55 protein-coding genes (2 of these 55 only partly in view) are annotated in these 54738 nt (G+C 74.8%); 18 read left to right on the top strand and 37 right to left on the bottom strand.

Annotated features, from left to right (window positions below; all coding sequences use genetic code 11):
• The 6 genes from ACH01S_RS03435 to ACH01S_RS03410 all read right to left on the bottom strand — a co-directional run.
• On the bottom strand, positions 1-613 hold the 5' portion of the coding sequence (locus ACH01S_RS03435) for a methyltransferase domain-containing protein (protein WP_067885180.1). It extends 173 nt beyond the left edge of the window; 613 of the gene's 786 nt are visible here — the first part of the coding sequence; its start codon is at positions 611-613; its stop codon lies off the left edge, out of view.
• Between the two features lie 88 nt (positions 614-701).
• Positions 702-1118, bottom strand: coding sequence for a transcription antitermination factor NusB (gene nusB / locus ACH01S_RS03430; protein WP_067885178.1), 417 nt, complete (start codon positions 1116-1118; stop codon positions 702-704).
• Positions 1118-1675 carry an elongation factor P gene (gene efp, locus ACH01S_RS03425; RefSeq protein WP_067885176.1) on the bottom strand — a complete coding sequence of 186 codons (558 nt, stop codon included), beginning with the start codon at positions 1673-1675 and terminating at the stop codon, positions 1118-1120. Before efp ends, nusB begins: the two co-directional genes overlap by 1 nt.
• Positions 1676-1707: 32 nt before the next feature.
• A complete protein-coding gene (locus tag ACH01S_RS03420; protein ID WP_067885174.1) occupies positions 1708-2784 on the bottom strand; it encodes a M24 family metallopeptidase in 1077 nt (358 codons plus the stop codon).
• Between the two features lie 82 nt (positions 2785-2866).
• Positions 2867-3913, bottom strand: a complete 1047-nt coding sequence (locus tag ACH01S_RS03415; protein ID WP_067885172.1) for an LLM class F420-dependent oxidoreductase — start codon at positions 3911-3913, stop codon at positions 2867-2869.
• 86 nt (positions 3914-3999) lie between these two features.
• Positions 4000-4665, bottom strand: coding sequence for an enoyl-CoA hydratase-related protein (locus ACH01S_RS03410; protein WP_067885170.1), 666 nt, complete (start codon positions 4663-4665; stop codon positions 4000-4002).
• Positions 4666-4820: 155 nt separating this feature from the next.
• Here ACH01S_RS03410 and ACH01S_RS03405 point away from each other — a divergent pair, with 155 nt between their 5' ends.
• Positions 4821-5396: a TetR/AcrR family transcriptional regulator gene (locus ACH01S_RS03405; RefSeq protein ID WP_067885168.1), complete on the top strand. Its 576-nt coding sequence runs from the start codon at positions 4821-4823 to the stop codon at positions 5394-5396.
• A 6-nt stretch (positions 5397-5402) separates the two neighbouring features.
• On the opposite strand, the gene aroQ is transcribed toward ACH01S_RS03405, so the two are convergent.
• From aroQ to aroC, 4 genes are read right to left on the bottom strand one after another with little or no spacing between them, the layout of a single operon-like run.
• Positions 5403-5861 carry a type II 3-dehydroquinate dehydratase gene (gene aroQ / locus ACH01S_RS03400; RefSeq protein ID WP_067885165.1) on the bottom strand — a complete coding sequence of 153 codons (459 nt, stop codon included), beginning with the start codon at positions 5859-5861 and terminating at the stop codon, positions 5403-5405.
• Positions 5858-6931, bottom strand: a complete 1074-nt coding sequence (aroB, locus tag ACH01S_RS03395) for a 3-dehydroquinate synthase (protein ID WP_067885163.1) — start codon at positions 6929-6931, stop codon at positions 5858-5860. The genes aroQ and aroB overlap by 4 nt, the downstream gene beginning before the upstream one ends.
• Entirely contained in the window at positions 6928-7437 is a 510-nt protein-coding gene (locus ACH01S_RS03390) for a shikimate kinase (protein WP_067885160.1), read from the bottom strand. The genes aroB and ACH01S_RS03390 overlap by 4 nt, the downstream gene beginning before the upstream one ends.
• A gap of 33 nt (positions 7438-7470) precedes the next feature.
• Positions 7471-8649 carry a chorismate synthase gene (gene aroC, locus ACH01S_RS03385; protein ID WP_067885159.1) on the bottom strand — a complete coding sequence of 393 codons (1179 nt, stop codon included), beginning with the start codon at positions 8647-8649 and terminating at the stop codon, positions 7471-7473.
• Between the two features lie 79 nt (positions 8650-8728).
• Here aroC and ACH01S_RS03380 point away from each other — a divergent pair, with 79 nt between their 5' ends.
• Complete coding sequence (locus ACH01S_RS03380) at positions 8729-9748, top strand: DUF2332 domain-containing protein (RefSeq protein WP_067885157.1); 1020 nt, start codon at positions 8729-8731, stop codon at positions 9746-9748.
• 55 nt (positions 9749-9803) lie between these two features.
• Here ACH01S_RS03380 and ACH01S_RS03375 read toward each other — a convergent pair whose 3' ends face one another.
• The 6 genes from ACH01S_RS03375 to ACH01S_RS03350 form a co-directional block, all read right to left on the bottom strand.
• Positions 9804-10499, bottom strand: coding sequence for an SseB family protein (locus tag ACH01S_RS03375; RefSeq protein WP_067885155.1), 696 nt, complete (start codon positions 10497-10499; stop codon positions 9804-9806).
• A 67-nt stretch (positions 10500-10566) separates the two neighbouring features.
• On the bottom strand, positions 10567-11673 hold the full coding sequence (gene bar / locus ACH01S_RS03370) for a barbiturase (RefSeq protein ID WP_067885153.1): 1107 nt from the start codon (positions 11671-11673) through the stop codon (positions 10567-10569).
• Positions 11674-11717: 44 nt separating this feature from the next.
• Complete coding sequence (locus tag ACH01S_RS03365; protein ID WP_083980247.1) at positions 11718-12881, bottom strand: pyridoxal phosphate-dependent aminotransferase; 1164 nt, start codon at positions 12879-12881, stop codon at positions 11718-11720.
• A gap of 22 nt (positions 12882-12903) precedes the next feature.
• Positions 12904-13509, bottom strand: a complete 606-nt coding sequence (locus ACH01S_RS03360; protein ID WP_067885149.1) for a response regulator transcription factor — start codon at positions 13507-13509, stop codon at positions 12904-12906.
• Positions 13506-14783: a sensor histidine kinase gene (locus ACH01S_RS03355; protein WP_067885147.1), complete on the bottom strand. Its 1278-nt coding sequence runs from the start codon at positions 14781-14783 to the stop codon at positions 13506-13508. Before ACH01S_RS03355 ends, ACH01S_RS03360 begins: the two co-directional genes overlap by 4 nt.
• 117 nt (positions 14784-14900) lie before the next feature.
• Entirely contained in the window at positions 14901-15554 is a 654-nt protein-coding gene (locus ACH01S_RS03350; protein WP_067885145.1) for an NAD(P)-dependent oxidoreductase, read from the bottom strand.
• Positions 15555-15643: 89 nt separating this feature from the next.
• On the opposite strand from ACH01S_RS03350, the gene ACH01S_RS03345 reads away from it, so the two are divergent.
• Positions 15644-16219, top strand: coding sequence for a TetR/AcrR family transcriptional regulator (locus ACH01S_RS03345; RefSeq protein ID WP_083980245.1), 576 nt, complete (start codon positions 15644-15646; stop codon positions 16217-16219).
• Here ACH01S_RS03345 and ACH01S_RS03340 read toward each other — a convergent pair.
• On the bottom strand, positions 16216-17634 hold the full coding sequence (locus tag ACH01S_RS03340; RefSeq protein WP_148344436.1) for an acyl-CoA synthetase: 1419 nt from the start codon (positions 17632-17634) through the stop codon (positions 16216-16218). The genes ACH01S_RS03345 and ACH01S_RS03340 overlap by 4 nt on opposite strands.
• Positions 17631-18818, bottom strand: coding sequence for a CaiB/BaiF CoA transferase family protein (locus ACH01S_RS03335; RefSeq protein ID WP_067885140.1), 1188 nt, complete (start codon positions 18816-18818; stop codon positions 17631-17633). Before ACH01S_RS03335 ends, ACH01S_RS03340 begins: the two co-directional genes overlap by 4 nt.
• A 35-nt stretch (positions 18819-18853) precedes the next feature.
• Between ACH01S_RS03335 and ACH01S_RS03330 the strand changes: the two genes are divergently transcribed.
• From ACH01S_RS03330 to ACH01S_RS03315, 4 genes are read left to right on the top strand one after another with little or no spacing between them, the layout of a single operon-like run.
• Positions 18854-19489 carry a uridine kinase family protein gene (locus ACH01S_RS03330; RefSeq protein WP_067885138.1) on the top strand — a complete coding sequence of 212 codons (636 nt, stop codon included), beginning with the start codon at positions 18854-18856 and terminating at the stop codon, positions 19487-19489.
• Between the two features lie 58 nt (positions 19490-19547).
• On the top strand, positions 19548-20270 hold the full coding sequence (locus tag ACH01S_RS03325; protein ID WP_067885136.1) for a helix-turn-helix domain-containing protein: 723 nt from the start codon (positions 19548-19550) through the stop codon (positions 20268-20270).
• A 58-nt stretch (positions 20271-20328) separates the two neighbouring features.
• A complete protein-coding gene (locus ACH01S_RS03320; RefSeq protein WP_067885134.1) occupies positions 20329-21165 on the top strand; it encodes an alpha/beta fold hydrolase in 837 nt (278 codons plus the stop codon).
• A gap of 1 nt (position 21166) precedes the next feature.
• On the top strand, positions 21167-21730 hold the full coding sequence (locus ACH01S_RS03315; RefSeq protein ID WP_067885132.1) for a dihydrofolate reductase family protein: 564 nt from the start codon (positions 21167-21169) through the stop codon (positions 21728-21730).
• On the opposite strand, the gene ACH01S_RS03310 is transcribed toward ACH01S_RS03315, so the two are convergent.
• Together ACH01S_RS03310 and ACH01S_RS03305 are read right to left on the bottom strand one after the other, a co-directional pair.
• Positions 21705-23555 carry a hydantoinase B/oxoprolinase family protein gene (locus ACH01S_RS03310; protein WP_067885131.1) on the bottom strand — a complete coding sequence of 617 codons (1851 nt, stop codon included), beginning with the start codon at positions 23553-23555 and terminating at the stop codon, positions 21705-21707. The genes ACH01S_RS03315 and ACH01S_RS03310 overlap by 26 nt on opposite strands.
• Positions 23552-25585, bottom strand: coding sequence for a hydantoinase/oxoprolinase family protein (locus ACH01S_RS03305; protein ID WP_067885129.1), 2034 nt, complete (start codon positions 25583-25585; stop codon positions 23552-23554). The genes ACH01S_RS03310 and ACH01S_RS03305 overlap by 4 nt, the downstream gene beginning before the upstream one ends.
• Before the next feature lie 134 nt (positions 25586-25719).
• On the opposite strand from ACH01S_RS03305, the gene ACH01S_RS03300 reads away from it, so the two are divergent.
• The gene (locus ACH01S_RS03300; RefSeq protein WP_067885127.1) at positions 25720-26094 is read left to right on the top strand and encodes an FKBP-type peptidyl-prolyl cis-trans isomerase; all 375 of its coding nucleotides are present in this window, start codon (positions 25720-25722) and stop codon (positions 26092-26094) included.
• On the opposite strand, the gene ACH01S_RS03295 is transcribed toward ACH01S_RS03300, so the two are convergent.
• Positions 26060-26746: an SRPBCC family protein gene (locus tag ACH01S_RS03295; protein WP_067885125.1), complete on the bottom strand. Its 687-nt coding sequence runs from the start codon at positions 26744-26746 to the stop codon at positions 26060-26062. The genes ACH01S_RS03300 and ACH01S_RS03295 overlap by 35 nt on opposite strands.
• Positions 26747-26964: 218 nt before the next feature.
• On the opposite strand from ACH01S_RS03295, the gene ACH01S_RS03290 reads away from it, so the two are divergent.
• Positions 26965-27807, top strand: a complete 843-nt coding sequence (locus tag ACH01S_RS03290; RefSeq protein WP_067885123.1) for a polysaccharide deacetylase family protein — start codon at positions 26965-26967, stop codon at positions 27805-27807.
• Between the two features lie 152 nt (positions 27808-27959).
• Here the strand turns inward: ACH01S_RS03290 and cutA are convergent, their stop codons facing one another.
• The 5 genes from cutA to ACH01S_RS03265 form a co-directional block, all read right to left on the bottom strand.
• On the bottom strand, positions 27960-30374 hold the full coding sequence (gene cutA / locus ACH01S_RS03285; protein ID WP_067885121.1) for an aerobic carbon-monoxide dehydrogenase large subunit: 2415 nt from the start codon (positions 30372-30374) through the stop codon (positions 27960-27962).
• A gap of 3 nt (positions 30375-30377) precedes the next feature.
• The gene (locus tag ACH01S_RS03280) at positions 30378-30875 is read right to left on the bottom strand and encodes a (2Fe-2S)-binding protein (RefSeq protein WP_067885119.1); all 498 of its coding nucleotides are present in this window, start codon (positions 30873-30875) and stop codon (positions 30378-30380) included.
• The gene (locus tag ACH01S_RS03275) at positions 30875-31738 is read right to left on the bottom strand and encodes an FAD binding domain-containing protein (RefSeq protein ID WP_067885117.1); all 864 of its coding nucleotides are present in this window, start codon (positions 31736-31738) and stop codon (positions 30875-30877) included. Before ACH01S_RS03275 ends, ACH01S_RS03280 begins: the two co-directional genes overlap by 1 nt.
• Positions 31739-31750: 12 nt before the next feature.
• Positions 31751-33208, bottom strand: coding sequence for a uracil-xanthine permease family protein (locus ACH01S_RS03270; RefSeq protein ID WP_067885116.1), 1458 nt, complete (start codon positions 33206-33208; stop codon positions 31751-31753).
• 214 nt (positions 33209-33422) lie between these two features.
• Positions 33423-35186: a PucR family transcriptional regulator gene (locus tag ACH01S_RS03265; protein WP_067885114.1), complete on the bottom strand. Its 1764-nt coding sequence runs from the start codon at positions 35184-35186 to the stop codon at positions 33423-33425.
• Between the two features lie 212 nt (positions 35187-35398).
• On the opposite strand from ACH01S_RS03265, the gene ACH01S_RS03260 reads away from it, so the two are divergent.
• The 5 genes from ACH01S_RS03260 (at position 35399) to ACH01S_RS03240 (ending at position 41682) form a co-directional block, all read left to right on the top strand.
• On the top strand, positions 35399-36388 hold the full coding sequence (locus ACH01S_RS03260; protein WP_067885112.1) for an oxamate carbamoyltransferase subunit AllH family protein: 990 nt from the start codon (positions 35399-35401) through the stop codon (positions 36386-36388).
• A 49-nt stretch (positions 36389-36437) separates the two neighbouring features.
• Positions 36438-37898, top strand: a complete 1461-nt coding sequence (locus ACH01S_RS03255; protein ID WP_067885110.1) for an AllF/FdrA family protein — start codon at positions 36438-36440, stop codon at positions 37896-37898.
• The gene (locus tag ACH01S_RS03250; protein WP_067885108.1) at positions 37895-39307 is read left to right on the top strand and encodes a YlbE family protein; all 1413 of its coding nucleotides are present in this window, start codon (positions 37895-37897) and stop codon (positions 39305-39307) included. The genes ACH01S_RS03255 and ACH01S_RS03250 overlap by 4 nt, the downstream gene beginning before the upstream one ends.
• A 190-nt stretch (positions 39308-39497) precedes the next feature.
• Positions 39498-40436, top strand: a complete 939-nt coding sequence (locus tag ACH01S_RS03245; RefSeq protein WP_067885106.1) for an aldose 1-epimerase family protein — start codon at positions 39498-39500, stop codon at positions 40434-40436.
• A gap of 28 nt (positions 40437-40464) precedes the next feature.
• A complete protein-coding gene (locus ACH01S_RS03240; protein ID WP_067885104.1) occupies positions 40465-41682 on the top strand; it encodes a DUF6986 family protein in 1218 nt (405 codons plus the stop codon).
• Here ACH01S_RS03240 and ACH01S_RS03235 read toward each other — a convergent pair.
• The gene (locus ACH01S_RS03235; RefSeq protein WP_067885102.1) at positions 41679-42521 is read right to left on the bottom strand and encodes a nitroreductase/quinone reductase family protein; all 843 of its coding nucleotides are present in this window, start codon (positions 42519-42521) and stop codon (positions 41679-41681) included. The two genes, ACH01S_RS03240 and ACH01S_RS03235, sit on opposite strands and share 4 nt — an antisense overlap.
• A gap of 88 nt (positions 42522-42609) precedes the next feature.
• Between ACH01S_RS03235 and ACH01S_RS03230 the strand changes: the two genes are divergently transcribed.
• A complete protein-coding gene (locus ACH01S_RS03230; RefSeq protein WP_067885100.1) occupies positions 42610-43086 on the top strand; it encodes a MarR family winged helix-turn-helix transcriptional regulator in 477 nt (158 codons plus the stop codon).
• On the opposite strand, the gene ACH01S_RS03225 is transcribed toward ACH01S_RS03230, so the two are convergent.
• Genes ACH01S_RS03225 through ACH01S_RS03210 form a run of 4 tightly spaced genes read right to left on the bottom strand, consistent with a single transcriptional unit; the run spans position 43058 to position 46829 of the window.
• Positions 43058-43654 (bottom strand): nucleotidyltransferase family protein, encoded by a 597-nt coding sequence (locus ACH01S_RS03225; RefSeq protein WP_067885098.1) that lies wholly within the window; start codon positions 43652-43654, stop codon positions 43058-43060. The genes ACH01S_RS03230 and ACH01S_RS03225 overlap by 29 nt on opposite strands.
• A 19-nt stretch (positions 43655-43673) precedes the next feature.
• Entirely contained in the window at positions 43674-44798 is a 1125-nt protein-coding gene (locus tag ACH01S_RS03220) for an XdhC family protein (RefSeq protein WP_067885095.1), read from the bottom strand.
• The gene (locus ACH01S_RS03215; protein WP_067885094.1) at positions 44791-45921 is read right to left on the bottom strand and encodes a vWA domain-containing protein; all 1131 of its coding nucleotides are present in this window, start codon (positions 45919-45921) and stop codon (positions 44791-44793) included. Before ACH01S_RS03215 ends, ACH01S_RS03220 begins: the two co-directional genes overlap by 8 nt.
• Before the next feature lie 5 nt (positions 45922-45926).
• Positions 45927-46829, bottom strand: a complete 903-nt coding sequence (locus ACH01S_RS03210; RefSeq protein ID WP_067885092.1) for an AAA family ATPase — start codon at positions 46827-46829, stop codon at positions 45927-45929.
• Positions 46830-46972: 143 nt separating this feature from the next.
• On the opposite strand from ACH01S_RS03210, the gene ACH01S_RS03205 reads away from it, so the two are divergent.
• The 3 genes from ACH01S_RS03205 to ACH01S_RS03195 are packed head-to-tail and all read left to right on the top strand — an operon-like array spanning position 46973 to position 50331.
• Complete coding sequence (locus ACH01S_RS03205) at positions 46973-48265, top strand: sulfite oxidase (protein ID WP_067885090.1); 1293 nt, start codon at positions 46973-46975, stop codon at positions 48263-48265.
• Between the two features lie 30 nt (positions 48266-48295).
• Positions 48296-49696 carry a selenium-binding family protein gene (locus tag ACH01S_RS03200; protein ID WP_067885088.1) on the top strand — a complete coding sequence of 467 codons (1401 nt, stop codon included), beginning with the start codon at positions 48296-48298 and terminating at the stop codon, positions 49694-49696.
• A complete protein-coding gene (locus tag ACH01S_RS03195; RefSeq protein WP_067885086.1) occupies positions 49693-50331 on the top strand; it encodes a hypothetical protein in 639 nt (212 codons plus the stop codon). Before ACH01S_RS03200 ends, ACH01S_RS03195 begins: the two co-directional genes overlap by 4 nt.
• Before the next feature lie 14 nt (positions 50332-50345).
• Here the strand turns inward: ACH01S_RS03195 and ACH01S_RS03190 are convergent, their stop codons facing one another.
• From ACH01S_RS03190 to ACH01S_RS03165, 6 genes are all read right to left on the bottom strand, one after another.
• Positions 50346-50810, bottom strand: a complete 465-nt coding sequence (locus tag ACH01S_RS03190) for a PH domain-containing protein (protein WP_067885084.1) — start codon at positions 50808-50810, stop codon at positions 50346-50348.
• 11 nt (positions 50811-50821) lie between these two features.
• Positions 50822-51697 carry an ATP phosphoribosyltransferase gene (hisG, locus tag ACH01S_RS03185; RefSeq protein ID WP_067885082.1) on the bottom strand — a complete coding sequence of 292 codons (876 nt, stop codon included), beginning with the start codon at positions 51695-51697 and terminating at the stop codon, positions 50822-50824.
• A 123-nt stretch (positions 51698-51820) separates the two neighbouring features.
• Positions 51821-52327 (bottom strand): 6,7-dimethyl-8-ribityllumazine synthase, encoded by a 507-nt coding sequence (ribH, locus tag ACH01S_RS03180; RefSeq protein WP_067885080.1) that lies wholly within the window; start codon positions 52325-52327, stop codon positions 51821-51823.
• Positions 52324-53553 (bottom strand): bifunctional 3,4-dihydroxy-2-butanone-4-phosphate synthase/GTP cyclohydrolase II, encoded by a 1230-nt coding sequence (locus ACH01S_RS03175; protein WP_067885078.1) that lies wholly within the window; start codon positions 53551-53553, stop codon positions 52324-52326. The genes ribH and ACH01S_RS03175 overlap by 4 nt, the downstream gene beginning before the upstream one ends.
• Positions 53550-54191, bottom strand: coding sequence for a nicotinamide mononucleotide transporter family protein (locus tag ACH01S_RS03170; RefSeq protein ID WP_067885076.1), 642 nt, complete (start codon positions 54189-54191; stop codon positions 53550-53552). The genes ACH01S_RS03175 and ACH01S_RS03170 overlap by 4 nt, the downstream gene beginning before the upstream one ends.
• A protein-coding gene (locus ACH01S_RS03165) for a riboflavin synthase (protein WP_067885074.1) crosses the window boundary here: on the bottom strand, positions 54188-54738 show its 3' portion. The gene runs 43 nt beyond the window's last position; the window shows 551 of its 594 coding nt (coding positions 44-594); its start codon lies off the right edge, out of view; it ends in the stop codon at positions 54188-54190. Before ACH01S_RS03165 ends, ACH01S_RS03170 begins: the two co-directional genes overlap by 4 nt.

Here is a 54738-nt window from a genome sequence, read left to right as displayed (position 1 = left end):
CGACCCGCAGGCCCGCGCCGCGCACCAGCTCCGACAGCGTCTCCCGGGTGAAGCGGCGGGGCATCCGGTCGCCGTCGCCCCAGCGCCCGGCCGGGTCGGCCAGCACCCGGCGGGCGTCGTCGAAGTGCCCGGCGAGGGCGCGGTGCAGCACGGCGGCGACCTGCCCGGCGACCAGCACGCTGACCGACCCGCCCGGACGGACGGTCGAGGTCAGCGCGGCCATCGCGGCGGCCGGGTCGTCGACGTACTCAAGGACGCTGTGGCACAGCACGAGGTCGGCGGCGTCCGGGCCGAGCAGGTCGGGGAGGTCGACGGCGTCGCCCTGCACCGCGCGGACCCGCACCCCGGACTCGGCGGCGCGGCGCTCCAGCGCGGCGAGCGCGTCGGGGTTGGCGTCCACGACGGTGACCCGGTGGCCGAGCTCGGCGAGCGGGACGGCGAACCCGCCGGTGCCCCCGCCGACGTCGACGACCTCGCCGGGCCCGTCCTCGGGGGCGATCCGGTCGAGGACGGTGCGCAGGGCGTCCCACAGCACGGCGCTCCGCACCCGGCTGCCGCCGCGCGCCCGTTTCTGCTGCCGGCCGGTCACGGCCACTCCCCTGACGTCGCTCATCCCGGCCCAGCCTAGCCGCCCGCGCCGCCCGGCCGGGCCGCGGGCGACGGCGCCGTTACCGGACCGCGCCGTTACCGGACCGCCGCCCTCACAGCGTGAGGGACGGCTTGAGCCGCTGGAGGCGCGACAGCAGGCCGTTGACGAACCGGGGGGACTCGTCGGTGGACAGCTCGGTCGCGAGGCCGACCGCCTCGCTGATCGCGACGGCGTCGGGGACGTCGTCCACCCAGAGCAGCTCGTAGGCGCCCATGCGCAGGACGTTGCGGTCGACGGCGGGCATCCGCTCCAGCGTCCAGCCGGTCGCGTACTCGGCGATCAGCGCGTCGATGCGGTCGCGGTGCTCCTGGACGCCCTCGATCAGCCGGACCGCGTGCGGGTACTCGGCGAGCTCGTCCTGGTTCGGGCGGCCCCGCGCGGCGAGCACCGCGGACGGCTCCTCCTCCCGCAGCTCGGCGGCGAACAGGATGTCGAGCGCGAGTTTGCGTGCCTTGGTCCGCGCGGCCATCAGCCGCGGCCGAGGTACTCACCGGAGCGAGTGTCGACCTTGACCTTCTCGCCGGTGGTGATGAACAGCGGCACCTGGATCTGCGCGCCGGTCTCCAGCGTCGCGGGCTTGCTGCCGCCGGTGGAGCGGTCGCCCTGCAGCCCCGGCTCGGTCTGCGTGATCTCCAGGACGACGGCCGCGGGCAGCTCGATGTAGAGCGGGTTCTCGTTGTTGAACGCGATCGTGGCGTTCTGCTCGGGCAGCAGGTAGTTCGCCGCGTCGCCGACGACGGTCGCGGGGATGTGCGGCTGGTCGTAGGTCTCGGTGTCCATGAAGACGAAGTCCTCGCCCTCGCGGTAGAGGTACTGCATCTCCCGCTTGTCCACGCTGGCCACGTCGACCTTGGTGCCGGCGTTGAAGGTCTTGTCGACGACCTTGCCGGACAGGACGTTCTTGAGCTTGGTGCGGACGAACGCGCCGCCCTTGCCGGGCTTGACGTGCTGGAACTCCAGGACGGTCCACAGCTGGCCGTCCAGGTTCAGCGTCATGCCGTTCTTCAGGTCGTTCGTCGTCGCCACTGCGCTGTTCTCCCGGTCGCGGACCCGCGCGCCTAGAGGACGAGCAGATCCTTGGTGGTCGTGGTGAGGAGCTCCGGACCGTCCGCGCGGACGACGATCGTGTCCTCGATGCGGACCCCGCCCCGGCCCGGGAGGTAGACCCCCGGCTCCGCGGTGATCGGAACCCGGTCCATCAGCTTACCGGTCCCGTCGTACCCGAGGAGCGGAGCCTCGTGGATCTCCAGGCCGACGCCGTGCCCGAGCCCGTGGGTGAACTCGTCGCCGTGCCCGGCGTCCGCGACCACGTCGCGGGCGGCGGCGTCGACGGCCTTCGTCTCCGCGCCGGGGACGGCGGCGGCGATCCCGGCGAGCTGCGCCCGCAGGACGAGGTCGTACACCTCGCGCTGCCATCCGGCCAGCTCGCCGATCGCGACCGTGCGGGTCATGTCGGCGTGGTAGCCGCCGTACCGGGCGCCGAAGTCCATGGTGACGAGGTCGCCGGGCTCCAACTCGCGGCCGCCGGGGCGGTGGTGCGGGACGGCGCCGTTCGGCCCGGACGCGACGATCGACTCGAACGCGGGCCCCTCGGCGCCGAAGTCCACCATCGCGCGCTCCAGCGCGATCGCGACGGCCCGCTCGGTGACCCCGGCGCGGATCTCCGGCAGGACGGCCTCGAACGCGCGGTCGGTGACGGCGCACGCCTCGCGCAGCAGCCCGATCTCCGCCTCGTCCTTGACGCGGCGGAGCTCCTCGACGAGGTGCCCGAGCGGGACGAGCGGGATGTCGGCGTGCCCGGTCAGCGCGGTGTGCCGCTCGACGGTGAGGTCGTGGGCCTCGAAGCCGAGCGGGCCGAGGCCCCGCTCGGCGGCCCGCGCGGTCAGCACCTCGGCGACGTGCCGGTCGACGACGAGCGGCACGTCGGGGCAGACCCGCTCGGCCGTCCCGGCGTAGCGCGCGTCGGTGGCGAGGACGGCCTCGCCGTCGGCCGGAACGAGCAGCGCCGCCCGCGAGCTGGCGAGCCCGGTCAGGTAGCGGACGTTGACGAGCCTGGTCACGAGCAGCGCGCCGGCGCCCCGCTCGGCGGCGAGCGCGGCCAGCCGGCGGCGCCGCGCGAGGTGCGTCTCCCCCATGCCGAGGACTTTAGATCATCGTCCGCGCGGCGGGGAGGGCGGGCGCGGCCCCGCCCCGCCGCGGTCAGGCGCGTCCACCCGGTCAGGCGTCGGCGGCCATCTCCTTGACCTTCTCGATCAGGGCGAGGCGGCTCTTGTGGTCGCCCGCGACCGGGGTCACGTTGAGCGTCGTCACGCCGGACTCGCGCATCGCGGCGAGCCGCTCCCGGACGTGCCCCTCCGGACCGATCAGCGACATCTTCTCCAGCAGCTCGTACGGGACCTTGGCGGCGGCCTCGTCCTTCTTGCCGTCGAGGTAGAGGTCCTGGATCTCCTCCGCCTCCTTCTCGAAGCCGTACCGGCGGGCGAGGTCGTTGTAGAAGTTCTTGCCCTTGGCGCCCATGCCGCCGATGTAGAGCGCGGCCATGGGGCGTCCGAACTCCAGGAAGCCCTGGACGTCGTCGCCGATCGCGAGCGTGGCCTGGCCGACGACGTCCAGCTCGCCGAGCGCCGGGTCGCGCTTCGCGCGGCCCGCGGCGAGGGAGGCGCCCCAGACGTCGGCGGCCTTCTCCGGGAGGTAGAAGATCGGCTCCCAGGCGTCGGCGATCTCGGCGGTCAGCTCGACGTTCTTCGGGCCGATCGCGGCGACCATGATCGGGATGTCCGGGCGGACCGGATGGTTGATGATCTTCAGCGCCTTGCCGAGGCCGGTGCCCTCCCCGGCGGGCAGCGGCAGCTTGTAGTGCTTGCCGTCGTGTTCGAGGCGCTCGCGCCGCCACACCTTGCGGCAGATCTCGATGATCTCGCGGGTTCGGCCGAGCGGCGCGGTGTAGGGGACGCCGTGGAAGCCCTCGATGACCTGCGGCCCGGACGCGCCGATGCCGAGCGTGAACCGGCCGTCCGAGACGTAGTCGAGCCCGGCGGCGGTCTGCGCCATCGCGGTCGGCGTCCGCGAGTAGATGTTCAGGATCCCGGACGCGATCTCGACACGCTCGGTCTTGGCGGCGATGTAGCCGAGCTGGCTCACCGCGTCGAAGCTGTAGGCCTCCGCGACGTAGACGATGTCGAGCCCGGCCTTCTCGTAGTCGGCCAGCTCCTCGACGGTCTCCTTGAAACCGCCGGAGTAGCTGAGCGCCATCCCGATGCGCATCGGCGTCCCTCCCTAACCGAATCCGATTCCAGCCGACGGTAACCTACGCGGCCCCCGCCGCCGCGCGGCAGGGTCAGCCGAGCGGGTCAGCCGAGCGGGGGGCCGTTCAGGGCGGCGAGGGCCGGGCCGTACATGCCGGTGCGGATCTCGCCGACGACCGCCCCGTTCTTCGCGGCGAGGGACGCGGCCAGTTCCACGGCGGCCGGGAGCACGCCGTCCTCGGCGGCGGTCCGCTGGACGATCCCCGCCGCCCGCGCCTCCTCCGCCGTGTACCGGCGCCCCGTGATCATCGCCTCGTGCGCCGTGGCGGCCGGCAGCCGGGCCCTGATCAGCGCGCTCATCCCCGGCGTGAAGCTCATCCCGAGGTCGACCTCGGGCAGGCAGAAGTAGCCCCGGTCCGTCCGCATGACGGCGAAGTCGTGGGCGAGGACGAGCATCGCGCCGCCCGCGAACGCGTGCCCGTTGACCGCCGCGACCGTCGGCATCGGCAGCGTCAGGAGCCGCGCGTACAGGGCGTGGACACGGCTCAGGTAGGGCTCGAACTCGTCCCGGTGGCCGCCGAGCCAGTCCAGGTCGAGGCCGTTGGAGTAGAACTTGCCGGTCCCGGCGGTGACGAGCGCGCCGGGGCCGCCGTTCTTCGCGACGGTGTCGAGCGCGTCCTCGACGGCGCCGAGGAAGTCCGGCCCGAAGCGGTTCTCGCCCGCGTCGAACCGCAGGACGTACACGTCTCCGTCGCGCTGGAGGTCGATCACGAGGGTCTCCTTCGTCCGTGCCCGCCCCGACCCTACTCGCGGGTAGCGCACGGCGCCCCGGCGGCCTCGGCATGACGTCCGTCATATCGGGCGATCGCTATGACGTCCGTCATGGGCAACGCGCAGACCATATGATGAATGTCATAATCGGGGCCATGGGCAGGGACAGCCGGGAACGCATGGTCCGCAGCGCCGCCTACCTGTTCCGCGAGCGCGGCTACAGCGGCACCGGGTTCCGCGACGTCATCGCGCACAGCGGCGCGCCGCGCGGGTCGATCTACCACCACTTCCCGGACGGCAAGGCGCAGCTCGCGGAGGAGGCCGTCCGGTACGCGGGCGACTTCCTCAACGCGGGCATCCTCGCGGCCACCGAGGGCGGCGACGCCGCGTCCGCCGTGGACGCGTTCGTCGGCTGGTGGCGGCAGGTGCTGATCAAGAGCGGGTTCCGCGCGGGCTGCCCCGTCGTCGCCGTCACCGTCGAGTGCCACGACGACGCGCCGCAGCTCGCCGCCGCCGCGGCGGCAGCGTTCGGGCGCTGGGAGGACACGCTCGCCACCGGGCTCGGCAACGCGGGCGTCCCCGACGACCGCGCCGCCCGCCTCGCCCGGCTGATCGTCGCCGCCGTCGAGGGCGCGACGATCCTGTGCCGCGCCCACCGCGACGTCGCCCCGCTGGACGACGTCGTCGCCGAGCTCAAGGAGATGGCGCGGCGCGCCGCCGAGGAGACCTAGAGCGCGCTAGGACGGCTGGGACGCGGCGTTCTCGGCGGTCAGCTCCGCGACGGCCTGCAGGGCGAGGACGTAGGACATGGTCCCGAACCCGGCGATCGTCCCGGTCGCGACGCCCGCGACGACGGAGGTGTGCCGGAACTCCTCGCGCGCCGCCGGGTTCGTGATGTGCACCTCCACCAGCGGGGCGGTGAGCTGGGCGAGCGCGTCGCGCAGCGCGTAGGAGTAGTGGGTGAAGGCGGCCGGGTTCAGCACGACCGGGATGCGCCCGTCTGCGGCCTCGTGCACCCAGCGCAGCATCTCGGCCTCGTCGTCGGTCTGCCTGACCTCGACGCTCAGGTCGAGGCGGCGGCCCGCGTCCCGGCACAGCGCGGCCAGCTCGTCGAAGGTCGTCGTCCCGTACTTGTCCGGCTCGCGGATCCCGAGCCGCCGCAGATTGGGCCCGTTCAGCACGAACACACGCGTCATCTGGAGACCTCCCTGTAAGCCGCCGCAAGGAGCTCCTCGTCCGGCCCTTCCAGGCGGCCGGGCTTGGCGACGCCGTCGAGGACGACGAAGCGCAGCGTCGTGCCGCGCGCCTTCTTGTCGACGGTCATCGTGGCGCGCAGGCCCGCCCAGTCGGCGGCGTAGGAGACGGGCAGGCCGACGGAGGAGAGGATGTCGCGGTGCCGCCGGACGACGTCGGCGGGCAGCCGTCCGGCGAGGCGGGCCAGCTCGGCGGCGTACACCATGCCGATGGCGACGGCGTGGCCGTGCCGGAACCGGTAGTCCTCGGCCTTCTCGATGGCGTGCGCGAGCGTGTGCCCGTAGTTCAGGATCTCCCGGAGCCCGCTCTCCTTCAGGTCTGCCGACACCACGTCCGCCTTGACCTTGATGGCGCGTTCGACCAGCTCGCGGGTGTGCGGGCCGTCCGGGGACGCGGCGCCCCTCGGGTCGTCCTCGACCAGGTCGAGGATGGCCGGGTCGGCGATGAACCCGGCCTTGACGATCTCCGCGAGGCCGCTGACGTAGTCCTCGCGCGGCATCGTCATCAGCGTCGCGAGGTCGCACAGGACGCCCCCCGGCGGGTGGAACGCGCCGACGAGGTTCTTGCCCTCCGGGACGTTGATCCCGGTCTTGCCGCCGACCGCCGCGTCGACCATGCCGAGCAGCGTCGTCGGGACGAGCACCGCCCGCACCCCGCGCAGCCACGACGCCGCCGCGAACCCGGCGAGGTCGGTGGTGGCGCCGCCGCCGACGCCGACGACCACGTCCGTCCTCGTCATGCCGTGCCGGGCGAACGACGACCACAGCCCGGCGAGGACGCCGACCTCCTTCGCCGCCTCGCCGTCCGGGACGGGCAGCGCGTGCACGGCGTACCCGGCCTGTTCGAGCACCCGGCAGACGGGGTGCGCGATCTGCGGCAGCCCCTCGGCGTGGACGACCGCGACGGCCCGCGCGCGGTCGCCGACCATGCCGGGCAGCTCGCCGAGGACGCCCGTCCCGATCACGACGTCGTACGGCTCGGGGCCGCCCACGTGGACCCGCGACCGGGTCACGCCGTGCCCTCCAGGGCCTTCGCGATCTCCTCGACGATCTCGGCGGGCTCGCGCCCGTCGGTGTCGACCTCGACCGTGCCGAGCCGCTCGTAGATCGGGAGGCGCTCGGCCAGCAGCTTGCGCATCTGGCTGCGCGGGTTCAGCACGAGCAGCGGCCGCGCCGACGCGAGCCCCACCCGCTTGATCGCCTCCGACAGCCCGACCTTCAGGTACACGACGGTGTGCCCGGCGAGCAGCTCCCGCGTCCGCGCCGCGAGGACCGCGCCGCCGCCGAGCGCGACGACGCCCGCGTGCTCGGCGAGGGCCGCCGCGACGGCGGCGGCCTCAAGCTCGCGGAACCGCTCCTCGCCGTCGTCGATGAAGATCTCGCCGATCGGCTTGCCCGCGGCCCGCTCGACGTCGGCGTCGGTGTCGCGCAGCGGGACGCCGAGCCGGTCCGCGAGCGCGCCGCCGATCGTGGTCTTGCCCGAGCCGGGCGGCCCGATGATCACTGCCTTCGGTCGCATGGGTCAGCGCGTCCCGTCCAGTTGGTCGTCAGCTCACTTGATGGTCAGCGAGGACAGGTATCCCCGCAGGTTGCGGGCGGTCTCCTCGGCGGAGTCGCCGCCGAACTTCTCCAGCGCCGCGTCGGCGAGGACGAGCGCGACCATCGCCTCCGCGACCACCCCGGCGGCGGGCACGGCGGTGACGTCGCTGCGCTGGTTGATCGCCTTCGCGGGCTCGCCGGTCTTCACGTCGATGGTGTCGAGCCGCCGCGGCACCGTCGAGATCGGCTTCATCGCGGCGCGGACGCGCAGCGGCTCGCCGGTCGTCATGCCGCCCTCGACGCCGCCCGCGCGGTTCGTGCGGCGGCGGACGCCGTCCGGGGTGGCGTCGATCTCGTCGTGCGCGCGGGACCCGGGGCGCCGCGCGGTGGTGAACCCGTCGCCGAGCTCCACGCCCTTGATCGCCTGGATGCCCATCAGCGCCCCGGCGAGCCGGGCGTCGAGCCGCCGGTCCCAGTGGACGTGGCTGCCGAGGCCGGGCGGCAGCCCGTAGGCGAGGACCTCCACGACGCCGCCGAGCGTGTCGCCCGCCCGCTTCATCTCGTCGACGTGCGCGACCATCCGCTCGGACGCCTCGGCGTCGAAGCAGCGCACCGGGCTCTCGTCCACAAGCGCGAGGTCGCCGGGCCCGGGCAGCGCCTCGGCGGGCGCCTCGACCTCGCCGAGCGCGATCACGTGGCTGAGGACGTCCACGCCGAGCGCCTGCTTGAGGAACGCCTTCGCGACCGTGCCGAGCGCGACCCGCGCGGCGGTCTCCCGCGCGCTCGCCCGCTCCAGCACCGGCCGCGCGTCGTCGAACCCGTACTTCTGCATGCCGACGAGGTCGGCGTGGCCGGGCCGCGGCTGCGACAGCGGCGCGTTGCGCGCCTGCGCCTCCAGGACGGCGGCGTCGACGGGGTCGGCCGCCATGACCGTCTCCCACTTCGGCCACTCGGTGTTGCCGACCTCGATCGCGACCGGGCCGCCGAGCGTCGTCCCGTGGCGGACGCCGCCGACGATCGTGACCTCGTCCCGCTCGAACTTCATCCGGGCGCCCCGCCCGTGCCCGAGCCGCCGGCGGCGCAGCTCCTCGGCGATGTCCGCCGAGGTCACGCGCACGCCGGCCGGGAGCCCCTCCACGATCGCGGTGAGGGCCGGGCCGTGGGACTCACCAGCGGTCAACCAGCGCAGCATGCCCTCGATCCTATTGAGTCCCACCGGGCGCCCGTGACGGCGTCCACCATCTGAGAACCTCGCAGGGGGAGGTGGCGCGATGACGGAGGCGCTGCGAAGGGCGCTGCTCGCGCAGGCGGAGGCGTGCGCCGAGCTGGGTTCGCCGATGTACGCGGAGCTGCTCGGCCGGGCGGCCGACGACCCGGGCACGGCGGTCGCGGACGTGCTCGGCGACCGGACGGGCTCCGGGTTCGTCCTCGGGATGCTCGGGACGGTGCACCGCCTCGTCCTGGAGGGGCGGGCGCCCGAGCTGGCCGCGCACTACCCGACGGCGGGCGGCGCGAAGGATCCGCTGTCGGCCTGGCCCGCCTTCCGCGCGGCGCTGGCCGAGCACGCCGCGGAGGTCCGGGCCGGGCTCGCCGACCCGCCGCAGACCAACGAGGTCGGACGCGCCGCCCCGCTGGTCGGCGGGCTCCTCGCGGTCGCCGCCGCCACCGGCCTGCCGATCAGGCTGCTGGAGATCGGCGCCAGCGCGGGCCTCAACCTGCGCGCCGACCACTTCCGGTTCCTGCACGAGAGCGGCGCGTACGGGCCGGAGTCGGCGGTCGTGCTGGCGGACGCGTGGCGCGGGCTCCCCCGGGTCGACGCGCGGCTCGCGATCGCCGAGCGGCTCGGCTGCGACCTCAGCCCCCTGGACCCGGCGTCGCCGGAGGCGCGGCGGCGGCTCCTGTCCTACGTCTGGCCCGACCAGGCGGCGCGGGTCGCGCGGCTGCGCGCGGCGTTCGAGGTGGCGGCGCGGGTCCCGGCGACGGTCGTGCGGGCGGGCGCCGCCGAGTTCCTGCACGGCGTCGCGCCCCGCGACGGCGTGGCGACGGTCGTCTGGCACTCGACGATGCAGGCGTACCTGTCGGCGGACGAGTCCGCCCGCATGCAAGCCTGCCTGGAGCGCGCGGGGGCGGCGGCGACCGCCGGCGCGCCGTTCGCGCACCTGTCGTTCGAGGGGCCGGACGCGTCCCGGCTCGACGCGGCGCACGTCCTGACCCTGCGGCTGTGGCCGGACGGCGGACTGGTGATCCTCGCCGAGGGCCCCGCGCACGGCCTCCCGACGACCTGGCGCTGACCTGGCGCTGACCTGGCGCTGACCGGCCTCCCGCAGGCCGGGCCGCGAGCGGGCCTCAGCCGCGCCGGACGACGCTGAGTTCGACGCCGCCGACGACGTGGCCGCGCAGCAGCTCGGCGAGCCGGTCGGACACCCGCTGCACGGTGCGGCGCTCGTCGTGCCCCGGCGCCACCGCGAACCGGACGGCCAGCTCGGTCGAGGTGCCCTCGGTGACGCGGACGCCGCTCACCGCCTGGTCGGAGCCGAACGCGGCGTCGACGGCGGCGAGGACGTCCGGGTCCTCGTGCGGGGGCGGGACGGGACGGCCCTCGGCGAGCAGGTGCAGCCGCAGCCCGTCCACGGCGAACGGGACGGGCCCCGCGACGTCCACGACCAGGGCGTCGGCGCCCTCGTCCAGGGCGGCGCGGCAGGCGTCCCCGGCGCGGACCGCGACCGGCCGGGCGTCCGCGCGCCACGCCCGCATGGTCTCCACGCAGGTGAACCCGAGGACGCCGCGCCGGCCGTCGTCGCCCGTCAGGGTCGGCACCGCCATGTCGCTCGACTTCTCGCGCCGGAGCCCGCCCGGCGCCTCCTCGGACTCGGTGAGGACGGCGACGACGGGCACGAGCAGCCGCGCGTTCCCCAGCCGCCGCAGCACCGTGTGCGCGCCGACGCGCCCGGCGGCGTACCCGGCGAGCGCCTCGCACAGCCGCGGGTCGGCGCTTCCGTCGTCGCCGGGGAACTGCGGTTCGGGAATCGTCAGTCCGGACACGCCAGGAAGGCTATATCCTCCGGCGAGCACGGTGGGCGACTATTCGGATACTATCCGTGCGCGCGGGTCAGCCGAGGTCGGCGATCGCCGCGACGGTGCCGCCGCCGGACGGCCCCTGGTGCACGGCCGCGACCGACACGAACACGGCCGGGTCGCCGGTCACGGACGCCGCGACGCCGCCGACGCACGCCTTGATCTGCCGGTGCCAGTGCACGTCGGAGTCGTCCAGCATGATGTTGCGGCGGCCCCGGACCGAGCCGCCCGGGTCGGCCTCGCACTTGATGAACACGTTGACGAGCCGGTCGCCGAGGTCGGACGGGTGCGGGCGGTCCGGGAGGGCGACGCCCGCCGACCTGACCGCGTCCCAGATCCCGTCGGCGTCGAGCGCGTCCCGCATCACGCCGTGCCCGGCGCGGTACCGGCCGCCGATGCCGCGCACGTTGCCGACCACCACGATCTGCGCCCGGTCGAGTTCCACGCCGGACGAGCACGACGCGACCGACGAGTACAGCGACAGGTCCGTGTGGATCTGCTCCGCCGACGGCGGCTCGATCTCCCCGAGCGCGACGGCGATGCCGAGCGCGGTCGTGGAGTTGGAGATGTCCATGGACTTGAGGGTGTCCTCGGTGACGACGCCGTGGCCGCGCGACTTGGCGTCGTTGATGGTGTCGAGGGTGAGCAGCGGCGTCTTCGTCTGCACGTAGTGGACGTCCGCCGGGTCGTCGATGCCCGCGGCCTTCATCGCGTCGCGGACGCCCGCCGCGACCGTCTCCACCATCGCGGGACGGCCGATGTCCTCGGGCCGGATCACCTCGCTCATCGCGACGCCGACCGACAGGCGCGGCTCGTCCGAGCGCGGCGCGGACGCCGGGTCGACGGTGGCGAACACGGTGGCGTGCGGGCTGAGGACGCCGTCGGTGCCGCCCGACCACACCAGCGGGACGCGCGCCACCTCCTCGGGCGTCCGGGTCCCCTTCGCGACCAGCACCTCGCGGAACGCGCGGTCGGCCAGCAGCCGGGTGTAGTCGTTCACGCCGCCGTTGCCCTCGGTCTTGCCGACCACGGCGAGGACCCGGTCGGCGTCCAGGACGCCGTCGTCGATCAGCCGGGCGAGCCCGGACGCGTCGGTCACGCTCTCGATGGGGACCTTGCGGACTTCGATCGGATCCGGCACGGCACGCTCCTCAACCGCTCTCGTCATCCCTACCGGCGTGCGGGTCAGCGCAGCCGGGCGAGGCGCTCGACGGCCTCGTCGATCACCTCGTCCTTCTTGCAGAACGCGAAGCGGACGAAGTGCGCCCCCGCCTCCGCGTCGTCGTAGAACACCTGCGTGGGGACGGCGACGACGCCCGCCTTCGCCGGCAGCGCGCGGGCCAGCTCCATGCCGTCGGTGAAGCCCAGCGGCCGGATGTCGGCCTGCACGAAATACGTCCCCTGCGGCCGGTAGGTGACGAACCCGGCCGCCTCCAGCCCGGCGATCAGCCGGTCGCGCTTGCCCTGCAGCCCCTTGCGCAGCTCCTCGACCCACGGGACCTCGTTGCCGAGCGCGTACGCGGCGGCCCGCTGGTAGGGCGCGCTGGCCGTGAAGGTGAGGAACTGCTTCACCGTCTGGACGGCCCGCACGTACGGCGCGGGCGCGGTCACCCAGCCCGTCTTCCAGCCGGTGGCGGAGAACGTCTTGCCCGCGGACGACACCGCCACCGTCCGCTCGCGCATCCCGTCGAGCGTCGCGAGCGGGACGTGCTCGGCGTCGTCGAACGTCAGGTACTCGTACACCTCGTCGGTGATCGCGACGAGGTCGTGCTCGCGGCAGACGTCCGCGATGACCTCCAGCTCGGCGCGGGTGAACACCGTCCCGGACGGGTTGTGCGGCGAGTTCACCAGGATCGCCCTTGTGCTCGGCCCGACGGCGGCGCGCAGCTCGGCGGGGTCGAAGGTGAAGCGCCCGTCCACCGGGCGGAGCGTGACCGCCCGGCGCCGCGCCCCGGCGAGCGCGATCACGGCGGCGTAGGAGTCGTAGTAGGGCTCGAACACGACGACCTCGTCGCCGGGCCCGGCGAGCGCCAGCACCGCGGCGGCGATCCCCTCGGTCGCGCCGACGGTCACGAACACCTCGGCGGCCGGGTCGTAGGACAGCCCGTACCGGTCGAGCCGCTGCGCCGCCACCGCCTCCCGCAGTTCCGGCAGTCCGGGGCCGGGCGGGTACTGGTTCAGGCCGGACCGGATCGCCTCGACCGCCGCGTCGAGCATGGCCGCCGGGCCCTCGGAGTCGGGGAATCCCTGGCCGAGATTGATCGATCCCGTCGAGACCGCCAGCGCGGACATCTCCGCGAAGATCGTCTCGCCGAATCCCTGCATGCGCGCTACGAGAGGCTCACCCACGCCGACCAGAGTAGCGGCGGGGTCAGATCCAGCCCATGTCGTGGGCGGCGCGGGCGGCGGCGACGCGGGTCGGCGCGCCGAGCTTGGCCATGGCGGTGGACAGGTAGTTGCGGACGGTCCCCTCCGACAGGTGCAGCAGGGCGGCGATGCGGGCCGTCTCGGTGCCCGTCCCGGTGAGCCGCAGGATCTCGCGCTCGCGCTCGGAGAGCGGGTTGTCGCCTGCGGCCATCGCGCCCGCGGCGAGGTCGGCGTCCAGGTAGCGGCCGCCGCCGTGGACCTTGCGGATCGCGGCGGCGAGCTCCTGCGTCGGGGCGTCCTTCGCGACGAAGCCGCGGACCCCGGCGGCCATCGCGCGGCGCAGGTAGCCGGGACGGCCGAAGCTGGTCAGGATGCAGACCGCGCAGCGCGCCCCGGACGCGGCGAGGCCCTCGGCGACGGCGAGGCCGTCCGCGCCCGGCATCTCGATGTCGAGGACGGCGACGTCCGGGTCGCGGGCGGCGACGGCGGCGGCGACCTCGTCCCCGCGTCCGACCTCGGCGACGACCTCCAGGTCGGGTTCGAGGCCGAGCAGGGCGGCGACGGCGCCCCGGATGAGGTGCTCGTCGTCGGCCAGCAGGACGCGGATCACGCGGGCCTCCCGGCGGCGGCCTCGGGCGCGCGCTCCGCGGGGACGGCGCCGCCGTCCGGTCCGGGGAGCGGGACGACGGCGCGCAGGAGGAACCCGTCGCGGCCGTCCGGGCCCGCGCTGACCTCGCCGCCGAGCACGGCGAGCCGCTCGGCCAGCCCGGTGAGGCCCGAGCCCGGCGGGCCGTCCCCGGCGCGGACGCCGTCGTTGCGCATCTCCAGCGCCACGGACCCGCCGCACGAGGTGAGCCGCACGGCGCACCGCCGCGCCTCGCTGTGCTTGATCACGTTGGTGGCGCCCTCCCGGACCACCCAGGCCAGCGCCGCGCGGACCTCGGACGGCAGCTCGGCGGCGGGGCCGTCCGCGTCCCCAGCCCCGCCGAGGCCCTCGACCGCGCAGCGGATCCCGGCGGCGTCCAGCACGGCGCGGACGCCCGCCAGCTCGGCGTCCAGCTCGACGGCGCGGTACCCGTGGACGGCGGCCCGCACCTCCCGGAGCGCCTCCCGGGCGGCGCGCCGCACGTCGGCCATCTCCGCGCCCGCCCGCTCCGGGTCGGCGGCCGCGAGCCGCATCGCCAGCTCGCTCTTCACCGCGATCAGCGACAGGCTGTGGCCGAGGAGGTCGTGCAGGTCGCGGGAGAACCGGAGCCGCTCCTCGGTGACGGCGAGGCGGGCGAGGGCGTCGCGGGCGTCGTGGGTCTCCTGGTGCAGGTCCCACATGCGGCGCTGGTACCGGTTGACGAACGCCACGATCCCGCAGACCCCGGTGTACACGACGGTCGTGAGCGGCAGGATCGCGTACCAGGGGGCGTTCCCGTCCGGGTAGAGGCGGCCGGAGGCGACGGCGGCGACCGCGCCGCAGACCGTCCCGGTGGCGACGCACAGGACGGCGATCCGCCGCCGGCTCATCGGGGACAGCACCACCGCCGACAGCCAGAACACCGGGACGACGCTGAACAGCGGGTGCGCGAGGAGCAGCAGGCTCATCGCGGCCGCGACGGCGCCGCTGAGGACGAGGTCGCGCCGGGACGCGCCGCCGCCGAGGCCCGCCCGGACGAGCCGCGCGTAGCACCAGCCGAGCAGCCCGAGCCCGGCGAGCCCGACCGGGACGAGCGGCGCGGCGAGGTTCCCGTCCCGGTAGGCGAACTCCAGCCCGACCAGGCTCGGCGCGACGAACCCGAGCGCGGCGAGCAGGAACGACCGGTACGTCACCCGCCGGTAGCGCTCCAGCCGCCGGGCGGCGCGCTCTTCGAGGTCGGCCGTCGTCGCGACCGTCATGTCCTGGCACCTCTCATGCCCCCCATCCTCGCGAGCCGCGCGGGAGTCCGGTAGGGGCGGCTGTCAGCGGATCGGCGTGACAGGTGTCATGCGGCCCGTCCCCATGGTCCGGGCGGCTCAGCCCGCGACGCTGACGACGTGCCCGGCGGAGTCCGGGTCGGCGGCGAGGTCGATCAGCGCGACGGCGAGGTCGGCCCGCGCGATGGACAGGCCGCCGCGGACGTTGCGGTCGACGGCGCTGCGGTAGCGGCCCTTCCCCGCCCCGTCGGTGAGCCGCGGCGGGCGGACGATCGTCCAGGCCAGCCCGGAGGCGCGGACGGCGTCCTCGGCGGCGCGCATGTCGGCGAACGCGTGCCTGAGGATCCGCTGCAGGACGAGCGGCTTCGCGACGTACCGGGTGAGCGGGTCGTCGCCCGGCCCGGCGTGCAGCCCGGCGGCGCTCGTCAGCAGGAACCGCTCCGCGCCGGTGGCGCGCATGGCGGCGAGGATGGCGCGGGTGCTGTCCGCGCACACGGTGGTCGGGCGGCGGCCCTCGCGGGAGCCGATCGCGGTGATGACGGCGTCGCGGCCCTTGACCGCCCCCTCGATCGCGGCCGGGTCCATGACGTCGGCCTGGACGGCGGCGGGGCCGCGGCTCGCGCCGTCCCACAGGTCGGCGGGCAGCGCGGCCGTGTCGCGGACGACGGCGGTCACCTCGTGCCCGGCGGCCAGCGCCCGCCGGACGGCGTGCACGCCGGTCCGCCCGCTCGCGCCGAAGATCGTCAACTTCATCGGTGCCTTCCCTTCCGGAAGGGGGTGAGTGAATACTTACTAACCTCTAGGGTGGTAAGCGTTCACTCACCTGTCAAGGGGGCGGTCCATTGAGCGCGCGGGAGCGGATCCTCGACGCGGCGGCCGACATCATGCGGCGGCACGGCGTCGCCCGCGCCACCACCAAGGAGATCGCGAAGGCCGCGGGCTACTCCGAAGCCCTGCTCTACAAGCACTTCCGCGACAAGGAGGAGCTGATGCTGCGCGTCCTGCGCGAGCGGATGCCCGCGTTCGTGTCCAAGGGCGTCCCGGGCGAGGGCACCGTGGAGGCGAACCTCGTGGCGGTCGTGCTCGGCGGCGTGTACTTCTACCAGCAGAGCTTCCCGATGATGGCGTCGATGGCGGCGCAGCCCCGGCTGATGGCGGCGTCGCGGGAGGCGCTGCGCAGGTACGACGCGGGCCCGCACGAGCCGGTCGCCGCGCTGGTCCGCTACCTGGACGCCGAGCGCGGCCTCGGGCGCGTCGCCGCCGCCGCGGACACGCGGGCGGTGGCGGCCCTGCTCATGGGCGCGTGCTTCCAGCAGGGGTTCCTGCGCTACTACTCGGTGGGCGCCGACGGCCCGCCCCCGCCGGAGTCGGACGCCCGCGACCTGGTCCGCCCGGTGCTGGCGGAGCTCCTCCCCTAGGGCGTGATCTCGGTCAGGCGGGTCTTCACGACCTTGCCCATCGCGTTGCGCGGCAGCGCCTCGACCAGGTGGACCACGCGCGGGCGCTTGTGGACCGACAGCCGTCCGGCGACGAAGTCGGTCAGCTCGCCCGCCGCGACGCCGTCCGCCACCACGTACGCGGTGACCTGCTCGCCGAGGTCGTCGTGCGGGGTGCCGACGACGGCCGCCTCCCGCACGCCCGGATGCGCCAGCAGCGCGTTCTCGATCTCGCCCGCGCCGATGCGGTAGCCGCCGCTCTTGATCAGGTCGGTGGACGCGCGGCCGACGATGCGGTGCCAGCCGTCCGGGCCGACGGCGGCGATGTCGCCGGTGCGGAACCAGCCGTCGGCGGTGAACGACTCCTCGGTCGCCTCCGGCCGGTTCAGGTACCCCTTGAACAGCAGCGGCGCGCGGACGTGCAGCTCGCCGGGCGTCTCGCCGTCGTGCGGGACCGGGGAGCCGTCCTCGGCGGCGAGCCGGGTCTCCACGCCGGGCAGCGGCGTGCCGACGTATCCGGGACGCCGGTCGCCGTCAGCGCGCGCGCTGACCGTGATGAGGGTCTCGGTCATCCCGTAGCGCTCGACCGGGCGGTGCCCGGTCAGCTCCGCGAGCCGCTCGAACACGGGGACCGGGAGCGGCGCGCTGCCCGAGACGAGCAGCCGGGCGCCGCGCAGGGCGCGCGCGGCGGACGGGTCCGCCGCCGTCCGCGACCAGACCGTCGGGACGCCGAAGAACAGGCTGCCGCCGTCGCGCTCGGCCGCCGCCGCGTACAGCTCGGGCCGCGGCCGCCCGGTGTGGACGAGCCGCGACCCGACGCGCAGCGCCCCGAGCACGCCGAGGACGAGCCCGTGCACGTGGAACAGCGGCAGCCCGTGGACGAGGACGTCGTCGGGCGTCCACGCCCAGGCGCCCGCGAGCCCGTCCAGCCCGGCGGCGATCGCGCTCCGCGAGATCAGCACGCCCTTCGGGGCGCCGGTCGTCCCGCTCGTGTAGAGGATCAGCGCGGTCGCGTCGGCGGGGACGCCGGCCGCCGCCGCGCCGCCGCCGCGCGGCAGCCCGTCGACCGGGACCAGCGGCGGTTCGCCCTCGGCCCGCTCGGCGCCGGAGGCGGCGAGCAGCAGGCTCGCGCCGGAGTCGCCGAGGATGTGGGCGCGCTCGGCGGGCCCGGAGTCCGGCGGGACGGGCACGACGGGCACGCCCGCGAGCACCCCGCCGACGACCGCGACGACCGTCTCCAGCGACGCCGCGGCGTGCACGGCGACGGCGTCCGCGCCGCGGATCTCGGCGGCGACGGCCGCCGCCCGGTCGAACAGCTCGTCGCGCGGCAGCTCGCGGCCGGCGACGCGCACCGGGCCGCCGGCCGCGCCCCCGGGGGTGCCGAGCAGGTCCATCATTCGCCCCTCTCCCGTTCGTGCGGGTCTTGTCCGTCCAGCTCCCGTTCGCGCAGCCAGGCCAGGACGGCGTCGGTGTGCTCGCCGAGCAGCGGCGGCGCGGTGTGCCGGCGCGGCGGCGCGCCGTCGAACCGCAGCGGCGGTCCCGGCAGCTCGATGCTGCCGAGTTGCGGATGGTCGACCTCGACGACGAGGCCCTGCGAGCGCGTCTGCGGCGACTCGTACACCTCGTCGATCGTCCGGATCGCCCCGGCCGGGACGCCCGCCTCGGCGAACCGCGCGAGCCAGGCGTCGCGGTCGCCGCCGGCGAGGGCGCGCTCGATGTCGGCGGTCAGCTCGGCGCGCCTGGCCGTCCGGTCCGGGACGGTCGCGTAGCGCGGGTCGCCGGGGTCGAGGCCGACGAGCGGCGCGAATTTGCGCCACAGCCCTTGGTTGGCGACCCCGATCTGGAGTTGGCCGTCCGCGCAGCGGAACGTCCCGTACGGGGCGAGCGACGGGTGGTCGTTGCCCGCCGACTCGGGGACCTCGCGCGCGACCGTCCAGCGCGTCCCCTGGAACATGTGGGCGCCGACGACCGACGCCAGCAGCGAGGTGCGCACGACCGCGCCGCGCCCGGTCCGGGTCCGCTCGTAGAGCGCGGCGAGGACCCCGGCGACGCCGTTGCCCGCCGCGAGCACGTCGGCGATCGACAGCCCGACCTTGCTCGGCGTGCCGGGCGGCCCGGTCACGCTCATGACGCCCGCCTCGCCCTGCATGATCGCGTCGTAGCCGGGGCGCCCGCCGTCCGGGCCGTCGTGCCCGAACCCGGTGATGGACAGCACGACGAGCCGCGGGTTGAGCCCGTGCAGCCGCTCCACCGGGAAGCCGAGCCGGTCGAGGACGCCCGGCCGGAAGTTCTCCACCAGCACGTCCGCGTGCCGGACGAGCCGGGCGAGCACGTCGCGCCCGCCGTCGGACTTCAGGTCGAGGGCGATCGACTCCTTGTTCCGGTTGACCGACAGGTAGTAGGTGCTGACCCGCGCGTCGCCCGCGAACGGCGGGCCCCAGCCGCGCGTCTCGTCGCCGCCGTCCGGGTGCTCGACCTTGATCACCCGGGCGCCGAGGTCGGCGAGCGTCATCGTGGCCTGCGGTCCCGCGACGACGCGGCTGAGGTCGACGACCACGACGCCGTCGAGCGGTCCGGGCAAGGGCGTCCTCCTTCGGGGGTGCGGCACCTGGAAGTATGCCGTCCGTGCCGGACGCCGCGCCGAAGCGCCCCGCGACGACCTTCCCCGCGCTCGCCGCGCGGCTGCTCGCGCTGCCGCCGTCCTGCGGCCCGTCCCGCCTGGTCGCGGTGGACGGCCCGAGCGGCGCGGGCAAGTCGACGTTCGCCGACCGGCTCGCCGGGGTCCTGGTCGGCGCGCCGGTGGTGCGGTCGGACGACTTCCGCGTCCCGTGGGACGCCGACCCGCTGACCTGGTGGGAGCCGCTGCGGCGCGCCGTCCTGGACCCGGTCCGGGCGGGCCGGCCCGGCGCGCTGCGCCGCTACGACTGGCGCCGCGACGCCTACGGCCCGGCGGAGGAGGTCCCGGCCGCGCCGGTCCTGCTCGTCGAGGGCGTCGGGGCCGCGTGGGCGGGGTCGCCCGCCGCGTTCCGGATCTGGATCGACGCGCCGCTCGGCCTGCGCCGGGCCCGCGCCGCCGACCGCGACGGCCCGGAGTACGCGGACGCCTGGGACCGCTGGTCCGCCCGCGAGACCGCGTTCTTCGCCGCGGACGGCACCCGCGCCCGCGCGGACCTCCACGTGGACGGCGCGCGCCTCGGCCCGGACCGCTTCCGCACGACGCCCCTGCGGGACACCCCCGGCTCGAGCCCCTGAGGGGCGTCCGGCCTGCTGGATAGCATCGGGAGACCGGGCACCGGGGGGAGGTACCGAAATGCCGATCGAGAGCGAGCACCGCGCGTCCGACTCGCCGTACGTCGCGCGGGTCTGGCGCGGCCGCGCCACCGGCACCGGCAGCCTGACCTCGGTCGCGACGTCGAACTGGGAGTTCGTCTTCTGGACCGCCGACGGCGCCGCGCACGCCGCCGTCCGGGGGCCGGAGACGACCGCGTCGACCGCCCCGCTCGGCGGCGAGTCCGAGTCGTTCGGGATCACGTTCGCGCACGGCGCGTCGATGCCGCACCTGCCCCTCGCGCGGCTGGTCGACGGCATGGTGGAGAGCCCGCACGCCGACGCGCGCCGCTTCGCGATGCTCGGCGAGGAGTGGGAGGTCCCGACCTTCGACACGGCCGAGGACTTCGTCGGACGCCTCGTGCGCGCGGGCGCGCTGACCCGCGACCCGCTCGTGGACGAGGTCGTGTGGGGAGGCGTCGCCAGGGTCGGGTCCCGGTCGGTGCAGCGGCGCGTCGTCACCGCGACCGGCCTGACCCAGGGCGCGATCCGGCAGATCGACCGGGCGCGGCACGCCGCCGTGCTGCTGGCGGAGGGCGTCCCGGCCCTGGACGTGGTGCACCGGCTCGGCTACTACGACCAGCCGCACATGGCGAGGTCGCTGAAGCGGTTCATCGGGCGGACGGCGACGTCCCTCCAGCGCGGCGCGAACGCCGAAGAGCCGATGTCGCTTCTGTACAAGCTCCAGGACGACGAGCGTTTCTAGGGTGGGGCACGCCGCGCCGACCACGCGGCGAAACCCCACATCAGAAAGGGACGACCCGATGTCCGAGGGCACTGCCACCTCCACCGAGGGCACCGTCGCCTCCGCCGACGGCACGACCATCGCCTACACGGCGTGGGGCGACGGCGACCCAATCGTCATCGTCGACGGCGCGACCGCCCACCGCGCCACGACCCCGGAGAACGCGCGGACCGCCGAGCTGCTGGCGGGCGACTTCCGCGTGATCAACTACGACCGGCGGGGGCGCGGCGGGAGCGGCGACACCGCGCCCTACGCCGTCGAGCGCGAGTTCGAGGACCTCGCCGCGATCATCGAGGGCGCGGGCGGCGGCCGCCCCGCGACGGTGTTCGGCTGGTCGTCCGGCGGGTTCCTCGCGCTCAACGCGGCGCAGGCCGGGGTCCCGGTCGGGCGGCTCGCGCTGTTCGAGCCGCCCGCCGTCGTGGACGACGCCCGCCCGCCGCTCCCGGCCGACTACGTCGAGCGGCTCGACGCGGCCGTGGCCGAGGGACGTCCCGGCGACGCGGTGGCGCTGTTCATGACCGCCGCCGCGATGATGCCCGAGGAGGCCGTCCAGGGGATGCGCGGCTCCGACTTCTGGCCCGCGCTGGAGGCGGTCGCCCCGACGATCGCCTACGACGGGCGCAACGTCGGGGACGCCATGTCCGGCAGGCCGCTGCGCGCCGACCGCTGGGACAAGGTCGGCGTGCCCGTCCTCGTGCTCCACGGCGAGGACACCTGGCCCGCCCTCGCCGCCGGGGCGAAGGCGGTGGCCGACCACCTGCCGACCGCGACGCTGAAGGCGATCCCGGGCGAGAACCACGGCACCACCGCGTCGGCCCTCGCGCCCGTGCTGGCCGCCTTCGCGAAGGGGGCCTGACATGGGGCGCGTCGTCGTGACCGAGTTCATCTCGCTGGACGGCGTCGTCCAGTCCCCCGGCGGCGAGGACTTCAAGTACCCGAACTGGAGCTTCGACTTCGACCGGGGCCCGGAGGGCGAGCAGTTCAAGACCGACGAGGCGCTCGGGTCGGCCGCGCTGCTGCTGGGCCGCGTCACCTACGAGGGGTTCGCCGCCGCGTGGCCGCAGTACGAGGGCGAACTCGCCGACAAGTACAACGGGATGCCGAAGTACGTCGTCTCCCGCACGCTCAAGGACCCCGAGTGGAACAACACGTCGGTGCTCTCCGGCGACCTGGCCGAGGAGGTCGCCCGCCTCAAGCGGGACGTGGACGGCGAGATCTCCGTGGCGGGCAGCATCCGGCTCGTCCAAGGGCTGCTCGCGCTCGACCTGGTCGACGAGATCCACCTCATGTGGTTCCCCGTGATCCTCGGCCACGGCCGCACGCTCTGGACGGAGACGCCCGACAGGAGCGCGTGGACGCTCACCGAGTCGACGCGGTACGGCAGGGACGCCCTCGTCACGATCCATCGGCGGGCGCGATGACATCGACGGGCGCGATGACGTCGACGTCGGCCGACGCGGCCCCGCCGGACAGCCTCGGGTAGCCGGGGCCCCGGTCGAAGAAGGGGGCGGGGCCGCGCTCGGCCCGCAGCCGGGCGCGGAGGGCCGCCGTCGCGTCGCCGTCCACGCGCCCGTCGGGCGCCAGGACGACGCCGTAGTCGTCGCGGGCGCCCGCGGCCGACACCTTCCCGTCGCGGACGTCGTCCGCCACCCGCGCCGGGTCGCGGTTCAGGGGGTCGCCCCAGCCGCCTCCCCCGGTCGTCCGGATCCGGATCACCTGACCGGCGCGGACGGGCTGGTCGTCGACCAGGCCGTCCATCTCCTCGCCGTCGATGTCGACGCGGAACGGCCGCCCGGCCCGGCCGCCGTTGACGCCCCAGCACGACAGGATCGACCGGTCGGCGATCGACATGTAGTGCGCGTCGCGGAGCATCCGGATGTGCTTGTCGTAGCCGAGCCCGCCCCGGAACTCCCCCGGCCCGCCCGAGTCGACGGCGAGGCCGAGGCGCTCCACGACGAACGGCCAGCGCGCCTCGGCGAACTCGGCGGGGATGTTGCGGGAGTCGGGGACGACGTGGATCGTGTCCTCGCCGTCGGCGTAGTAGCGCCCGCCGGAGCCGCCGCCGAGCACCTCGCGCATCAGGTAGGGGCCGCGGTCGTCCTCGCCGTAGACGCCGGTGTAGCGGATCGTCTCCTGGTCGGCGGGCATCCGCCCGCCGGTGGCCTTGGCGAGGACGCCCGCGAGGACGCCGAGCAGCCGCAGGATCACGAACGTCCGCGCGTTCGTCGGCGCCGGGAAGACCGGCGTGAGCAGCGTGCCCTTCGCCGGGAACCGCATCTCGATGAGCGGCACGACGCCCTCGTTCACGTCCAGCTCGGCGGCCCGCTCGGGCGTGTCGGCGAGGTTGCGCAGGACGGGCGCCAGCCACTTCTTCAGGAACACCCCGTCCGCGTAGTCGCCCGCGTGGTTGATAGGGCCCTTGGCCTGCGGGGACGTGCCGCTGAAGTCGATGACGAGCGGGACGTCCGCCGCCTTGTCGACGGTCAGCGTGATCCGCTGCGCGTGCAGGCGGGGCGGGTCGACGCCGTCGTGCTCGGCGTAGTCCTCCCAGACGAACACGCCGTCCGGGATCTTGGCGAGCAGCTCGCGGCGGAACGTCGCGGTCGTCCGGTCGATGATCGCGTCGAAGCACGCCTCCACGTCGGCGCGGCCGTAGCGGGCGAACAGCTCGCCGAGGCGGCGGGCGCCCATCAGGCAGGCGGAGCACTCGGCGTCCAGGTCCCCGGCGAGCGAGTCGGGCATCCGCGAGTTGCGCGTCATGATCGTCAGCGCGGCGCGGTTCGGCACGCCCGCGTCCCACAGCTTGATCGGCGGGACCATCAGGCCCTCCTCGAACGCGCTGCGGGCGTGGCTCGGCATCGACCCCGGGACGGCGCCGCCGATGTCGTCGTGGTGCCCGAACGCCTGCACGAACGCGACGACCTCCCCGCCGTGGAACACCGGGACGGTGACGCACAGGTCGGGCAGGTGCCCGATGCCGCCCTCCGACAGGTACACGTCGTTGTGGAAGAACACGTCGCCGGGGCGCATCTCCTCCAGCGGGAAGTCGCGGGCGATCGGCTGGACGAGCGCGGAGTAGGACCGTCCGGTCAGCTTGCGGAGCCGCCGGTCGTGGATCCCGGCGCGGAAGTCGTGCGCGTCCCGGATCATCGGGGACCGGGCCGTCCGCGCGATGGCCGTCTCGACCTCGCGCTCCACGGACGCCAGCGTCCCCTCGACGATCTCCAGCAGGATCGGGTCGATCACCGCGTCACCACCAGGTTGCCGTGGCCGTCGAGTTCGGCGGTGAAGCCGGGGTGGAGCGGCAGCGTCGAGCCGAACTCCTCGATGACGGCCGGGCCGGTCACGGCGTCGCCGGGGGCGAGCTTCTCGCGGCGGTAGACGGGCGTGTCCGTCCAGTCGTCGAAGTAGACGCGGCGCGCCCCGGTCAGCGCGCGGGACGGGTCGCCGTCGCCCGGCGGGCGCTCGGCGAGGCGCGGCCGGTCGATCGGGCCGATCCCGGAGACGCGCAGGTTGACCCACTCGACGGGATGGCGCGGGTCGTCGCGGTGGCAGTAGCCGTAGAGGGCCTCGTGCGCGTCGTGGAACCGGCGGACGACCTCGGCGCGGAACGCCCCGTCCGGCGGGCCCGCCGGGGCCGCGACCCGCACCTCGAACGCCTGGCCGTAGTAGCGCAGGTCGGCGGAGCGGGCGAAGCGCCGCCGGTCCGGCGGGAAGCCCTCGCGGGCGAGCGCCTCGGCCGCCTCCGCCTCCAGCTCCGCGTAGATCGCGGCGGGCAGGGCCGGGTCCAGTTCGGCGTCGCGGACGACGCGCGTCCGCACGTAGTCGTTCTTCACGTCCACGGTGAGCAGCCCGAACGCCGACAGGTTCCCGGGGTTCTCCGGGACGAGCGCGACCGGCAGCCCGAGCACGTCGAGCAGGCGGCACGCCAGCAGCGGCCCGGACCCGCCGAACGCGACGAGCGGGTAGTCGCGGACGTCCAGGCCCCGCTTCACCGTGATCCGCCGGATCGCGTTGGCCTGGTTCCACGCGGAGATCTCCAGGATCCCGGCGGCGGCGCGCTCGACGGTGAAGCCGAGGTCGTCGGCGAGGGCGGCGAGCCCGGCGCGGGCGGCGGCGACGTCGAGCGGGACCTCGCCGCCGAGCAGGTGCGGCGGGACGCGGCCGAGGACGGCGTGCGCGTCGGTCACCGTCGCCTCCGTGCCGCCGCGCCCGTAGCAGAGCGGGCCGGGGTCGGCGCCCGCGCTGCGCGGGCCGACCTTCAGCGCGCCGTCCGGCGACCGCCACGCGACCGACCCGCCGCCCGCCCCGACCGTCACGATGTCGATCATCGGGATCTTGACGGGGTGGCGGCCGATCGACCCCTCGGTGGTGAGGGTCGGCTCGCCGTCCAGGACGACCGCGACGTCGGTGGACGTCCCGCCGCCGTCCAGCGTCACGACCGAGCCGCGCCCGCCGCGCGCGGCGACGTGGGCGGCGCCGAGCGCGCCCGCCGCCGGGCCGGACAGCACCGTCGTGATCGGCTGCCGCGCGACCTCCTCCGCCGACAGCACGCCCCCGTTGCTCTTCATCACGAGCGGCCGCGCCGCCGCGCGCTCCGCGATCCGCGCGAGGTAGCCGGTCATCGCGGGCTTGACGGCGGCGTCCACCAGCGTCGTCACCGACCGCTCGTACTCGCGGTACTCGCGCAGCACCTCGCACGACAGCGACACGGCGGCGTCCGGGTGCTCGCGGGCGAGGACGTCCCGCATCGCCAGCTCGTGCGACGGGTCGGCGTAGGAGTGCAGGAAGCAGACCCCGATCGCGCGGATCCCCGCGTCCCGGAAGAAGCGCGCCGCCGCGACCGCCGAGTCCTCGTCGAACGGGCGCAGCTCGGCGCCGGTGTGGTCGAGCCGCCCGCCGACCTCCCGCACCCGGTGCGCCGGGACGATCCGCGGCGGCTTCACCCAGAAGTAGCTGTTGCCGTACCCGTCCGGGACGCTCTGCCGCGCGATCTCCAGCATCGCCCCGAACCCCTCCGTCGTGACGAACCCGAGGTCGTCGACGCGGTCCTCAAGCAGCCGGTTCGTCGCGACCGTCGTGCCGTGGCAGAGGGCCGCGACGTCGCCCGGCCCGGCGCCGAGAAGGGCCAGGATCTTCGTCACACCGGCCGCGAACCCGGCGGCCGGGTCGGCGGGCGTCGACGGGGTCTTCGTGGTGACGAGCGCGCCGTCGGCGTCCAGCGCCACGACGTCGGTGAACGTCCCGCCCGTGTCGATCCCGATCCGCAGCCTCATGGACACGGGTCTACCGGACGCCGCCCACCTGCGGAACCGTCGCAACCTGCCAACGCGCCCGGCGTACTTTCGTGCGCGGCCGCTGGGGCTAGGCTGAGCACTTCCCAATCCGACCCGAACGCTGGAGCCCGTCCATGGCGCTGGAACGCCCCGAGATCGACTTCCCCGAGGGACAGCCCCCCTCGTACCTCGACATCACCGACATCACCGAGGGCGACGGGCCCGAGGCCACCAAGGGCGCGAACGTCTCGATGCACTACGTCGGCGTGTCCTGGTCGACCGGCGAGGAGTTCGACGCGTCCTGGAACCGCGGCTCGACGTTCGACTTCCCGCTCGGCGGCGGCCGCGTCATCAAGGGCTGGGACATGGGCATCGTCGGCATGAAGGTCGGCGGGCGGCGCAAGCTCGTCATCCCGCCGCACCTCGCCTACGGCGACCGCAGCCCGAGCCCGGCGATCAAGCCCGGCGAGACGCTCATCTTCGTCGTCGACCTCGTCGCGGTGAACTGAGCCTCGGTGAACTGAGCGCGCGGCGGCCGAGCAGGTAGCCGAGCGCCACGCCCGCGAGCGCGACGGCGCCGCCCGTCCCGAACGCGACCGCCATCGGCCACGCCGGAGCGACCCGCTCCGGCGTGGCCGCGGCGCGTCCGGGATACACCGGGGCGGCCGCCGCCCCCGCTGAGACGGCGGGGACGGCGGCGGGTTCGGCGGCGGGTTCGGGCGGCGCGGCGATGTCGCGTTCGACGGCGGCGAAGAACTCGCCCGCCGTCCGCTTCGCGACGGTGCCGAGCATCCGCTGGCCGACGCCGCCGACCATGCCGCCGACGACCGCGTCGGCGTCGTAGTCGATCCGGGTCGCGGCGTCGCCGTCCCCGGTGAGCCGGACGCGGACCGTCGCGTCCACCGTCCCCGGCGCGCCCTGCCCCCACGCCCGCAGCACGAACGAGCGCGGCGGGTCGGGGTCGGCGAGCTCGACGCGGCCCGCGTAGGTCCCGCGGATCGAGGCGACGCCCGCCGAGACGGTCATGCGGTAGGCGCCGGGGCCGGTCTCCTCCAGGGACCGGCAGCCGGGGATCGTCCGCGCCAGGACGGCCGGGTCCTGGAGCGCGTCCCAGACTCGGGCGAGCGGCGCGGCGACGGTGGCACTGCCGGTGAGCTGCATGTCCCGACTGTAGGGAACGGCACGGCGGGGCCGAACGGCAACATCTGCCGAGTACACGCCGAGGATTGGGCAGATGCGCTCGCTTCCGCGCGGGAAATGGTCAGATATGTCGGGCGAGTCGCGCCGTCCCGCGAACCCTCCCCGCGAACGGCGCGTCAACCGATGCGGAACCTGAACGACCGGAACGAAACCCCTCGACCGAACGGAGCACGCGGCCGATGCCCGGGAAAGCGCCCCTGATCACCATCCTCGCCGCCGCGCTCGTCGGCGTGGTCGCGGGCGGCTGGCCCATCGTCACCGCGCAGGCGGGGAGCTCGGGGCCGTCGACGCGGGCGCGGCTCGCGTCCGTCCTCGGCGACCAGCAGTGGGCGACGCCGAAGCCCGGCACGTGGACGATGCCGAAGCCGTCCAGCGACGGCCTCCCGCCGGTCATCGACCACATCGAGACGCAGGAGCGCGTCGTCTTCCTCACCATCGACGACGGCTACGAGTACGACTCGCAGTTCGTGAACCTGGTGCGCACGCAGAAGGTCCCGATCATGACCTTCCTGACCTCGACGTATATCAAGGGGCAGGGGCAGTACTTCTGGGCGATGCGCAACGCCGGGTCGCCCATGGAGAACCACACCGTCAGCCACCCGAACATGCCGACGCTCAGCCCGGAGGCGCAGAAGAAGCAGATCTGCGACGCCTCCGACGAGATCGCGAAGCAGTACGGGCGGCGTCCCGAGGTGTTCCGGCCGCCGTTCGGCGCCTTCAACCCGACGACCCGGCAGGTCGCCAAGGAGTGCGGCATCAAGTCGATCCTGATCTGGTCGGCGGAGTTCTACAACGGGACGTCCGGCCCGGGGGTCGGGTTCAACGGCTTCGCGCGCGGCGACGGCGGCAAGGGGTTCAAGCCCGGCGACATCATCCTCATGCACTACCGCAAGGGCCTCGCGCAGGAGCTGGAGATGATCCTCGGCTGGATCAGGCAGGCCGGGTTCCGTCCGGCCGCCGTGCAGAACTACCTGCCGAAGTCGCTCGGCGGGAACGCCCCCGAGACGCCCGCGCACGGGTGAACCGGCGGGGCGGGCGACCGAAAGCCGACCTTCCCGGAGGAATCCCGGTTAGCGCGGACCCCCTCGGCGGCCTTGACTAGGGTCAACACGCTGGCGGGGTTGAGGTCCCCCGCAAACCCGAGCCGACCCCGCCAGCCTCTCCCAACCGGCGCTCACGTCACCCGGGCGCCCTCGCGGACGCGGAACGACGGGTCGGCGGCCGCCCGCAGCCGCAGCGTGTGGAGGTCGTCCGGGGAGATCGGCATCGCGTCCACGCGGACGCCCGCCGCGTCCTCCACCGCCGACGCGAGCACCGCCGACACCGGGATGACGCCCGCCTCCCCCGCCCCCTTGATCCCGAGCGGGTTCAGCGGCGACGGCGTCTCCAGGTGCCCCGTCTCGATCCGCGGGACCTCCGTCGCGTACGGCATGAGGAAGTCCATGAACGACGCGTTCAGGAGCTGGCCGGACTCGTCGTAGGCCATCCGCTCGTACAGCGCGCCGCCGACGCCCTGCGCGACGCCGCCGTGGATCTGCCCCTCGACGACCATCGGGTTGATGAGCCGCCCGCAGTCGTGGACGACCGCGTACCGCAGGATCGCGATCTCCGACGTGTCCGGGTCGACCTCCACGATCGCGGCGTGCGCGCCGGACGCGAACGTGCACCGGACGGGCGAGTAGTACTCGCGTCCCTCCAGGCCGGGCTCCTCCCCGGACGGGACGGGCGGCTCGGTCGCCGGGCGCCCCACCGCGAACTGCGTCGCCGCCGCGGCCTCCTCGTCGAACGCGTACCGCAGCGGGTTCGACAGCACCGCCACCGTCCGCAGCGGGACGGACGCCGACAGGTCGCCCCGCACGTGCACGACCCCGTCGGTGACGTCGAGGTCGCGCGGGTCGGCCTCCAGCGCGTCCGCCGCGATCCGCAGCGCCTTCTCCCGCACCTTCCGGCAGGCCAGCGCGATCGCGTTGCCGCTCATCACGGCGGCGCGGGACGCGAACGTCCCGACCGCGTACCCGAACCGGCGCGTGTCGCCCGTCGTGACGTGGACGTCCTCCAGCGGGACGCCGAGCTCGGCGGCGGCGATCTGCGCGAACGCCGTCTCGTGGCCCTGGCCCTGCGAGGTCAGCCCGGTCGAGACGTGCACCCGCCCGGCCGTATCGATCTCGACGTGCCCGCCCTCGTAGGGGCCGACGCCGGTGCCCTCCACGTACAGGCCGAGGCCGATGCCGAGCCGCCGCCCCCGGGCCGCGGCGGCGGCGCGCTCGGCGGCGAAGCCGTCCCAGCCGATCAGCTCGCGGGCCTTGCGGAGCAGCTCCGGGTAGTCGCCCGAGTCGTAGATCAGCGGGCGGCCGTCCTGGAAGAGGAGGCCCTGGTCGTAGGGGAACTCGTCGGGCTGGATGAGGTTCGCGGCGCGGACGTCGGCGCGGTCGAGGCCGAGGTGGCGGGCGATGCGGTCCATCGTCCGCTCCATGCAGTAGACGCCCTGGGGGCGTCCCGCGCCCCGGTACGGGGTGACGATCAGCGTGTTCGTGTAGAGGCTCGTCACCTCCGCCCGGTACGCGCCGATCTTGTACGGGCCGAGGAGCTGGGTGGACGTGACGATCGGGATGATGATCCCGTACGGGGTGTACGCGCCGTGGTCGTGCAGGATCTTCACGTCGAGGCCGAGGACGCGGCCGGCGTCGTCGAACCCGACCCGCACGTCCTGTATCTGCCCGCGCTCGTGCGCGGCGGACACGAAATGCTCGCGGCGGTCCTCGGTCCACTTCAGCTCGCGGCCGAGCAGCCGCGCCGCCCACGGGACGAGCACCTCCTCCGGCCACGGGTGGACGATCTTCACGCCGAACCCGCCGCCGACGTCCGGCGCGACCACCTCGACCTTGCCGTTCGGCAGTCCGAGCCGCGCCGCGATCGCCGCCCGCACGCTGGTCGACGTCTGCGTGGACGAGTACACGCGCAGCGACCCGTCGTCGGCGTCCCACCGCGCGTAGACGCCGCGCCCCTCCAGCGGGGTGGACGCGCTCCGCTCGATCGACAGCCGGAACTCCAGCGCGTGCGGCGCGGCGTCGATCGCGGCGGCCGCGTCCCCGGTCTCCTGGACCAGCACCGCCCCGACGTTGCCCGGCACGTCGTCGTGGACGAGGTGCTCGGCCCGCGCCGCCGCCTCGATCCCGACGACGGGCGGCAGCGGCTCGTACTCGACGCGGACGCGCTCGGCGGCGTCCTCGGCCAGGTAGCGGTCCTGGGCGACGACCATCGCGACGGGCTCGCCGACGTGCCGGACGACGTCCCGCGCCAGCGGGTGCCCGGTCCGGCCGTGCGTCAGCGCCGGGTGCGGGATGAGCAGCGGCAGCGGGTCCCCGACCCGGCCGGGCAGGTCCTCCCACGTGTAGATCGCGACGAGCCCGTCGACGTCGAGCGCGCCGGACACGTCGACGTCGGTGATCCGGGCGTGCGCGTGCGGCGACCGGACGAACGCGGCGGCGAGCGCGCCGCGGCCGAGGTCGTCGAGGAAGCGGCCCCGGCCGGTGAGGAACCGGCCGTCCTCGCGGCGCCGGACCGGCTCGCCGAACACGCGCGTCCCCATCGGTCACTCCCCTGGTTCGGCCGACTCGCTGAGCAGGTCGGCGGCGCGGTGCACCGACGCCACGATGTTCTGGTACCCGGTGCAGCGGCACAGGTTGCCGGAGATCCCTTCGAGCACCTGGTCCCGGCTCGGCCGCGGGTTCTCCCGCAGCAGCGCCGTGACCGTGCAGAGGAACCCCGGCGTGCAGAACCCGCACTGGAGGCCGTGGCACTCGCGGAACGCGCGCTGCACCGGGGACGGCGTCCCGTCCGGCGCGGCGAGCCCCTCGACGGTGGTGACCTCGTGCCCGGCGGCGGTGACGGCGAGCATCAGGCACGAGCGCACCGGGTCGCCGTCCAGCAGGACGGTGCAGCACCCGCAGACGCCGTGCTCGCAGCCGACGTGCGTGCCGGTGAGGCCGAGGTCGTGCCGGAGGAAGTCCGACAGCAGCCGCCGCGCCGGGACGCTCGCCGTGCGCGGCGCCCCGTTGACGGTCAGCTCCACCTCGAACCGCTCCTCCATCACTCCCCCGCCTTCCGCCGCGCGGCGTCCGCCGCCGCCGCGCAGGCGCGCTCGGTGAGCACGCCGGTCAGGTGGCGCCGGTAGGCGGCGCCCGCGTGGATGTCGGCCTCCGGGTCGACGCGCTCGCGGACGTGCGCGGCGGCCGCCGCCCAGTCGCCGCCCGGCCCGGCCGCCCCGGCCAGGTCCAGGACGAGCGGCGTCGCGGACACGCCCAGGTACCCGGCGCGGGCGGCGGAGACGCGCAGGTCCTCGTCGAGCGTGACGACGGCGGCGACGCCCGCGAGCGCGTAGTCGCCGTGCCGCCGCGCCGTCTCGAAGAACGCGGTGCCGGTGCGGGGCGGCAGGGCCGGGAAGAACGCGGAGACCGCCAGCTCGCCGGGGTCGAGCGAGGACTCGAGCGGCCCGGCGAACAGCTCCGCCGCCGGGATCGTCCGCCTCCCCCGGACGGACGCGGCCTCGACCGTCCCGCCGAGGACGGCCAGCACGGCGGGCAGCTCGGCGGCCGGGTCGGCGTGCGCGAGGCTCCCGACGACCGTGCCCCGGTTGCGGATCACCGGGTGCGCGACGTGCCGGAGCGCCTGCCCGAGCAGCGGCTGCGCGGCCGCCGCCTCCGCCGACCGCTCCACCCGCGCGTGCCGGGCGAGCGCGCCGACGCGGACGCCGTCGGCCCCGGCGCGCAGCGTGTCGAGCTCGGCGATCCGGTTGACGTCCACCAGGTCGGACGGCGCGGCCAGCCGCATGTTCAGCAGCGGGACGAGGCTCTGCCCGCCCGCGAGCACCTTCCCCGACGGCGCCGCGGCGAGCGCGTCGAGCGCCTCGGCCACGGTGCGCGGGGCGTGGTACCCGAACGGCGGCGGCTTCATCGCGTCCTCCCGTCAGCCCGCGCCGGCCCCGGACGCGCCCGAGGGGCGGACCGGTCCACCGATCTCCCGCTCGCCGGGCGCGATCACGCCGCCGCCCGAGCCGTCCGGCCCGCGCACCGCGTTCAGCACGTGGTACCCGAGGAGGACGGCGATGGTGCCGAGCGCGATGCCCTGCAGCGGGAAGTCGTCGGTGATCTTCAGGGTGACGTCCCCGATCGCGAGGACGATCCCGGCCGCGACCGGGACGAGGTTGACGGGGTCGGCGAAGTCGACCCGGTTCTCGATCCAGATCTTCGCGCCGAGCAGCCCGATCATCCCGTACAGGACGACGGTGATCCCGCCGAGCACCCCGCCCGGCGTCGCCGCGACGAGCGCGCCGAACTTCGGGCACAGCCCGAACAGGATCGCGACGCCGGCGGCGACCAGGTAGGCGGCCGTCGAGTAGATCCGGGTGGCGGCCATGACGCCGATGTTCTCGGCGTAGGTGGTGGTGGGCGAGCCGCCGACGGCGGCGGCGAGCGCGGTGCCGACGCCGTCCGCGGCGACGGCGCGGCCGAGGACCGGGTCGAGGTCCGCGCCGGTCATCGCGGCGACCGCCTTCACGTGCCCGGTGTTCTCCGCGATGAGCGCGATCACCGGGGGCAGCGCCAGCAGGATCGCCGAGGTCTTGAAGTCGGGCGCGTGCAGGCCCGGGAACCCGAACCAGTCGGCGGCCTTCACGCCCGCGACGCTGACGCGGTCGTGCGGGAACGCCGTCGCGACGCAGTACGGGCCCTCGGCGTGGCAGGCCTTGCCGGACGCGTCCAGGAGGTTCTGCCCCGGCAGCACGGAAGTGACCTTGCCCGCCGTGTTGTCGAGAAGCCACGAGAGCAGGTAGCCGAAGACGAGGGCGAGCAGCACCGCGATCCGGGCCCAGAAGCCGCGCAGCAGCACCGTGCAGAACACCGCGAACCCGAGCGTCGCGAGCGCGACCCACTGGTCCTGCGGCCAGTACACGTTCGCGACGACCGGCGCCAGGTTGAAGCCGATCAGCATCACGACCGCGCCGGTCACGACCGGCGGGAACACCCGGTGGACGACCTCCCCGCCCGCGAAGTGGATCAGCACGCCGACGAGCGCGAGCACCGCGCCCGCGACGAGGATCGCGCCGGTCACGGTGGCGCTGTCGCCGCCCGCCGCGCGGATCGCCGCGACCGCGCCGACGAACGACGCGCTGGTGCCGAGGTAGCTCGGCACCCGGCCGCCGACGATCAGCAGGAACAGCAGCGTCGCGACCCCGGACATCATGATCGCCAGGTTCGGGTCGAGGCCCATCACGACCGGGAACACGAAGGTCGCGCCGAACATCGCCACCACGTGCTGCGCGCCGATGCCCGCGGTGCGCGGCCACGACAGCCGCTCGTCCGGTCCGACCACCTCGCCCGGCGGCGGGGTGCGCCCGTCGCCGTGCAGCCTCCAGCCGATCATCATCGGGCCTCCCGCCCAGCCGCCCTGCTCACCCGGCCCGCCCCACCCGGCGCGGGCCTGCGGGCAAGGTAGATCTACCCAGGTGGACGGGCATCGGCGACTGTTGCCAAAGCCCGCCTCCAGGATTGGGAGGACCGGCCCGTGTGAGACGCGGGAGGCGCGCCCGGCGCGCCCCCCTGGGAGCGCCGTGACGGTGACACTACCCTCGGTGCCACGCTCAGATACCGCGCATGCGCAGCACGTGAAGGGCGAGGGTGAGGTTGAGCCGGAGATGCGCGTCCTCGGTGAACGCGCCGAGCATCCGTTCCAGCTTCCCGATGCGGTAGCGGAGCGTGTTGTAGTGGAAGTGGAGCCTGCGGGCCGTCTCGGCGACGTTGAGGTTGGTCTCCAGCAGCACCTGGAGGGTGCGGCGCAGGTCGACCAGCTCCGGCTCGTCGTCGGCGGCGAGGTCGCCGAGCGTCTCCCGGACGAAGGCGTGCAGCTCCTCCGGGTCGGACACGAGGCTCAGCAGCCGGTACACGCCGAGCTGGTCGAAGTGCGCCCGCGCGCCGGTGCCGTTGAGCTGCCGCCCGACCCGCACGGCCTTCACGGCCTGCTCGTACGCCTCGGGCAGCGCGGCCGGGGACGTCACCGTCCGGCTGACGCCGGTGGAGAACGTCCGCCGCACCGGCAGGTGCTCGGCGAAGATCGACGACGCCTCCTTCAGCATCGCCTGCACCGGCCCCGCGGTCAGCTCGGCGGGGTCGTCGCCCTCCGCGCCGACCACCGCGACGACCTCGTGCGCGAAGCTCGCGACGGCCGCGCCCCGGTCGTGCCGGCGGACGGCCGTCGTCCAGGCGGCGGCGAGCCGCTCCTGCGCGGAGCGCTCCTCGGCGCCGCGCCCGCCGCGCGCCGCGTCCGGGTCGGGCGGCTTCGCGCGGTTCTTGGCGTCCGGCTCGGCGGCGGGGCCGCCGCCGCGCGGGCGGCCGTCCAGCTCGGCGACGATCACCATGACGGGACGGTCGAGGTCCCAGCCGAACCCGTCGCAGTGCGCGACGACCCGGTCGTCGTCGCCCGCCCGCCCGGCGAGGATGTCGCGCAGGAAGTCGGCGCGGTACTTGCTCTCTACGGCGGCGACGGCCTGCTGCTTCGTCACCACGAGCGCGGCGACGGTCGCGGCCCGCTCCAGGATGCCGAGGTCGGTGCCGCGCAGCGTGCCGCCGGGGCTGAAGGCGATGATCCGGCCGTGGTCGAAGCCGCCCGCCATCACGGGGACGACCAGGTGGTCGCCGGTGCCGTGCGCGCCGATGATGCCGCAGCCGCCCCGGCCGCACGCGGCGTGCCGTCCGGCGTCGAACGCGCGCATCGCCTGGACGTGCTCGTCCGGGCCCGCGCCCGCGAGGACGCGCTGCTCGCCGTCCAGGACGACGACGGCGACGTCGAGGAGGGTCGCGACCTCGTCCACGACCTCCTGGAGCCCGCCGCCGCACAGGACGATCTGCACGAGCGCGCGGTGCACCTCCTCGGTGCGGGCGAGCACGGACGCCTGCCGGTTCAGGATGTCGGTCAGGACCTGGTTCAGGATGTCGTCGAAGCCGACGTCGTTCGGGAGCAGGATCAGGGGGAAGCCGCGGCGGTCGGCCTGCGCGATCATCTCGGCGGGGAGCGAGTCGAGGTAGCGGCCGAGCTTGATGGCGAGGGCCGCGAGCCCGCGCTCGTCCAGGTCGGCGACCAGGTTGTCGAGCGACTGGGGCGTGTTGCGGAGGGGGTAGCCGGTGGTCAGGAGCAGTTCGTTCGGCTTCACCCACGACAGGATGTCGGGGACCTCCATCACGTTGAGCCGCTGGACGACGCGCTCCAGCCCGGCCCGGCCGGCGATGAGGCGGGCGCCGTTCAGGGTGCTGACGCCGAGGACCTCCCCGACCGAGAGGCCGTAGGTCAGTGTTCCGGTGCTTGCGAGCCTGAGGGCCGGTGGGCCCGGGTCCGCGGTGGTGTAACTCATGCCAGGGGTCACCTCGCCTTTTGGTGCGTACATCGCCCGTTTTGGCGTGATCGCTACCGGTTCCTGATCAACACTGACAACAAAGACGAACGATGACAACCATCCTTGGCAGCTTTCCCCATACGTCCGGTGCGGAGCCCGTTCTACGGTCTCCGCAGAGGCCGGGCCGCCCGTGCGCCGGACGGCAGCCGACACCGGTCTCGGGAGGATCCGTGACTGCCGTCGTCCGCGACCCGATCCCGCTTCCGGTCCGTCCGGGGGCGCGCGGGGGGACGTCCCCGCACCAGAGTCCGGCCAGGTCGGGCGGCGGGCGGCCGCCCGCGGCCGGGGCCGCGAGCCTCGCGCTGCGTCCGCTGCTCGACCCGCCGCGCCGGGCCGGGCGGGTCATCGCCGTGTTCCCCTCCGCGCTGTACGTGGAGATGCGGGGCGGGCCCGAGCCGCGCGTGCTCGCCGTCGTCGCGTCGGACGCGCACCGGCTGCCGAACTCGGTGGTGGTCGTCGCGACGCGCCGCGAGCAGCCGTTCCGGTCGGTCCGGGAGGGCGCCGAGGCGTGGGTGGGCGACGGGCGGGTGGAGGCCGGTCCGCTGCAGGTCCGGGTCCGCCGCTGGTGGGACCCGGCGCCGGCGCTCGGGGTGCTGCAGCCCGCCGCGCTCGGGCACGGCGTCCGGACGCTGGAGGCCGCGTTCGCCGACGCGGGCATGACGGGCGGCGGCCTGTCCGGCCACCCCGACCCGGACGTCCTCGCCGCGTGCTGCGCCGCGGGCGACCTCGCGGGCGCGGTGGAGGCGGCGGAGCGGATCGTCGGCCTCGGCCCCGGCCTCACGCCGAGCGGCGACGACATCCTGTGCGGCCTGCTCGTGTCGCTGCGCCTGGTCGGCGGCGCCGTCAGACATTGCAGAACGGGCGTATGGCTGGCCGACTGGCTCGGCGCGGCCGTCACCGCGGACGCGGGCACCCGCACGACCGCGCTCGCCGCGACGCTGCTGCACTGCGCGGCGGCGGGCGGCGCGGGCGCGGAGGTCGCGGCCGTGCTGCGCTGCGTCGCCGGGCACGAGCCGCCGGGGGCGGCCGTCCGGCGGCTGCTCGCGGTCGGGCACACCTCCGGCGCCGACCTGGCGCACGGCGTCCTCGCGGGCTGCCGCGCCGCCCTCGCCCTCGTCTCCCCTGCGGTGGTGCAGAACGCCCCCAGGGTGACCGCATGAGCGGAGCGGACCGGAGGGCGCGGGGCGTCGCCCCCCGCCGGAGGGCGGCATGAGCGACGACTGGGTCGAGGTGCGGCGGGGGAGCTACCACGACTCGGTGACGCTGATGCGGGTGAGCCGGGCGCTGTCCGAGCGGCCGGATGTGGCCGCCGCGATGGTCGCGATGGGCACCGGGCTCAACCGGGAGATGTTCGCGCGGATGGGCTTCGACGTCCCGGACGGCGCGGGCCCCGACGACCTGGTGGTGGCCGTCCGGGTCCGGGACGGGGACCTGGACGGGGCGCTGGACGGGGTGCGCGAGGCGCTCGACGGCCTGCTGAGCGAGACGTCCGCCGCCCCCGCCGCCCCCGGCACGGCGGCGCCGCCCCGGACGACCGGCTCGGCGGCGCGGCGCGCGGACGCGACCGTCGCGCTCGTGTCGGTGCCGGGCCCGCACGTGTTCCCCGAGGCCATGGACGCGCTCGACGCGGGCCTCAACGTGATGGTCTTCAGCGACAACGTGCCGCTCGCCCAGGAGATCGCGCTGAAGGAGGCGGCGGCGCGGCGCGGCCTGATCGTGATGGGCCCGGACTGCGGGACGGCGGTGATCGGCGGCGCGGGCCTCGGCTTCGCGAACGCGGTGCGCCCCGGCCCGGTCGGGGTCGTCGCCGCGTCCGGGACGGGCGCGCAGCAGCTCATGTGCCTGCTCGACGCGGCCGGCGTGGGCGTGAGCCACGTCCTCGGCGTCGGCGGCCGGGACCTGTCGCCGGAGGTGAGCGGGCGGTCCGCGCTGTCCGCGCTCGCGGCCCTGGACGCCGACCCCGGCACCGAGCTGATCGTCCTCGTGTCCAAGCCGCCCGCGCCGCAGGTCGCGGACCTGATCCGGGAGGCGGCGCGGCGGCTCGACACGCCGGTGTCGTTCGCGCTGCCCGTCCCCGGCGAGGACGACCTGACCCGCGCGGCGGAGAAGGTGCTGAAGGCGCTCGGCCGGACGGTCCCGGAGTGGCCGCGCTGGCTCCCGCCCCGGCGCCCGGGGCCCGCGCGGGGATCGTCGCTGCGCGGTCTGTTCGTCGGCGGGACGCTCCGCGACGAGGCGGAGGCGATCGCCCGGGACGCCCTCGGCTGGGACCTCGCGGCCCGCGGCCACCGGTTCACCGACTTCGGCGACGACGCCTACACCCGCGGCCGCGCCCACCCGATGATCGACCCGTCGCTGCGGCTCACGGCGCTGCGGGAGGAGGCGGCCGACCCCGGATGCGCCGTCCTGCTGCTGGACGTGGTGCTCGGCCACGGTGCCGAGCCCGACCCGGCCGCCGCGCTCGCCCCGGCGGTCGCGGCGGCGGTCGCGGACCGTCCCGGGCCGGCCGTCGTCGTGTCGCTGTGCGGGACGCCCGCCGACCCGCAGGGCCGCGACCGGCAGGCGGCGGCGCTGTGCGAGGCGGGCGCGGACGTGTTCGCCTCCAACGCCCAGGCGACCCGGCACGCCCTCGCCCTGCTCGACGGCGCGCCGGTGGAGGGGAGGGCCGGATGACCGACCAGCGGCACAGGCTCGGCGGCCTGCTCTCCCGCGACCCCGCCGTGGTGACCGCCGGGGTGGGGGTGCTCGCGGACGCCCTCGCCGAGCAGGCCGTCCCGGTGGAGCGGGTCGACTGGCGGCCGCCGCCCGCCGGGACGGAGGCCGCGCTCGCCGCCGTGCTCGGCGACCCCCGGCACGCGGACGCCAACGCCCGCGCGGTGAAGCGGATGGTGACCGCCCGCCCGCACCTCGTGGACGTCCGCCCGGCGCGGGACGTCCTCGGCCTCGACACCGGCACGTTCCTGCACGCGGGCCCGCCGTTGGAGTGGGAGCGGGCGTCCGGCCCGATGCGCGGCGCGCTGATCGGCGCGATGCTGCTCGAAGGGATCGCCGAGACGCCGCGCGGCGCGGAGCGCGAGCTCGGGCGCGGCGCGGCCGTGCTGGAGCCGTGCCACCGGCACGCGGCGGTGGGTCCGATGGCGGGGGTCGTCAGCCCGTCCATGTGGATGCTGGTGGTCGAGGACGCCGAGCACGGCGGCACCGCCTACTGCTCGCTGAACGAGGGCCTGGGCAAGGTCCTGCGGTACGGGGCGTTCGGCCCGGAGGTGATCGAGCGGCTGACCTGGATGGGCGAGGTGCTCGGCCCGGCGCTGCGGGCGGCGGTCCGGCGGCGCGGCCCGCTCGACCTGATGGCGGTCGCCGCGCAGGCCCTCCAGATGGGCGACGAGCTGCACAACCGGAACCGCGCGGCGACGTCGCTGCTGCTGCGCGAGCTGGCGCCCGCGCTGCTCGCCGCCGAGGACGTGCCGCGCGCACGCGCCGCCGAGGCGCTGAAGTTCGCGGCGGGCAACGACCACTTCTTCCTGAACGCGGGCATGGCGGCGGCGAAGGCGTGCGCGGACGCGGCCCGGAACGTGCCGGGCTCCAGCCTGGTCGTGGCGATGGCGCGGAACGGGACCGACTTCGGCGTCCAGGTGTCCGGGACGGGCGACCGCTGGTTCACCGGCCCGGCGGGCGTCCCGGACGGCCTCTACCTCGGCGGCTACGGCCCGGCCGACGCCAACCCCGACATCGGCGACTCGGCGATCACCGAGACGGCCGGGATGGGCGGGTTCGCGCTGGCCGCCGCGCCCGCGATCGTCCGGTTCGTCGGCGGCGAGGTGCCGGACGCGCTCGCCGCCACCCAGCGGATGTACGAGATCACCCTCGCCGAGCACCCGGTGCTGCAGATCCCGCTGCTGTCGTTCCGCGGCACCCCGGTGGGCGTGGACGTGACGCGCGTCGTCCGCACCGGGATCCTGCCCGTCATCGACACCGGCATCGCGGGACGCGAGCCCGGCACGGGCCAGGTCGGCGCCGGTCTCGTCGAGCCCCCGGCGAACGTGTTCACCGCCGCGCTGCACGCGCTCGCGGAGACCGCGTAACCGCGTTTGCGCTGGGTAGCGCCCCCATCATGAGCGGAGCGAACCGGGGGGTGTGGGGGGTCGCCCCCCCACGGGAGCAGGGCATGAGCGGAGCGAACCGGGGGGTGTGGGGGGTCGCCCCCCCACGGGAGCAGGGCATGAGCGGAGCGAACCGGGGGGTGTGGGGGGTCGCCCCCCACGGGGGCAGGGCATGAGCGGAGCGATCACCGGGGAGCAGTACGCGCTGAGCGCGGGGCCCTACCAGGCCGTCGTCACCGAGGCGGGCGCGGCCCTGCGGGAACTGACCCACGAGGGGCGGCCGGTGGTCCTGCCGCACGGCGCGGACGAGCCCGCCCCGGCCGCGTACGGGCAGCTCCTGATCCCGTGGCCGAACCGGGTGGACCGGGGCCGGTACGAGTTCGCGGGCGCGGCGCACCAGCTCGACGTGTCCGAGCCGGAGCGGGACTGCGCGCTGCACGGGCTCGTCCGCTGGGCGCCGTGGCGGGCGGCCGAGCACGACCCGGACCGGGTGCGGCTGGCGTACCGACTGCTCGGGTCGGCCGGGTACCCGTTCCGGCTGGACCTGGAGGCGGAGTACACCCTGGACGCGGCGGACGGCCTGACCGTCCGGGTCACCGCCCGCAACACCGGCCCGGTGACGGCGCCGTACGGGCACGGCGCGCACCCCTACCTCACGGTCGGCGAGCCGATCGACGGCTGCGCGGTGACGCTCCTCGCCGACCGCTACCTCCCGGTGGACGACCGGAAGATCCCGTCCGGGCCGTCCGAGGACGTGACCGGCACCCTGTACGACCTGCGCACCGGCCCGCTGCTCGACGGCCGCCGGATCGACAACGCCTACGCCGAGCTGAACCGGGACGGCGAGGGCCGGGCATGGGTGGTCCTGTCCGGCGCCGGGCGGACGGCCCGGCTCTGGGTCGACGAGGCGCACCCCTGGATCGAGATCTACACCGGCGACGACGCCCCCGACCCGCGCTGTGGCCTCGGCGTCGAGCCGATGACGTGCCCGCCGAACGCGTTCGCGACCGGCGAGGGCGTGCGGAGCCTGCGGCCGGGCGACGAGTTCACCGGAGCCTTCGGGATCCAGGGCGCCGAGGACGGGCGGAGGGGCGGGGAACAGGTTCCCTAGCAGGCACGGCGTGGGGGATCATATCCGGGTGAACTTCAGCGTCTCCTCGTTCGACGACCTGTCCGCGCGCATCGCCGCCGTCCGCGACGAGCACGGCGAGCGCTTCCCCGGCGGCGCCGAGGGCCGGCAGCCGGTGCACACGGTGTACGTCCCGGCCGACCGGTTCTCCCGGTCGACGCCCGCCGACTTCGGCGCGGAGGCGCTGCGGCTGCTGAACACGCACACGCCGGGCGCGGGGTCGTTCGGCGCGGCGTTCGGGCTGGACCCGGAGATCGCCGGGCCGGTCCGCGAGCGGGTCGCGGCGAAGCTCTCCTCCGAGCCGGTCGAGGACGTGCGGATCGACTTCGAGGACGGCTACGGCGTCCGCCCCGACGCCGAGGAGGACGGCCACATCGCGCAGGTCGTCGAGGCCGTCGCCGCCGCGTACCAGGTGAAGGGCCTCCCCCACTACTGGGGCGTGCGGGTCAAGTCGTTCGCCGACGGCGGCCACGAGCGCGCGATGCGGACGCTCGACGGCTTCCTCACCGCGCTGCGCGACCGGCTCGGGCGGCTGCCCGGCGGGTTCACCATCACGTTCCCGAAGGTGGTCGCGGCCGAGCACGTCGCGCTGTTCGCCGAGTACCTCGACCGGCTGGAGACCGCGCTCGGGCTGCCGTCCGGGATCCTGCGGTTCGAGGTGCAGGTCGAGACGCCCGAGGCGCTGTTCGACGGCGACGGCCGCGTCGCGCTGCGCGCCGTCGCCGAGGCCGCCGCGGGCCGCCTCACCGCCGCCCACTTCGGCGTGTTCGACTACACGGCCGCGCTCGGGCTGCCGCCGCACGAGCAGCGGCTCGACCACCCGGCCTGCGACTTCGCCCGGCACGTCATGCAGGTGTCGTTCGCGGGCACCGGCGTCCGGCTGTCGGACGGCTCCACCAACGTCATCCCGCGCAACGACGGCCCCGACGAGGTCAACGCGACGTGGGCGACGCACGCCGCGCACGTCAGGCACTCGCTGCGGCACGGCTTCTACCAGGGCTGGGACCTGCACCCCGCGCACCTGCCGAGCCGGTACGCCGCCGTGTACGCCTTCCACCTGTCCGGGGTGGACGACGTGATCGGACGGGTCCGGGCGTGGCACGAGCAGGCGGCGGGCGGCGTGGGCGGCGTCCTGGACGAGCCCGCCACCATCCGGGCGCTGACGGCCCGGCTGCGCCGCGCGGTCGACTGCGGCGCGCTGGACGAGAGCGTCCTGCCCGCGTCCTAGCCGTCCCCCTGCCCGTTCGCGGGGCCGTCGCCCGGCCGGTGGCTCGGCCGCCAGCGCGGGCCGACGGCGTTGAGGAGGGCGCGGAGCTGCTCCTCCTCGTAGGCGAAGTGCGCGTCCAGCTCGGCGGCCATCCGGTCGAGCTCCACCCCGGCGTGGGCGAGGTCGGCCGAGGCCGGGTCGTCGAGGAGCTTCTCCAGCCCGCGCCGGTTCGCGGTGACGACGGCGTGCTCGCGCCGCAGCCTGCCGAGGACGGGGGCGAGGCCGGGGAACTCGCGCTCCAGCCGGGGGAACGCGCGCCCCTCCTCGTTGTCGTGGTGCGCCCCGAGGACGTCGCACACCGAGACGCAGTGCTCCCTCAACTGGGCGGCGAGGCCGGGGGCGTCGCCGCGCCGGAAGTCCCGGACGCCGGCGCGCAGGGCGGCGAGGTCCGCGCGCAGGCCGTCGTGGATCTTCACCAGCTCCTCCCCGAGGGCCCAGGCGCGCCCGTCGAGGAACCCGCGGTGGATCTCCACGACCGGGATGACGCGGTCGGTCATCCGCTGGTACTCGGAGTACGCGGGGTGGCGGGCGGCCTGGCGGGCGAACAGCTCGTCCCGCTCGGCCCCCTCGACCGGGAACGCGACGCCGTCGAAGGTCTCGCCGCCCGCCTCCACGACCACGCGCGGGTCGGCGCGCACGTTCTGGTACCAGTCGGGGTTCCGCGGGCTCCCCGCGTTGGACGCGAAGACCGCCAGGCGGTCCCCGTCCGCGAGGTACGCGAGCTCCGTGCGGTGCCGCCGTCCGCTCCTGCGGCCCGTGCTGACGAGGACGAGCAGGTCCGACTCACCGGGTCCGGCCATGCGGGGTCTCCTATCCTGGACGCGATCGGATCACTTTGCTTTACAAGCAAAGCCTTTAAGAAAACAAAGCTATTTTGGACGCGGAGCCATGTCAACCGAGGAGAGCGCCGGACCGGACGTCGACGACGGCGTCCGCACGATGCTGCTGCTGATGCCGCGCCTGGTGTCGGCCGCCAAGCGGATCAAGGTCCCGGCGGAGCTGTCGTCCTTCGACCTCGCGCCGCGCCACCTGTCGCTGCTCGCCTACCTGCTGTTCGACGGCCCGATGACCGTGAACGCGCTGGCCGGGCGGCTGGAGGTGGCGCCCGCGACGGTGTCGCTGATGGTCGGCGACCTCAGCCGCCAGGGCATCCTGGAGCGCCGCGAGGACCCGGCCGACCGGCGCCGCACCATCGTCAGCGTCGCCGCCGAGCACCTGCCCGCGATCAACGGGTGGCTCGGTCAGGGCGCCGGAGCCTGGCGGACCGCGCTGGAGCCGCTGACCCCGGCGCAGCGGAGGATGTTCGTCGACACGCTGCTCACCTACGAGCGCGCCGTCACCGCCGCCCGTTCGGGCGGCGGGTGAACGCGGCGAGGTCCTCGGGCGTGTCGATGTCGTCGGGCGCGGCGACGTCGTCGCACGGGACGGCCGTGACCAGCTCCGGGTGGGCGCGCAGGAACCCGCGCGCCCCGACGTCCCCGACCGCCGCCTCCGCCACGGCGGCGAAGTGCTCGGCCCCCAGCACGACGGGGTTGCGCGGCGCTCCCCCGTAGGACGCCACCGCGATCGACGCGCCCGCCTCGCGCGCGGCGAGCAGCCGCCGCACCGCCTCGGCGGTGACGCGGGGCTGGTCGACCAGCGCGATCGCGACGGCGGGGCAGCCGGGCGGCAGCGCGGCGAGCCCGGCGCGCAGCGAGGAGCCCATGCCGTCCCGCCAGTCCGCGTTCGGGACGACGACCGCCCCGATCACCTCGATCGGCTCCGCCCCGGTCACCACGAGGACCGGGGAGCAGCCCGCGTCCCGCAGCATCCGGACGCCGCGGTCGACGAGCCGCTCGCCGTCCAGTTCGAGCGCGGCCTTCGGCCGTCCGAGCCGACTGCCCTCGCCCGCGGCGAGCAGCAGGCCCGCCGGGGAATCCACGCGCACCGTCATCCCCGCGAGGGTAGTCCCCTCAGGGAGCGTCGGCGTGGATGCGGCCGCTGGTGTCGGTGAGCGGCCGTCCCGAGCCGCCCCAGCGGAGCTGGACGAGCTCCGCCGCGATCGACACGGCGGTCTCCTCCGGCGTCCGGGCGCCGAGGTCCAGCCCGATCGGCGAGCGCAGCCGGGACAGCTCCGCCTCGGTCAGCCCCGCCTCGCGGAGCCGGGCGAGCCGGTCGTCGTGGGTGCGCCGCGACCCCATCGCGCCGACGTACCCGGCGCCCGTCCGCAGCGCCACCTCCAGCAGCGGGACGTCGAACTTCGGGTCGTGGGTGAGGACGCAGATCGCCGTCCGCCCGTCGACGCCGCCGCCCGCCTCCTCCAGGAACTTGTGCGGCCACTTGACCACGACCTCGTCGGCGTCCGGGAACCGCTTCGGCGTCGCGAACACCGGGCGCGCGTCGCACACCGTCACGTGGTAGCCGAGGAACTTGCCGATCCGGGCGACGGCGGCGGCGAAGTCGATCGCGCCGAACACGAGCAGCCGGGGCGGCGGCGCGAAGGAGTGGACGAAGACGGCCAGCTCGTCCAGCCGCCGCTCCCCCTCCCGGCCGTAGTGCCGCTGGCCGGTGAGGCCCTGGGCGAGCATGCCGCGCGCGTCGTCGTCGACGGCGGCGTCCAGGCGGGCGGCGTGCGGCTCGCCGGGGGCGAGCGACCCGGACGCGCGGTCGGCCCACACCACCCGGCGGGCGCCGACCGCGCCCGGCCCGGCGACGACGGTCGCGACGGCGACCGGCTCGCGCGCCTCGATCGCGGCGGCGACCTCGGCGAACTCCGGGAACGTCGCGGGGCCGACCGGCTCGACCAGCACGTCCAGGATGCCGCCGCAGGTCAGCCCGACGGCGAACGCGTCGTCGTCGCTCACCCCGTACCGCTGGACGACGGGCCGCCCGCTCGCCAGCACCTCCTGCGCCAGGTCGTAGACGGCGCCCTCCACGCAGCCGCCGGACACGCTGCCCGCGACCTCGCCGCCCGCCGACACCGCCATCGCCGCGCCGGGCGGGCGCGGCGCGCTGCGGAAGGTGTTCACGACGGTCGCGAGCCCGAACGTCTCCCCCGCCGCGTACCAGGCGGCGATGTCGTCCAGCACGTCACGCATCTGCGCTCCTCCCCTTCCCGGCGTCCCGGCCTCCGGCGACGAGGCGGGCCAGCTCCTCCAGCGCGGCGAGGCTGTGCCCGGACGTGAAGTCGTCCACGTGCGGCAGCGCCGCCGCCATCCCCGCCGTGAGCGGCTCGTACCCGGGCCGCGCCTTGTGCGGGTTCGCCCACACCACCCGGTGCGCGAGCCGCCGCAGCCGGGCCGTCTGCTCGCCGAGCAGGGCCGCGTCGCCGCGCTCCCAGCCGTCCGAGGCGATCACGACGACCGCGCCGCGGGCGAGGCCGCGCTGCCCGAACCGGTCGAGGAACTCCTTCAGCTCCTCGCCGAGCCGGGTGCCGCCGCTCCAGTCCGGGACGGCCGCCGACGCCGCCGCCATCGCCGCGTCCGGGTCGCGGTGCCGCAGCTCGCGGGTCAGCCGGGTCAGCCGCGTGCCGACGCTGAACACCTCGACGCCGCGCCCGCCGGAGCGGGCGGCGGCGTGCGCGAACCGCAGCAGCGCGTCGGCGTAGGGGCTCATCGACCCGCTGACGTCGACGATCAGGACGACGCGGCGCGGGCGCGTGCGGTGCGCGCGCCGGCGCAGCAGGGACGTCTCGCCGCCGCGCCGCAGCGTCTCCCGGACGGTCCGCGCCGGGTCGAGCCGTCCGGTGGACGCGGGCGCGAACCGGCGGGACCTGCGGCGCTCGGCGCCCGCGTCCAGCACCGCGATCAGCCGCGCGACCTCGGCGCGCTCGGCCGCCGTCAGCCGCGCGACGTCGCGGTCGCGGAGCACCTCGACCGTGCTGGCCGTGGCCGCCCTGACCTCGCCGTCGCCGTCCTCGCCGCCCTCCGCGCCGGGGTCGGGCAGCGCCATGCGCCGGACGACGACGGGCGGCGGGCGGCGTCCCGGCCGGACGGTCGCGCCGGAGAAGTACGCGGCGAAGCAGCGGTCGTAGCGGGCGAGGTCGTCGGGGTCGGCGCACAGGGTCAGCCGCCCGGCCCAGTACACGTCGTTCGGGTCGAGGACGTCGAGGTGGTCGAGCGCGGCCAGCATCGCCTGCACCCGCTCCGGATCGGCGGCGCCGCCCGCGGCGCGGACCGTCCGGGCGAACCCGACCATCGTCTCGGTGACGTCCCGCCGCATCCGGCTCACCCGCCGTTGAGCAGCGCGTCGAGGCCGCCGCCGAGCACGCGCTGCTGGTCCTCGCGGTACTTGAGCACGGCGCCGAGCGTCACGGCGGCGGACGCCGGGTCCAGCTCGCGGACGCCGAGCGCGACGAGCGCCTCCGTCCAGTCGAGGGTCTCGGCGACGCCGGGCGGCTTCAGCAGGCCGCCTTCGCGCATCCGCTGCGCGGCGCGGGCGACCTGCCCGGCGAGCCGCTCGGCCGCGCCGGGCAGCCGCCGCCTGATGATCGCGACCTCGCGGTCGAACGACGGGTGCTCCAGCCAGTGGTAGAGGCAGCGCCGCTTCAGCGCGTCGTGGACCTCGCGGGTCCGGTTGGAGGTGACCACGACGACCGGCGGGCGCTCCGCCCGGATCGTCCCCAGTTCCGGGACGGTGATCGTGAAGTCGCTCAGCACTTCGAGCAGGAACGCCTCGAACTCGTCGTCGGCGCGGTCGAGCTCGTCGACGAGCAGGACGCTCGGCGACGTCTCCAGCGCCTGGAGCAGCGGGCGGGCCAGCAGGAACCGCCGGTCGTACAGCTCGCCCTCCAGCCGCGCCACGTCGGCGACGCCCGCGGCCTCGGCGGCGCGCAGGTGCAGGAGCTGGCGGGGGAAGTCCCAGTCGTAGAGGGCCTGCGAGGCGTCGAGCCCCTCGTAGCACTGGAGCCGGATCAGCGGCGCGCCGAGTCCGCGCGCGAGCGTTTTGGCCAGCTCGGTCTTGCCGACCCCGGCCTCGCCCTCCAGGAACAGCGGACGCCCCATGCGCAGGGCGAGGAAGCACGCCGTGGCGAGCCCGTCGTCGCACAGGTAGGCGTGCCTGTCGAGCAGGCCCGCGAGCGCCGCGGGCGATCCGGCCGGGTCCGCGGCCGGTGGCGCCGTCTCCCCCACGGCTCTCAGGCTACTCAGCCCGGCTTGGCACGGAAACGCCGCCGGGCCTTGCGTTTTCGCGGCCGGTTCCCGCCTCGCGCAAAAGCATGGCAAAGAAGTAGGGAAAGTTGACTTTACCCGTCGCGACGCAGAGCATTGGAGCCATGCGAACCGGTGACGGGAACGATCCCGACCTGACCGACGAGGCGACCTACGAGCGGGTGCGCGACCCGTCCCGGCGCGGGCTGCTGCGCCTGTCGGCGGGGGCCGGGCTGACCGCGGGGTTCGGCGGCGCCCTGCCCGCCGCGCTGCGCGCCGCCCCGGCGGCCGCCGCCCCGGCGGCGTTCAGCACGGCGGCCGCGACCGGGATCGTCAAGCCGCTGCCGCCGGAGCTGTTCATCGAGCACGGCACGAACGCCGAGACGCGCTGGGAGGCCATGCGCGGGATCGGCGACCTCACGCCCGTCGACCGCTTCTTCGTCCGCAACCACGTGTCCACACCGCTGATCGACGCGCGTACGTGGCGGCTCAAGCTGTGGGGCACCGGCCTGGCCGGGTCGCCGGGCGAGGACCGTCCGATCGTGTTCTCCTACGACGACCTCCTCGGATTCCCCTCCGAGACCATCACGTCGTTCATCGAATGTACGGGCAACGGGCGCGGCTTCTACGCGTCCCAGCAGGGGCAGGAGGTCTCGGGGACGCCGTGGAGGCTCGGGGCGGTCGGCGTCGCGCGGTGGCGCGGCGTCCGGCTGTCGGCGGTGCTGCGGCGCGCAGGTATTACCCGCGCGGCCGTGGACATCATGCCCCGCGGGTTGGACGCTGACTACGTGGACAAGGGCGAGAACCTCGGGCGGGTGCGGCGCCCCCTTCCCGTCGCGAAGGCGATGAAGGACGTCCTGCTCGCCTACGAGATGAACGGCGCCCCGCTGCCGCCCGACCACGGCCACCCCGTCCGCCTGGTGGTGCCGTCGTGGGTGGGCATCGCGTCCATCAAGTGGCTCGGCGACATCCAGGTGTCGGACGCGCCGCTCTACTCGCCGTGGAACACGCGCTACTACCGCCTGTTCGGCCCCGCCTACCCCGAGGGCGGGACGGCCCCGCTGACCCGCATGAACGTCAAGTCCGCGTTCGAGCTGCCCTGGGACGGAACGCTCCCGGCGGCGCGCCGGCACGTCCTGCACGGCCGGTCCTGGTCGGGCGGCGGGCGGGTGCGGCGCGTCGAGGTCAGCGACGACGGCGGCCGGACGTGGCGCCCCGCGCGCGCCCTCGACCGGCACCCGAACCCGCGCGGCTGGGTCCGCTGGGAGTTCCCGTGGCACCCGCGGCGCCCCGGCCGGTACGAGCTGCTCGCCCGGGCCACCGACGAGACCGGCGCGGCGCAGCCGGCGACCGTCCCCTACAACACGCTCGGCTATCTGTTCGGCGCCGTCGTACGGCACCCGGTCACGCTCATCTGAAACCCCGTCCGAAAGGCCGAAAGGAACCCCATGGCACTGTGGAAGCCGGACCCGACCTTCTACGCCTCGCCGCGCGACGCCGCGTCCGCGCCCGCCGAGAAGCTGGCGTACGTCGCCGCGTTCGACCGGGCCGCCGAGAAACCGGACGCGATCGCCGTGCTGGACGTCGACCCGGGCTCCGCCTCCTACGGTTCCGTGGTGGGCTGGACCGAGCTGCCCTACCTCGGCGACGAGCTGCACCACTTCGGCTGGAACGCGTGCAGCAGCGCGCTCTGCCCGGGCTCGCCGCACCCGCACGTGGAGCGGCGGTACCTGATCGTCCCGGGGCTGCGGTCGTCGCGGATCTATGTGATCGACACGAAGGACGACCCCGTCGCACCCAAGATCGTCAAGGTGCTGGAGGCCGACGAGCTGGCGAAGCGCGCCGGGTACTCGCGCCCGCACACCGTCCACTGCGGGCCCGAGGGCCTCTACCTGACGGCGCTCGGCGGCGCGAACGGCGAGGACGGGCCGGGCGGCATCGCCCTGCTCGACCACTCCTCGTTCGAGGTGCTCGGGCGCTGGGAGGTCGACCGCGGCCCGCAGTACTACGCCTACGACGCCTGGTGGCACATCGCGCACGACGTGCTCGTGTCGTCGGAGTGGGGCACGCCGTCGATGGTCGAGGACGGCGTCGTCGGCGAGCTGCTGCTCGGCCGCAAGTACGGGCACTCGCTGAACTTCTTCGACCTGCGCAAGCGCAAGCACGTCCAGACCGTGGACCTTGGGGACGAGCACCAGATGGTGCTCGAACTCCGTCCGGCGCACGACCCGACCAAGCAGTACGGGTTCGTGGGCGTGGTCGTCAGCGTCGAGGACCTGTCGGCCTCGGTGTGGGTGTGGCACCGCGACGGCGACGCGTGGGCGGCGAAGAAGGTCATCACCATCCCGGCCGAGCCCGCCGACGCCGCCGACCTGCCGCCGGTGATCCAGCCGTTCGGGGCGGTGCCGCCGCTCGTCACCGACATCGACCTGTCCGTGGACGACCAGTGGCTGTACGTCTCCTGCTGGGGCACGGGCGAGCTGAAGCGCTACGACGTCAGCGACCCGTTCAACCCGGTCGAGGCGGGCTCGGTGCGGATCGGCGGCATCGTGAACCGCACTCCGCACCCGGCGGCGCCCGACCGGCGCCTCGCCGGCGGGCCGCAGATGGTCGAGGTCAGCCGCGACGGCAAGCGCGTCTACGTCACCAACTCGCTGTACGGCGCCTGGGACGACCAGTTCTACCCGGACGGCGTCGGCGCGTGGATGGCGAAGCTCGACTCCACGGCGGACGGGTTCGCCTTCGACGAGCGGTTCTTCCCGAACGGGGACGACTTCCGGGGCCTGCGCCCGCACCAGACGCGGCTGCAGGGCGGCGACGCGTCCTCGGACTCCTACTGCTACCCGTGACCGACGGGTCGCTCGCCGCCCTGGTGGCGCTCGGCGCGTTCCACGGGCTGAACCCCGCCATGGGCTGGCTGTTCGCGGTGGCCCGCGGCTTCCAGGAGCGGAGCCGCTCGCTCGTCCTGCAGTCGCTTCCCGCGATCGCCGCGGGCCACGCCGCCTCCGTCGGCGCCGTCGCCGTCCTCATCGCGCTGACCAGCTCGGTCGTCGCGACGCAGGCCGTCGCGATCGGCGGCGGCGTCGTCCTCGTCGGGTTCGGCCTGTGGCGGCTGCTGTCCAAGCGGCACTTCCGCTGGGTCGGCATGCGGATCTCGCTGTGGCAGCTCGCCGGATGGTCGTTCCTGATGTCGTCGGTGCACGGCGCCGGGCTGATGCTGCTGCCCGTGCTCACCTCGACGGGGACGGCCCCGGCGGGCCACGACCACGGGCTGGCGGCGTCGTCCGGCAGCGCGCTGTCCACGGGCGTGTTCGTCACCGCCGTGCACACCCTGGCGATGTTCACCGTCGCGGGCGTCATCGCCGTCGTCGTCTACGAGGTCGTCGGGCTGGCGATCCTGCGCCGGGCCTGGTTCAACCTCGACCGGCTGTGGGCCGCCGCCCTCATCACCGCCGGGACCGTCACGCTCCTGACCGCCCTCTAGGAGCGGGCGGGTCGTCAGGCCGGGTCGGGCGCCTCGCCGCGGGCGCGCAGGAGGGCGCGCAGCTCGGCGAGCTGGCGGGCGGCGAGCGCCTTCTCGGCGCCGTTGATGCCCATCGCGCCGATGGACGTGCCGTCCGCCAGGTCGAGCGTCGGCCACGGGTCGCCCACGGTCATGGACACGCCGAGCACCTCCGGCCACTCCAGGCGGCGGGTGCGGAACGCGTTCACCACCGTCAGGCCCGACTCGTCGGCCGCCACGCGGCACCGGGCGAGCATGTGCAGCACCCACCCGATCAGCACCCCGAACGCGATCATCAGGGCGCGGTCGAACGCCTTGAACTGCGGCGCCACCAGCGCGGCGAGCGCGATCAGGCCAAGCATGATCACGCCCGCCGTGAGGTAGGCGACGAGCCGCGTAGTGCGGGGCCGCCAGACGGTCGGCAGCGCCGGCGGCTCGCTCGACGATCTCTGTTCGGTCAACGCGCCCCGGCTCAGTCGACGATCTTGGCGATGGGGATTTCGAGGATGTCGTGCGCGCCCGCCGCCTTCAGCGCCGGGATCAGCGTGTTCACCCCGCGCTTGGCGACCACCGACTCGACCGCGTTCGACTCCCCGCCCGCCAGCGACGTCACCGTCGGCGACGACATCGACGGCATGATGTCCAGCACGTTCTGCAGGTCGGCCTGCGCGACGTTCAGCTTCAGCAGGACGTTGCCCCGCGCGCGGATCACGCCCTGCAGCAGGAGGGCGATGTCCTCCATCGCGGCGCGCTTCTCGGCGTCCTCGTACGCCTCGCGGTTGGCGACCAGCTCGGTGTAGCTCGTCAGGAGCGTGTCGAGGATGCGCAGGCCGTTCTTGCGCAGCGACGAGCCCGTCTCGGTGAGGTCGACGATCGCGTCCACGATGTCGGGGACCTTCGCCTCGGTCGCGCCGTAGGACGGGACGACCGTCGCCTTCACCCCGTGCTTGTCGAGGAACCGCTTCGTCATCGCCGGGAACTCGGTGGAGATCCGCACGCCCTCCGGCAGGTCGGACACCCGCTGCCAGGGCGCGCCGTCCGGCACCGCCATGATCACGCGGACCGGGTTGGACGTCGCCTTGGAGTACTTCAGCTCGCCGAGGCTCACCACGTCCGAGTCGGTCTCGGTGATCCAGTCGCGGCCGGTGATGCCGAGGTCGAACAGGCCCTGTTCGAGGTAGGTCGGGATCTCCTGCGGGCGCAGCACCCGGACGCGGTCGATCCGCGGGTCGTCGATGGACGCGCGGTAGTCGCGGTCCGACGCCCGCTGGACGGTGAGGTCCGCCGCGTCGAACAACTGCATGGTCGCCTTCTCCAGCGACCCCTTGGGCAGGACGAGTGACAGCACGGAAACGCCTTTCGATGAGGATTGGACGGGATTCAACCCGGAGAAACCGGAGCGTGAGACAGAGCCAGCGGCCCTGGACCCCTACATATGCGCGAGTCATTCAGGGACGGAGCCCCTGGACCCCTACATATGCTCCAAGCCGTGTCCGGCGTGACCGTGATGCCGCAGACCTCGCAGGGTCAGTGCCGTGTCGAGTGCGGCCACAGTCGCCTCCCATCCCTTGTCCTCGGAGCTGCCCGGCAGCCCGCTGCGTTCGATCGCCTGCTCAATGGTGTCACATGTGAGGACCCCGTTGCCCACCGGAGTCGACTCGTCCAGCGCGATACGTGTCACGCCCGCGGTCACGGAGTCGCAAACGTAGTCGAAGTGGGCGGTCGCCCCCCGGATCACGGCGCCGAGGCAGACGACCGCGTCGAGATCGCGGGCGAGCTGCTGGGCCACCACGGGCAGCTCAAGCGCGCCCGCGACGCGGGCGACGACCGGCTGGTCGACGCCGCACGCCTTCGCCGCCGCCAGGGACCGCTCCAGGAGCTGGTCGGTGATCTTCGCGTGCCAGCGGGTGCAGACGATCCCGAGCGTGACGCCGGACGCGTCGACGGTGATGTCCTCGGGGCGTCCCGCGCCGCTCATGAGAGTCCCTCGATCTGGTGTCCGAGACGGTCGCGCTTGACCGTCAGGTAGCGCCGGTTGTGCTCGGTGACGACGACGGGCATGGCCTCGCGTCCGCGCACCTCCAGGCCGAACCCGTCCAGGCCCCGGAGTTTCTCGGGGTTGTTGGTGAGCACCCGGATGGAGCGTACGCCGAGCTCACGCAGCATATGCGCCGCGTTGGAGTACTCGCGCGCGTCGGCGGGCAGCCCCAGCTCCAGGTTGGCGTCGACGGTGTCGGACCCGTTGTCCTGGAGGGCGTACGCCTGGAGCTTGGCGAGCAGGCCGATGCCGCGTCCCTCGTGCCCGCGCAGGTACAGGACGACCCCCCGCCCCTCTTCCGCGATACGTTCCATCGCGGCGTCGAGCTGGGTGCCGCAGTCGCAGCGCTCGGAGTGCAGGACGTCCCCGGTGAGGCACTCCGAATGGGCGCGGACCAGGACGTTCTCGCCGTCGCCGACGTCCCCGAGGACGAGCGCGACGTGCTCGCCGCCGTCCACCGCGCTGGAGAAGCCGACCGCCCGCCACATCCCGTACCGGTTCGGCAGGCGCGTCTCGACGACGCGGGTGACCATCGGCTCCGTGCGCCTGCGGTACTCGGCGAGCTGCTCGATGGAGATGAGCCTGAGCCGGTGCTCCTTGGCGAAGACCTGGAGTTCCGGGAGGCGCGCCATGGTGCCGTCCTCGTTGACCACCTCGGCGAGGACGCCCGCCGGGGCGAGCCCGGCCAGCCGGGCGAGGTCGACGGCCGCCTCGGTGTGCCCCCTGCGGCGCAGCACCCCGCCCTCGTGGTAGCGCAGCGGGAAGATGTGCCCCGGCCGGACGAGGTCGCGGGGCTCGGACGCGGAGTCGCACAGGGTGCGGATCGTCCGGGCCCGGTCGGCGGCGGAGATGCCGGTGGTGACGCCGAGCCGAGCGTCCACGCTGACCGTGTACGCGGTGCGCATGCGCTCGCCGTTCTGCGCCGTCATCAGCGGGATCTGCAGCCGGTCGAGGTCGGCCCCCTCCATCGGGACGCAGATCACGCCGCTCGTGTAGCGGATCGTGAACGTCAGCAGCTCGGGGGTCGCCTTCGCGGCGGCGAAGATGATGTCGCCCTCGTTCTCGCGGTCCTCGTCGTCCACGACCACGACGGGCCTGCCCGCCGCGATGTCGGCGACCGCCGACTCGATGGAGTCGAAGATCCCTGTGTCGTCGCCGCCGTTCATGCGGTCACCGCCTTCTGCCTTGGCACCTGCGCGCCCCGGGACTCCCGGAGCCAGTTCCTGAACCCGACCATCACCATCACGAAGAAGATCCCGTAGACCGCGCCGGAGACGTACAGCCCCGACTTGAGCGCCAGCGGCACCCCGACCAGGTCGACCAGGACCCAGACCACCCAGAAGTCGACCAGCGCGCGGCTCTGCGCGAACGTCGCGACCGCGCTGCCGACGAAGATGTAGGCGTTCGCCCAGGGCGACCACGCGATCTTGAGCCACTCCAGGTGGACGAACAGCTCGGCCACCGCGGCCGTCCCGACCAGCAGCGCGCCGACGAGCACGGCGCGCTCCATGGGCGTCGCCTGCCGGACGACCAGCCCGTGGGCCTGCCGCCGTCCGCGGGCCCACATGGCCCACCCGTACAGGGCGAGGCCGCAGAACAGCACCTGCTTGAGAGCGTTCCCGGGGACGTGCGCGTGCAGCGACGCGGCGAGCAGGAGGAGGGCGCCCGCGAACTGGACGGGCCACGTCCACAGCGTCTTGCGCATCGCGAGCCAGACCACGGCGAGCGAGAGGACGTTCCCGACGAGGTCCGTCCAGAGGACGTGCTCGCCGAACACCTCGAACCCGGCGCCGAGCCAGTTCACGACCGGTCACCCAGCATGCGTTCGACGTACTTGGCGACGACGTCCACTTCGAGGTTCACGGGGTCGCCCGGCTGCTTGTGGCCGAGCGTGGTGAGCGCGAGCGTCGTCGGGATGAGGGCGACGCTGAACCGGTCGGCCCCGGCCTCCACCACGGTGAGGCTGATGCCGTCCACGGTGATCGAGCCCTTGTCGACCAGGTAGCGGCTCAGCTCCGGCGGGAGCGACACGGTGACGACGTCCCACCGCTCCCCCGGCTCCCGGGACACGATCTCGCCGACGCCGTCGACATGCCCCTGGACGAGGTGCCCGCCGAGCCGGTCGGAGAGCCGCACGGGCCGTTCCAGGTTCACCTTCGACCCGGGTTCCAGCGCGCCGAGGCTCGACTTGTCGAGGGTCTCCTTGATGACGTCGGCGGCGAAGACCTCGCCCTTGACTTCGACGACGGTGAGACAGACGCCGTTGACGGCGATCGACGCGCCGTGCACGGCGTCCTGGACGACGAGCGGGCCGCGTACCGCGAGCCTGACCGAGTCGCCCGCGGTCTCGA

Origin of the sequence: Actinomadura chibensis NBRC 106107 (assembly GCF_001552135.1) — a bacterium.
GTDB classification, from domain to species: domain Bacteria; phylum Actinomycetota; class Actinomycetes; order Streptosporangiales; family Streptosporangiaceae; genus Spirillospora; species Spirillospora chibensis.
This window is presented reverse-complemented; position numbering and strand designations above follow the sequence as displayed.

Excerpts from the sequence above, each read along its gene's own strand:
- nusB (WP_067885178.1), bottom strand. The coding sequence starts at position 1,118 with ATGGCCGCGCGGACCAAGGCACGCAAACTCGCGCTCGACATCCTGTTC.
- ACH01S_RS03245 (WP_067885106.1), top strand. The coding sequence starts at position 39,498 with ATGAGCGGAGCGATCACCGGGGAGCAGTACGCGCTGAGCGCGGGGCCC.
- ACH01S_RS03325 (WP_067885136.1), top strand. The coding sequence starts at position 19,548 with ATGCCGATCGAGAGCGAGCACCGCGCGTCCGACTCGCCGTACGTCGCG.
- ACH01S_RS03415 (WP_067885172.1), bottom strand. The coding sequence starts at position 3,913 with ATGCGCATCGGGATGGCGCTCAGCTACTCCGGCGGTTTCAAGGAGACC.
- ribH (WP_067885080.1), bottom strand. The coding sequence starts at position 52,327 with ATGAGCGGCGCGGGACGCCCCGAGGACATCACCGTCGACGCGTCCGGC.
- ACH01S_RS03205 (WP_067885090.1), top strand. The coding sequence starts at position 46,973 with ATGCGAACCGGTGACGGGAACGATCCCGACCTGACCGACGAGGCGACC.
- ACH01S_RS03265 (WP_067885114.1), bottom strand. The coding sequence starts at position 35,186 with ATGAGTTACACCACCGCGGACCCGGGCCCACCGGCCCTCAGGCTCGCA.
- ACH01S_RS03230 (WP_067885100.1), top strand. The coding sequence starts at position 42,610 with ATGTCAACCGAGGAGAGCGCCGGACCGGACGTCGACGACGGCGTCCGC.
- ACH01S_RS03330 (WP_067885138.1), top strand. The coding sequence starts at position 18,854 with ATGCCGTCCGTGCCGGACGCCGCGCCGAAGCGCCCCGCGACGACCTTC.
- ACH01S_RS03290 (WP_067885123.1), top strand. The coding sequence starts at position 26,965 with ATGCCCGGGAAAGCGCCCCTGATCACCATCCTCGCCGCCGCGCTCGTC.
- ACH01S_RS03175 (WP_067885078.1), bottom strand. The coding sequence starts at position 53,553 with ATGAACGGCGGCGACGACACAGGGATCTTCGACTCCATCGAGTCGGCG.
- ACH01S_RS03250 (WP_067885108.1), top strand. The coding sequence starts at position 37,895 with ATGACCGACCAGCGGCACAGGCTCGGCGGCCTGCTCTCCCGCGACCCC.
- ACH01S_RS03355 (WP_067885147.1), bottom strand. The coding sequence starts at position 14,783 with ATGACGGTCGCGACGACGGCCGACCTCGAAGAGCGCGCCGCCCGGCGG.
- aroC (WP_067885159.1), bottom strand. The coding sequence starts at position 8,649 with ATGCTGCGCTGGTTGACCGCTGGTGAGTCCCACGGCCCGGCCCTCACC.
- ACH01S_RS03405 (WP_067885168.1), top strand. The coding sequence starts at position 4,821 with ATGGGCAGGGACAGCCGGGAACGCATGGTCCGCAGCGCCGCCTACCTG.
- ACH01S_RS03215 (WP_067885094.1), bottom strand. The coding sequence starts at position 45,921 with ATGCGGCGGGACGTCACCGAGACGATGGTCGGGTTCGCCCGGACGGTC.
- ACH01S_RS03220 (WP_067885095.1), bottom strand. The coding sequence starts at position 44,798 with ATGCGTGACGTGCTGGACGACATCGCCGCCTGGTACGCGGCGGGGGAG.
- ACH01S_RS03380 (WP_067885157.1), top strand. The coding sequence starts at position 8,729 with ATGACGGAGGCGCTGCGAAGGGCGCTGCTCGCGCAGGCGGAGGCGTGC.
- ACH01S_RS03255 (WP_067885110.1), top strand. The coding sequence starts at position 36,438 with ATGAGCGACGACTGGGTCGAGGTGCGGCGGGGGAGCTACCACGACTCG.
- ACH01S_RS03200 (WP_067885088.1), top strand. The coding sequence starts at position 48,296 with ATGGCACTGTGGAAGCCGGACCCGACCTTCTACGCCTCGCCGCGCGAC.
- ACH01S_RS03275 (WP_067885117.1), bottom strand. The coding sequence starts at position 31,738 with ATGAAGCCGCCGCCGTTCGGGTACCACGCCCCGCGCACCGTGGCCGAG.
- ACH01S_RS03315 (WP_067885132.1), top strand. The coding sequence starts at position 21,167 with ATGGGGCGCGTCGTCGTGACCGAGTTCATCTCGCTGGACGGCGTCGTC.
- ACH01S_RS03235 (WP_067885102.1), bottom strand. The coding sequence starts at position 42,521 with ATGGCCGGACCCGGTGAGTCGGACCTGCTCGTCCTCGTCAGCACGGGC.
- ACH01S_RS03300 (WP_067885127.1), top strand. The coding sequence starts at position 25,720 with ATGGCGCTGGAACGCCCCGAGATCGACTTCCCCGAGGGACAGCCCCCC.
- ACH01S_RS03390 (WP_067885160.1), bottom strand. The coding sequence starts at position 7,437 with ATGCGACCGAAGGCAGTGATCATCGGGCCGCCCGGCTCGGGCAAGACC.
- cutA (WP_067885121.1), bottom strand. The coding sequence starts at position 30,374 with ATGGGGACGCGCGTGTTCGGCGAGCCGGTCCGGCGCCGCGAGGACGGC.
- ACH01S_RS03350 (WP_067885145.1), bottom strand. The coding sequence starts at position 15,554 with ATGAAGTTGACGATCTTCGGCGCGAGCGGGCGGACCGGCGTGCACGCC.
- ACH01S_RS03270 (WP_067885116.1), bottom strand. The coding sequence starts at position 33,208 with ATGATGATCGGCTGGAGGCTGCACGGCGACGGGCGCACCCCGCCGCCG.
- ACH01S_RS03305 (WP_067885129.1), bottom strand. The coding sequence starts at position 25,585 with ATGAGGCTGCGGATCGGGATCGACACGGGCGGGACGTTCACCGACGTC.
- ACH01S_RS03340 (WP_148344436.1), bottom strand. The coding sequence starts at position 17,634 with ATGATGGACCTGCTCGGCACCCCCGGGGGCGCGGCCGGCGGCCCGGTG.
- ACH01S_RS03420 (WP_067885174.1), bottom strand. The coding sequence starts at position 2,784 with ATGGGGGAGACGCACCTCGCGCGGCGCCGCCGGCTGGCCGCGCTCGCC.
- ACH01S_RS03320 (WP_067885134.1), top strand. The coding sequence starts at position 20,329 with ATGTCCGAGGGCACTGCCACCTCCACCGAGGGCACCGTCGCCTCCGCC.
- aroQ (WP_067885165.1), bottom strand. The coding sequence starts at position 5,861 with ATGACGCGTGTGTTCGTGCTGAACGGGCCCAATCTGCGGCGGCTCGGG.
- ACH01S_RS03280 (WP_067885119.1), bottom strand. The coding sequence starts at position 30,875 with ATGGAGGAGCGGTTCGAGGTGGAGCTGACCGTCAACGGGGCGCCGCGC.
- ACH01S_RS03295 (WP_067885125.1), bottom strand. The coding sequence starts at position 26,746 with ATGCAGCTCACCGGCAGTGCCACCGTCGCCGCGCCGCTCGCCCGAGTC.
- ACH01S_RS03225 (WP_067885098.1), bottom strand. The coding sequence starts at position 43,654 with ATGACGGTGCGCGTGGATTCCCCGGCGGGCCTGCTGCTCGCCGCGGGC.